General features: G+C 70.2%; 54 protein-coding genes. 24 read left to right on the top strand and 30 right to left on the bottom strand.

Annotated features, from left to right (window positions below):
• Positions 1 to 646 precede the first annotated feature (646 nt).
• A complete protein-coding gene (gene rsgA / locus ACFY3L_RS42385; RefSeq protein ID WP_389338210.1) occupies positions 647 to 1,030 on the top strand; it encodes a GTPase RsgA in 384 nt (127 codons plus the stop codon).
• 17 nt (positions 1,031 to 1,047) lie between these two features.
• The gene (locus ACFY3L_RS42380) at positions 1,048 to 1,794 is read left to right on the top strand and encodes a methyltransferase domain-containing protein (RefSeq protein WP_389338207.1); all 747 of its coding nucleotides are present in this window, start codon (positions 1,048 to 1,050) and stop codon (positions 1,792 to 1,794) included.
• Positions 1,795 to 1,875: 81 nt separating this feature from the next.
• Here the strand turns inward: ACFY3L_RS42380 and ACFY3L_RS42375 are convergent, their stop codons facing one another.
• The 5 genes from ACFY3L_RS42375 to ACFY3L_RS42355 form a co-directional block, all read right to left on the bottom strand.
• Positions 1,876 to 3,111 carry a hypothetical protein gene (locus ACFY3L_RS42375; protein ID WP_389338204.1) on the bottom strand — a complete coding sequence of 412 codons (1,236 nt, stop codon included), beginning with the start codon at positions 3,109 to 3,111 and terminating at the stop codon, positions 1,876 to 1,878.
• A complete protein-coding gene (locus ACFY3L_RS42370; RefSeq protein ID WP_389338201.1) occupies positions 3,099 to 3,623 on the bottom strand; it encodes a SigE family RNA polymerase sigma factor in 525 nt (174 codons plus the stop codon). Before ACFY3L_RS42370 ends, ACFY3L_RS42375 begins: the two co-directional genes overlap by 13 nt.
• A gap of 151 nt (positions 3,624 to 3,774) precedes the next feature.
• The gene (locus ACFY3L_RS42365) at positions 3,775 to 3,951 is read right to left on the bottom strand and encodes a hypothetical protein (protein WP_389338198.1); all 177 of its coding nucleotides are present in this window, start codon (positions 3,949 to 3,951) and stop codon (positions 3,775 to 3,777) included.
• A gap of 29 nt (positions 3,952 to 3,980) precedes the next feature.
• Positions 3,981 to 4,127 (bottom strand): hypothetical protein, encoded by a 147-nt coding sequence (locus ACFY3L_RS42360; protein WP_389338195.1) that lies wholly within the window; start codon positions 4,125 to 4,127, stop codon positions 3,981 to 3,983.
• 162 nt (positions 4,128 to 4,289) lie between these two features.
• Positions 4,290 to 4,838 (bottom strand): DUF4240 domain-containing protein, encoded by a 549-nt coding sequence (locus ACFY3L_RS42355; protein ID WP_389338483.1) that lies wholly within the window; start codon positions 4,836 to 4,838, stop codon positions 4,290 to 4,292.
• A 209-nt stretch (positions 4,839 to 5,047) separates the two neighbouring features.
• Here ACFY3L_RS42355 and ACFY3L_RS42350 point away from each other — a divergent pair, with 209 nt between their 5' ends.
• Genes ACFY3L_RS42350 through ACFY3L_RS42335 form a run of 4 tightly spaced genes read left to right on the top strand, consistent with a single transcriptional unit; the run spans position 5,048 to position 12,399 of the window.
• Positions 5,048 to 8,749 (top strand): NB-ARC domain-containing protein, encoded by a 3,702-nt coding sequence (locus ACFY3L_RS42350; protein ID WP_389338192.1) that lies wholly within the window; start codon positions 5,048 to 5,050, stop codon positions 8,747 to 8,749.
• On the top strand, positions 8,730 to 11,351 hold the full coding sequence (locus ACFY3L_RS42345) for a hypothetical protein (RefSeq protein ID WP_389338189.1): 2,622 nt from the start codon (positions 8,730 to 8,732) through the stop codon (positions 11,349 to 11,351). Before ACFY3L_RS42350 ends, ACFY3L_RS42345 begins: the two co-directional genes overlap by 20 nt.
• Positions 11,352 to 11,382: 31 nt before the next feature.
• On the top strand, positions 11,383 to 11,937 hold the full coding sequence (locus ACFY3L_RS42340; RefSeq protein ID WP_389338186.1) for a HEAT repeat domain-containing protein: 555 nt from the start codon (positions 11,383 to 11,385) through the stop codon (positions 11,935 to 11,937).
• Positions 11,938 to 11,946: 9 nt separating this feature from the next.
• Positions 11,947 to 12,399, top strand: coding sequence for a hypothetical protein (locus ACFY3L_RS42335; RefSeq protein WP_389338184.1), 453 nt, complete (start codon positions 11,947 to 11,949; stop codon positions 12,397 to 12,399).
• A 138-nt stretch (positions 12,400 to 12,537) separates the two neighbouring features.
• On the opposite strand, the gene ACFY3L_RS42330 is transcribed toward ACFY3L_RS42335, so the two are convergent.
• The 3 genes from ACFY3L_RS42330 to ACFY3L_RS42320 form a co-directional block, all read right to left on the bottom strand.
• Entirely contained in the window at positions 12,538 to 13,221 is a 684-nt protein-coding gene (locus tag ACFY3L_RS42330) for a hypothetical protein (protein WP_389338181.1), read from the bottom strand.
• A 449-nt stretch (positions 13,222 to 13,670) separates the two neighbouring features.
• Positions 13,671 to 14,513: an SDR family NAD(P)-dependent oxidoreductase gene (locus ACFY3L_RS42325; RefSeq protein ID WP_389338178.1), complete on the bottom strand. Its 843-nt coding sequence runs from the start codon at positions 14,511 to 14,513 to the stop codon at positions 13,671 to 13,673.
• Positions 14,510 to 14,836, bottom strand: coding sequence for a nuclear transport factor 2 family protein (locus ACFY3L_RS42320; RefSeq protein WP_389338175.1), 327 nt, complete (start codon positions 14,834 to 14,836; stop codon positions 14,510 to 14,512). The genes ACFY3L_RS42325 and ACFY3L_RS42320 overlap by 4 nt, the downstream gene beginning before the upstream one ends.
• Before the next feature lie 47 nt (positions 14,837 to 14,883).
• Here ACFY3L_RS42320 and ACFY3L_RS42315 point away from each other — a divergent pair, with 47 nt between their 5' ends.
• On the top strand, positions 14,884 to 15,708 hold the full coding sequence (locus tag ACFY3L_RS42315) for a MerR family transcriptional regulator (protein WP_389338172.1): 825 nt from the start codon (positions 14,884 to 14,886) through the stop codon (positions 15,706 to 15,708).
• A 110-nt stretch (positions 15,709 to 15,818) separates the two neighbouring features.
• On the opposite strand, the gene ACFY3L_RS42310 is transcribed toward ACFY3L_RS42315, so the two are convergent.
• The 3 genes from ACFY3L_RS42310 to ACFY3L_RS42300 all read right to left on the bottom strand — a co-directional run bounded on the left by ACFY3L_RS42310 (position 15,819) and on the right by ACFY3L_RS42300 (position 18,573).
• Complete coding sequence (locus tag ACFY3L_RS42310; protein ID WP_389338169.1) at positions 15,819 to 16,109, bottom strand: hypothetical protein; 291 nt, start codon at positions 16,107 to 16,109, stop codon at positions 15,819 to 15,821.
• A gap of 125 nt (positions 16,110 to 16,234) precedes the next feature.
• Complete coding sequence (locus ACFY3L_RS42305) at positions 16,235 to 17,557, bottom strand: hypothetical protein (protein ID WP_389338166.1); 1,323 nt, start codon at positions 17,555 to 17,557, stop codon at positions 16,235 to 16,237.
• 194 nt (positions 17,558 to 17,751) lie between these two features.
• The gene (locus tag ACFY3L_RS42300; protein ID WP_389338163.1) at positions 17,752 to 18,573 is read right to left on the bottom strand and encodes a S1 RNA-binding domain-containing protein; all 822 of its coding nucleotides are present in this window, start codon (positions 18,571 to 18,573) and stop codon (positions 17,752 to 17,754) included.
• Between the two features lie 182 nt (positions 18,574 to 18,755).
• On the opposite strand from ACFY3L_RS42300, the gene ACFY3L_RS42295 reads away from it, so the two are divergent.
• From ACFY3L_RS42295 to ACFY3L_RS42270, 6 genes are all read left to right on the top strand, one after another.
• A complete protein-coding gene (locus tag ACFY3L_RS42295) occupies positions 18,756 to 19,595 on the top strand; it encodes a helix-turn-helix domain-containing protein (RefSeq protein WP_389338160.1) in 840 nt (279 codons plus the stop codon).
• 66 nt (positions 19,596 to 19,661) lie between these two features.
• Positions 19,662 to 20,243: a dihydrofolate reductase family protein gene (locus ACFY3L_RS42290; protein ID WP_389338157.1), complete on the top strand. Its 582-nt coding sequence runs from the start codon at positions 19,662 to 19,664 to the stop codon at positions 20,241 to 20,243.
• A 113-nt stretch (positions 20,244 to 20,356) separates the two neighbouring features.
• Entirely contained in the window at positions 20,357 to 20,656 is a 300-nt protein-coding gene (locus tag ACFY3L_RS42285; protein WP_389338154.1) for a hypothetical protein, read from the top strand.
• Between the two features lie 137 nt (positions 20,657 to 20,793).
• Positions 20,794 to 21,810: an endonuclease/exonuclease/phosphatase family protein gene (locus ACFY3L_RS42280; protein ID WP_389338151.1), complete on the top strand. Its 1,017-nt coding sequence runs from the start codon at positions 20,794 to 20,796 to the stop codon at positions 21,808 to 21,810.
• 212 nt (positions 21,811 to 22,022) lie between these two features.
• Positions 22,023 to 22,571 carry a hypothetical protein gene (locus tag ACFY3L_RS42275; RefSeq protein WP_389338148.1) on the top strand — a complete coding sequence of 183 codons (549 nt, stop codon included), beginning with the start codon at positions 22,023 to 22,025 and terminating at the stop codon, positions 22,569 to 22,571.
• Between the two features lie 129 nt (positions 22,572 to 22,700).
• The gene (locus tag ACFY3L_RS42270; protein WP_389338145.1) at positions 22,701 to 22,898 is read left to right on the top strand and encodes an ATP-binding protein; all 198 of its coding nucleotides are present in this window, start codon (positions 22,701 to 22,703) and stop codon (positions 22,896 to 22,898) included.
• A gap of 50 nt (positions 22,899 to 22,948) precedes the next feature.
• On the opposite strand, the gene ACFY3L_RS42265 is transcribed toward ACFY3L_RS42270, so the two are convergent.
• The gene (locus tag ACFY3L_RS42265) at positions 22,949 to 23,506 is read right to left on the bottom strand and encodes a dihydrofolate reductase family protein (RefSeq protein WP_389338142.1); all 558 of its coding nucleotides are present in this window, start codon (positions 23,504 to 23,506) and stop codon (positions 22,949 to 22,951) included.
• Between the two features lie 109 nt (positions 23,507 to 23,615).
• On the opposite strand from ACFY3L_RS42265, the gene ACFY3L_RS42260 reads away from it, so the two are divergent.
• Positions 23,616 to 26,393 (top strand): BTAD domain-containing putative transcriptional regulator, encoded by a 2,778-nt coding sequence (locus ACFY3L_RS42260; protein WP_389338139.1) that lies wholly within the window; start codon positions 23,616 to 23,618, stop codon positions 26,391 to 26,393.
• 258 nt (positions 26,394 to 26,651) lie between these two features.
• On the opposite strand, the gene ACFY3L_RS42255 is transcribed toward ACFY3L_RS42260, so the two are convergent.
• The 3 genes from ACFY3L_RS42255 to ACFY3L_RS42245 all read right to left on the bottom strand — a co-directional run bounded on the left by ACFY3L_RS42255 (position 26,652) and on the right by ACFY3L_RS42245 (position 28,837).
• Positions 26,652 to 26,897, bottom strand: coding sequence for a hypothetical protein (locus ACFY3L_RS42255; protein ID WP_389338137.1), 246 nt, complete (start codon positions 26,895 to 26,897; stop codon positions 26,652 to 26,654).
• A 232-nt stretch (positions 26,898 to 27,129) separates the two neighbouring features.
• Positions 27,130 to 27,849, bottom strand: coding sequence for a hypothetical protein (locus ACFY3L_RS42250; protein WP_389338134.1), 720 nt, complete (start codon positions 27,847 to 27,849; stop codon positions 27,130 to 27,132).
• Positions 27,850 to 27,853: 4 nt separating this feature from the next.
• A complete protein-coding gene (locus ACFY3L_RS42245; RefSeq protein WP_389338131.1) occupies positions 27,854 to 28,837 on the bottom strand; it encodes a hypothetical protein in 984 nt (327 codons plus the stop codon).
• A gap of 501 nt (positions 28,838 to 29,338) precedes the next feature.
• Here ACFY3L_RS42245 and ACFY3L_RS42240 point away from each other — a divergent pair.
• The 4 genes from ACFY3L_RS42240 to ACFY3L_RS42225 all read left to right on the top strand — a co-directional run bounded on the left by ACFY3L_RS42240 (position 29,339) and on the right by ACFY3L_RS42225 (position 32,371).
• A complete protein-coding gene (locus ACFY3L_RS42240) occupies positions 29,339 to 29,629 on the top strand; it encodes a hypothetical protein (protein ID WP_389338128.1) in 291 nt (96 codons plus the stop codon).
• A 342-nt stretch (positions 29,630 to 29,971) separates the two neighbouring features.
• The gene (locus ACFY3L_RS42235; RefSeq protein WP_389338126.1) at positions 29,972 to 30,430 is read left to right on the top strand and encodes a hypothetical protein; all 459 of its coding nucleotides are present in this window, start codon (positions 29,972 to 29,974) and stop codon (positions 30,428 to 30,430) included.
• Positions 30,431 to 30,843: 413 nt separating this feature from the next.
• Positions 30,844 to 31,413: a dihydrofolate reductase family protein gene (locus ACFY3L_RS42230; protein WP_389338123.1), complete on the top strand. Its 570-nt coding sequence runs from the start codon at positions 30,844 to 30,846 to the stop codon at positions 31,411 to 31,413.
• A gap of 487 nt (positions 31,414 to 31,900) precedes the next feature.
• Positions 31,901 to 32,371 (top strand): hypothetical protein, encoded by a 471-nt coding sequence (locus ACFY3L_RS42225; protein WP_389338120.1) that lies wholly within the window; start codon positions 31,901 to 31,903, stop codon positions 32,369 to 32,371.
• 237 nt (positions 32,372 to 32,608) lie between these two features.
• Here the strand turns inward: ACFY3L_RS42225 and ACFY3L_RS42220 are convergent, their stop codons facing one another.
• Positions 32,609 to 33,307, bottom strand: coding sequence for a transcriptional regulator (locus ACFY3L_RS42220; protein ID WP_389338117.1), 699 nt, complete (start codon positions 33,305 to 33,307; stop codon positions 32,609 to 32,611).
• Positions 33,308 to 33,310: 3 nt separating this feature from the next.
• Here ACFY3L_RS42220 and ACFY3L_RS42215 point away from each other — a divergent pair, with 3 nt between their 5' ends.
• Positions 33,311 to 33,679, top strand: coding sequence for an aldo/keto reductase (locus ACFY3L_RS42215; protein WP_389338114.1), 369 nt, complete (start codon positions 33,311 to 33,313; stop codon positions 33,677 to 33,679).
• 269 nt (positions 33,680 to 33,948) lie between these two features.
• Here ACFY3L_RS42215 and ACFY3L_RS42210 read toward each other — a convergent pair whose 3' ends face one another.
• On the bottom strand, positions 33,949 to 34,983 hold the full coding sequence (locus tag ACFY3L_RS42210; protein ID WP_389338111.1) for an LD-carboxypeptidase: 1,035 nt from the start codon (positions 34,981 to 34,983) through the stop codon (positions 33,949 to 33,951).
• Positions 34,984 to 35,247: 264 nt separating this feature from the next.
• Here ACFY3L_RS42210 and ACFY3L_RS42205 point away from each other — a divergent pair, with 264 nt between their 5' ends.
• From ACFY3L_RS42205 to ACFY3L_RS42195, 3 genes are read left to right on the top strand one after another with little or no spacing between them, the layout of a single operon-like run.
• A complete protein-coding gene (locus ACFY3L_RS42205) occupies positions 35,248 to 36,447 on the top strand; it encodes an MFS transporter (protein WP_389338108.1) in 1,200 nt (399 codons plus the stop codon).
• On the top strand, positions 36,444 to 38,585 hold the full coding sequence (locus ACFY3L_RS42200; protein WP_389338105.1) for an MMPL family transporter: 2,142 nt from the start codon (positions 36,444 to 36,446) through the stop codon (positions 38,583 to 38,585). The genes ACFY3L_RS42205 and ACFY3L_RS42200 overlap by 4 nt, the downstream gene beginning before the upstream one ends.
• 5 nt (positions 38,586 to 38,590) lie before the next feature.
• On the top strand, positions 38,591 to 39,190 hold the full coding sequence (locus ACFY3L_RS42195) for a TetR/AcrR family transcriptional regulator (protein WP_389338102.1): 600 nt from the start codon (positions 38,591 to 38,593) through the stop codon (positions 39,188 to 39,190).
• Positions 39,191 to 39,446: 256 nt separating this feature from the next.
• Here the strand turns inward: ACFY3L_RS42195 and ACFY3L_RS42190 are convergent, their stop codons facing one another.
• From ACFY3L_RS42190 to ACFY3L_RS42175, 4 genes are read right to left on the bottom strand one after another with little or no spacing between them, the layout of a single operon-like run.
• Entirely contained in the window at positions 39,447 to 40,286 is an 840-nt protein-coding gene (locus tag ACFY3L_RS42190; RefSeq protein WP_389338099.1) for an alpha/beta fold hydrolase, read from the bottom strand.
• Between the two features lie 2 nt (positions 40,287 to 40,288).
• Positions 40,289 to 40,759, bottom strand: a complete 471-nt coding sequence (locus ACFY3L_RS42185) for a MarR family winged helix-turn-helix transcriptional regulator (RefSeq protein ID WP_389338096.1) — start codon at positions 40,757 to 40,759, stop codon at positions 40,289 to 40,291.
• A gap of 35 nt (positions 40,760 to 40,794) precedes the next feature.
• Positions 40,795 to 41,367, bottom strand: coding sequence for a dihydrofolate reductase family protein (locus tag ACFY3L_RS42180; protein WP_389338093.1), 573 nt, complete (start codon positions 41,365 to 41,367; stop codon positions 40,795 to 40,797).
• Positions 41,364 to 42,332 carry a DMT family transporter gene (locus ACFY3L_RS42175; RefSeq protein WP_389338090.1) on the bottom strand — a complete coding sequence of 323 codons (969 nt, stop codon included), beginning with the start codon at positions 42,330 to 42,332 and terminating at the stop codon, positions 41,364 to 41,366. The genes ACFY3L_RS42180 and ACFY3L_RS42175 overlap by 4 nt, the downstream gene beginning before the upstream one ends.
• A 171-nt stretch (positions 42,333 to 42,503) precedes the next feature.
• Between ACFY3L_RS42175 and ACFY3L_RS42170 the strand changes: the two genes are divergently transcribed.
• The gene (locus ACFY3L_RS42170) at positions 42,504 to 43,052 is read left to right on the top strand and encodes a CGNR zinc finger domain-containing protein (RefSeq protein ID WP_389338087.1); all 549 of its coding nucleotides are present in this window, start codon (positions 42,504 to 42,506) and stop codon (positions 43,050 to 43,052) included.
• 438 nt (positions 43,053 to 43,490) lie between these two features.
• Here ACFY3L_RS42170 and ACFY3L_RS42165 read toward each other — a convergent pair whose 3' ends face one another.
• The 6 genes from ACFY3L_RS42165 to ACFY3L_RS42140 all read right to left on the bottom strand — a co-directional run bounded on the left by ACFY3L_RS42165 (position 43,491) and on the right by ACFY3L_RS42140 (position 49,151).
• Complete coding sequence (locus ACFY3L_RS42165; protein WP_389338084.1) at positions 43,491 to 44,237, bottom strand: FadR/GntR family transcriptional regulator; 747 nt, start codon at positions 44,235 to 44,237, stop codon at positions 43,491 to 43,493.
• Positions 44,238 to 44,390: 153 nt separating this feature from the next.
• A complete protein-coding gene (locus ACFY3L_RS42160) occupies positions 44,391 to 44,735 on the bottom strand; it encodes an L-rhamnose mutarotase (protein WP_389338081.1) in 345 nt (114 codons plus the stop codon).
• Positions 44,732 to 45,916 (bottom strand): mandelate racemase/muconate lactonizing enzyme family protein, encoded by a 1,185-nt coding sequence (locus ACFY3L_RS42155; protein ID WP_389338078.1) that lies wholly within the window; start codon positions 45,914 to 45,916, stop codon positions 44,732 to 44,734. The genes ACFY3L_RS42160 and ACFY3L_RS42155 overlap by 4 nt, the downstream gene beginning before the upstream one ends.
• Positions 45,917 to 45,944: 28 nt before the next feature.
• Positions 45,945 to 46,880 carry a carbohydrate ABC transporter permease gene (locus ACFY3L_RS42150; RefSeq protein ID WP_389338075.1) on the bottom strand — a complete coding sequence of 312 codons (936 nt, stop codon included), beginning with the start codon at positions 46,878 to 46,880 and terminating at the stop codon, positions 45,945 to 45,947.
• Between the two features lie 4 nt (positions 46,881 to 46,884).
• A complete protein-coding gene (locus ACFY3L_RS42145) occupies positions 46,885 to 47,799 on the bottom strand; it encodes a carbohydrate ABC transporter permease (protein WP_389338073.1) in 915 nt (304 codons plus the stop codon).
• Positions 47,796 to 49,151, bottom strand: coding sequence for an ABC transporter substrate-binding protein (locus ACFY3L_RS42140; protein WP_389338070.1), 1,356 nt, complete (start codon positions 49,149 to 49,151; stop codon positions 47,796 to 47,798). Before ACFY3L_RS42140 ends, ACFY3L_RS42145 begins: the two co-directional genes overlap by 4 nt.
• A 176-nt stretch (positions 49,152 to 49,327) precedes the next feature.
• Here ACFY3L_RS42140 and ACFY3L_RS42135 point away from each other — a divergent pair, with 176 nt between their 5' ends.
• Positions 49,328 to 50,086 (top strand): FadR/GntR family transcriptional regulator, encoded by a 759-nt coding sequence (locus ACFY3L_RS42135; protein ID WP_389338067.1) that lies wholly within the window; start codon positions 49,328 to 49,330, stop codon positions 50,084 to 50,086.
• Positions 50,087 to 50,110: 24 nt separating this feature from the next.
• Here ACFY3L_RS42135 and ACFY3L_RS42130 read toward each other — a convergent pair whose 3' ends face one another.
• The 3 genes from ACFY3L_RS42130 to ACFY3L_RS42120 all read right to left on the bottom strand — a co-directional run.
• A complete protein-coding gene (locus ACFY3L_RS42130; protein ID WP_389338064.1) occupies positions 50,111 to 52,534 on the bottom strand; it encodes an RICIN domain-containing protein in 2,424 nt (807 codons plus the stop codon).
• A gap of 72 nt (positions 52,535 to 52,606) precedes the next feature.
• On the bottom strand, positions 52,607 to 54,304 hold the full coding sequence (locus ACFY3L_RS42125) for a ThuA domain-containing protein (RefSeq protein WP_389338061.1): 1,698 nt from the start codon (positions 54,302 to 54,304) through the stop codon (positions 52,607 to 52,609).
• Positions 54,305 to 54,371: 67 nt separating this feature from the next.
• Positions 54,372 to 56,420: carbohydrate-binding protein (locus tag ACFY3L_RS42120; protein WP_389338058.1), on the bottom strand; the 2,049-nt coding region annotated here is incomplete at its 5' end.

Below are 56,420 nucleotides of genomic sequence, written 5' to 3'. Positions count from 1 at the left end.
TCGAGAACTGGCTCGGTCAAGCCTGCCCGACCAGGGCAACGCTTGACGCAACGGATCCAACGCGCCATCCGAGCGGCGCCGGCGTCCACGGAGGGTGTTACCGTACTTGCCGGAGCGATGACCAGTTCGCTTACGGCGATCTGAGGAGGTGTGTTGATGACCGGCATGGAGACGCCCGCTGCGTGCGGTGCCCGGATCATCCTCACCTCCCGGGCCTCGTCCTGACCTTCGCCTGCCTTCCTCCTTCGTAGGAGTGTTCTCGGCACGCCTGTTGTCCGGCGGGGCCCCCGTTCGAAGGTCTCCACCTTGTTTCATCAACCCACTTCATACCCATCTGATCTCTCCCCTCCTGCGCGCGTCCTGACTCTTGCCGACTACGGCTGGGACACGGCGCGTGAGCGCTCCTTTGCCCCGTCGCGGGCCGACGGACTGGTACCGGGCCGCGTCGTGCGGGCCGAGCACGGCCTGTGTGACGTCGTCACCAGGACCGGACCCGTCCGCGCGCTGGTCGTACCGTCGTCGGACGCCGGTGACCGGCCGACGCCGTGCACCGGCGACTGGGTTGCCGTCCGTCCGGCCGGCCCGACGACCTCCGCCACGGTGGTGGAGGTTCTGGAGCGCCGGACCGCCCGTAGTCCGCTCCACCGTGTCGCGTACCTCCCAAGCCCAGGTGCTGGCCGCGAACGTCGACGCCGTGGCGGGGGCCGTCTCCCTCGCCGCCCCGCTCAAGGTCGGGCGGGTCGAGCGGATGCTCGCCCTGGCCTGGGAGAGCGGGGCCACACCCGTGGTCGTGCTCACCAAGGCTGACCGGTGTGCCGGCATCGGCGAGCCGGGCTGCGCCGTGCTGGCCGCCGTCGAGGACGGCTACCTCACCCAGCGGCGCTTCGACAGCTACCACCGGCTGCAGTGCGAGAACACCTATGTCGCCTCCCGCACCGACGCGCGGCTGCGCGCCGAGCGAGAGCGGCCGACGAAGCACGGCGCGCGGCTTCGGCGTGCCCTCAAGCAATCCCCGCACTTCAAGGCATGACGGAAAGGAATCTGGTTATGGACCTTCCCCGCATCTTCACCATCCGTGAGAGCAGCCACCGGATCCACAACCCGCTGACCGCGGACAAGTTCGCCGCCCTAGGCGCATCGCTCCACCTCGCCCCCGGGACACGAGCCCTGGACCTGGCCAGCGGCTCGGGCGAAATGCTGTGCACCTGGGCGCGTGACCACGGGATCACCGGCACCGGGGTCGACATCAGCACGGTCTTCACCGAGCAGGCCCAGGCCCGCGCCGCCGAACTCGGCGTCGCCGACCGGGTCGAGTTCATCCACGGTGATGCCGCCGGCCATGTCGCGGACCAACCGGTCGACCTGGCCGCCTGTGTCGGCGCCACGTGGATCGGCAACGGCGTCGCCGGAACAACCGAGCTGCTCGACCGCAGCCTGCGCCCCGGCGGACTGATGCTGATCGGCGAACCGTACTGGCGGCAGACCCCTCCGGACGAGGAGGCCGCCAAGGCATGCCACGCCACCTCCATCGCCGATTTCCTGCTCCTCCCGGAGCTGATCGAGCAGTTCCAGGAACTCGGGTACGACGTCGTTGAAATGATGCTGGCCGACCAGGACAGCTGGGACCGCTACGCCGCGGCCCAGTGGCTCAACATGCGCCGCTGGCTCGACCAGAACCCGGACGACGAACTCGCCCCCGAAGTACGGGAAGAACTCAGCACCGAGCCCGCCCGCTACGCGCGCTACGGGCGTGAGTATCTCAGCTGGGGAGTCTTCGCCCTCATGAAGCGCTGACACTCCCGTCCCGTGCGGGGCCCAGACGTCATACCGTCTGGCCCCGCACGGGACACGTGGTCACCGCAGTGCTCAAGCCGGCTACCGCATGAGCGGGAACTTGGTCCAGTGCCGGCCGTCCGACGACTGGTACAGCGCGTACGCCATCATGTCGAGCGCGAAGTACCCGTCGCCGCTGCGGTTCCGGCGTACTGGCATCGCCGTCGGTGAGAGGCCGTCCAGGTCCGCTGGGGCGAAGTGGCCGTTGCGCAGCTCGAGATAGTTGAGTTCCTGACCAACCTGCAGCGTGCGGGACGTGCCGACGAAGAGCGTGCCGTCCGCGGCGACGAACGACCTGTAGAAGCTTTCGGTGCCGGTGTACGCGATGACGTCGCCGGTGCGGGTCCAGCGCCCGCCGAGGTGCTTCGAGTAGACGTACACCTGTCGCCTTTCGGGGTCCTCGTATGTCTCGCGGTCCTCGACCATCGCGTAGAGCGTCGTGCCGTCCGCCGACGACTGGACCGAGATGCTTTCGTTGCAGTCCTTGGTGCACGGCAGATCCGTGAACGCGTGGGTCTCCCAGGTACGGCCCCGGTCGTCGGAGAACGCAACCGCCGGCCGCCCGGTGTTCGGCGCCTCGCCGGCGACCACGATGCGGTCGCCGCCAGGCTGGATCTGGCCGAAGGGATCGACAACGTTGACCGCCGACGGCATGATCAGGTCCGGTTGGTGCGCGAGCGGCGAGATCCGTCGGGTCTGCGGATCGACCGTGGACAGCTTGCACGGAGCCAGCGCGACGCGCGCGCGGCACACCACCGCGGCCCCGGCGGGCACGGCCGGCACCGTCGCCGATGCGTCCTCCAGGTCGGCGAAGGTGCGGCCGCCGTCGGTGCTCAGCCGCATCGGCGGTGAGTCGGCGCCGCTCGAAATGGCCTTGGTGAGCACTACACCTACGCTCAACACCGTCACGTCCTGCACCGCGAGACTGCTGCGCGCGGTCCAGGTCCGGCCGCCGTCGTCGGTCCCGAAGATCGTGTCCGCCGCGTGGGCGTACGCGTGCTGCGAATCGGCCACCTCCGCCCAGCCCACTGTGACGGTCCGCGTGGAGACGGACGGAGACGGCGAGTTGCCGACCGACGGCGGGGCGGTGTGCCGCTCGGGCAGCCACACGATCGCGGCTCCCACCGCGAGGATCGGGACGGTCGCAAGCGCGGTCGCAACCACCGTTCGCCGTCGGTGGCGCCGCCGCCCGGCATCGAACAGCGCATCGGACGCGGCGCGCGGCGCCGGTGCCGGCGAGCTCGCAAGGTCGTCCAGCAGATGCCTCAGTTCTGACACGACTCCTCCTTCAGCCCCGCGCTGAGCCGCTCCCGCAAGGTACTGAGTGCCTTGGCGGTCTGGCTCTTCACGGTCCCCTCCGAGCATCCGAGCACCGCGGCGGTTTCGGCGACGTCAAGCCCCTGGTAGTACCGGCAGACGATCGTCGTCCGCTGCCGCGGCGGCAGCTGCTGCAGCGCCGCGGCGAACACCATCCGGCTCGCACTCGACTCGGCGCCGTCGCCGCCGACGTGCCCGTCCGGCACGTCGGCGTACGAGCGCTCCCGCCGCCGCCACGACCTGCGCGTATCGGCGAGAAAGGTCCGGACCAAGCAGGTGCGCACGTACGCGTCGAGCAATTGCACGTCGCGGATCCGATGCCAGCCGGCCGCGACCTTGATGAACGTCGACTGCGTCAGGTCGTCGGCCCAGTGCCAGTCGCCGCACAGCAGATACGCCGTGCGGCGGACCACGATGTGCCGCGCCGCGAAGTACTCCCCGAACCGCCGCCGGGCGTCGTCATCCAGTCGCATCCCGCCTCCTCGGCGTTTAAGTGCCTGGATCGCCCCGCTGCGTTGCCCGCCGCCGCAAAGTTTTCACCGGAAGTCCGGCCTGATCGTAGGCTCAGGCCGCGAAACTCCGGCCGGTGACGCCCGGCACCATGACGGCGGCATGATCGGATACTCAGGCGGTCGGACGGAGCCGCCCCATTTGCTCCAGAAACGGGTTCGGCTGAGGTGCGTACAGGGCGATGAACCCGTCGTCCTCGACATCGAGGACGCACAGGTAGGCGCCGACGTGCCGGGCCAAGTCGATGAAGAAGCCACGCACCGACGGTGATACGACGAAGAGCCGGCTCATGGAGCGCGGCCCACGGGACCGGAATGCGCCTACGGCTGGGAGTTCTCCCGTTGTGCGCGACGCTTCCATGCGTCCTCGATGCCGACGCGAACCGCGGCCCGGACAACGAGGTAGAGCGACACGCAACCAACGGCCCACAGCAGGACCGTGACGCCGGCGGCTCCTGAACTCGACATACCGATGAGCATAGAGATAGGTCGACTCGTCGCGTGCCCACACATCGGCAGATCCGGTCGCCCGTCGCGTGGAAGTGCCGCGCGGATCGCGGCGGCAGGAGGGTGCACATCATGGACAGCGCAGGAACCCGAGGTCGGTGATGCGGAGGCCCGGCTTCGTCGTCAGGCGTCGTCGTTGAGGTAGAGGGCGGCAAGTCGCGGCAGCCGGCGGCGCATCTCGGCGTCGTCGTCGAAATCGAAGTCCCAGTCCGGGTCGAGATCCGGGTAGCTGCCGGTGAGCGCGTCGCCGGGCAGTGGCTCGCCGGTGACGGTTTCGTAGGCGCTCCACGCGATGCTGATCATTTCTTCGCACCAGGTGTCCACGCCGTCGCCTGTGGCGGCCTGGATGACGGCGGGATGGCCGGCGAGACTGTCGGGCGAGGCGACTGCCTGCTCGTAGGTGGTTTGTCCTTGGGCGATGAGCCAGCCGCGGAAGTAGTCGAAGCCGTCGTCGGAGGCGCCGTCGTTGATCAAATATGCGGCTGCCCACAGGTCGGCGCGGTACGACTGCGTGAACAGATCCCACAGTGGTTGGGCAACCGCGAGGATGTCGGCGGGTTCGCGGGCGGTCAGCAGGGCTGCCATGCGAGCAGCGACGTCGTGCGCATCAACCGGCTCTGGCAGGTCGGCTCGTGCCTGGTCGACCAGCCGCCACGCATCATCGGTGTTCACGCGGCTCATTGTGATCATCGGGCGTCTCGTCATGCAAGGGAATGTCCGCAGCGTACCCACACCGGAGCCGCCGCCAGGCACGATCGATCTGGCGGACTCGAGAAAGTCGACGACCCGTAGGCACGTACGAGTGACCCGGCGACGACGAAGGGCAATAATGGGTCAGCTTCGTGAGCCTGGAGGGCCATGTCGACTGGGGTGTCCGCCGGATGACGGCAGGCGACGATACCTGGACGGTCGGCGCGGAGGGCAGCCAAGCCCTGCAGGTCGGGCCTAACAGCACGATGCACGCATACTTCCAGCAGCAGCAGCATGCCATCTCCTGGCCGCACCGGGTCGGGGTTGTGCCGTCGCTGGCGAGTTGCTGGCAGGCTCGGCCGGTCGACGACGCCGTGGCCCGGGCAGCAGAACCGGGGGGCCGGACGATGGTGCTCGCCGGGCCCGCCGGGGCCGGCAAGACCCAGGTGGCCGCGAACCTCGCTCACCGGCTGTGGCAGGACCGGCAGGTCGACCTGCAGGTATGGGTGACCGCAACCGCACCGGCCAACATCGTTGCCGCCTACGCACAGGCCGTCGCCGAGTTGACCGGCATCGCCGACCCGGACCCGGAGCGGGCTGCCGCGCAGTTCCTGGCCTGGCTGGCTCGCACCGACCGGTCCTGGCTGGTCGTCTTCGACGACCTGATCAACCCGAACGACCTGACCGGGCTGTGGCCGCCCGCTCAGCGCCCGCGCGGCCGCGTCGTCGTCACCAGTCGCCGCCGAGACGCCGCGCTGGCCGACGGACGGCACGTGATCGACGTGGACCAGTTCACCCCGGCGCAGGCCGTCGCGTACCTCAACGCCAAGCTCGTCACAGCGGCGCATCTGAACGACGATCCGGACGGCATCGCCCACGATCTCGGATACCTGCCGTTGGCCCTGGCTCAGGCGATCGCCTACATGGTCGACTGGGATCTGTCGTGCTCGGCGTTCCGGCGCCGGTTCACCACCGGGCTGCTGCGGGATCTCACCCCGCTGTCCCTGCCGGACCAGCACCCGGCCATCATGGCCGCCAGTTGGCAGCGCTCGGTCGAGCTCATCGACCGGCTCAGCCCCGGCGGCCTGGCGGGCTGGCTGGTCAAGCTGGCGGCCCTGCTGAACCCGGACGGGATCGTCCCGATTCACCTGTTCAGCAGCGAGGTGGTGGTGGACTTCTGCTCGGCGCGTACCGGGACCGAGGTCACCGCGGACCGGATCCACGACGCGCTGCGGGTCTTGCACCAGACCGGCCTCGCCACCGTCGACGGCCCGCACGACACGCTGCGGATGCACGCCCTGGTCAAGCGGGCCGTGCTGGAGGACACCAGCCAGGACGTCGCAGAAGACCTCGTCCGCACGGCGCACGCCGCGCTGTTCGGCTCGGGGTCACAGAGCGAGCAAGAGCTGCTGTTGAGTGCGACGCCGGCGCTGCTGCGCGGCGCCATTCCGCAACAGATCCGGCGATCCGCCGCCCCGGCCTCGAGTGCGCTCGTCGAGCGGTACCTCCGGGATGCCCACGACGCGCTGTCGGCCCTCGACCAGGAGCCTGCGACTCCGGACGCCACGGTCGCGAGACTTCGGCGGGAGGCCCGGCTGCAGGCGGACGACCTGCTCGCCGAGGCCCGGGAGCCGATCGCCATCGCGGTGATCGGTCAGTATGGCGCCGGCAAGTCCATGCTCGCCGGGACCCTGCTCGGCCGGCCCGACCTGCTGCCGGTGGGTGCCGGCCCCACCACGGGAAACGTGACCGCGCTGCACTTGTCACCCGGCCCGCCGGGCGAGCGGACCACGGTGGCCGGCCCACCGAACATCGTGTACTTCTCCGAGATCGAGCTCCTGCGCTGTCTGGACTACATGGTGGCGGAGCTCGTCGACGCGCTGCGCGCCGCCGGCATGCCTGGCGCGGCCGAGCAGTTCGCCGGGTACGACCCGGTCACCGACGGCTGGGACCGGTTCGACGCCTGGTGTCGCCGGCACGCCTGGCCTGGTGATGGTGCCGGGCCGGCGACAGTCGGCCACGTCCGCGCGATCACGGCGGAACTGCTGGCCGTGCGCGACGCACACCTGGCCGGGCCTGACCTGATCGGAGCTGTGGTCAGTGTGCCGCTGGAACTTGTCGAAGCGGCGCTGCGGCGCGATGACGGCGCGGTCGATCCGGGCCGATTCCCGCAGCGCCAGGGGTTGCCGGCCATGACGCCGAGCGGCGTGCGGCGCGACAGCGCTCAGTTGCGGCGGTCGTTCGCGCTGATCCGGCGGGTTGAATACCGGGTACGCGTGGACCCGGACCACTGGCCGATGGACGGCCTGCACGGTGACGACGAGATCGTGGTGCTGGACCTTCCGGGGCTGGGCGAGGGGCGCTCGGCCAGACGCGATGAATTCCTGTCCCGCGGCGCCCTGCTCTCCTGCCACACCATCCTGGCGGTGTCGAGACCGGGGCAGGCCGGGCAGGGCGTTCCCCTCGCCTTCTACGACATGCTGGAGCAGCACGGCCGCTCCCGCGCCGAGTTGCTGGACTCGACCATCGCCGTCGGCAACGCGTTCGACACCGTTGCGATTCCGATGTTGCCGCCGGGCGGCACGGTAACGGTGGAGATGCTGTGCGAGCGGTCGGACCAGTTCCGCGAACTGTACGAGGCGGCACGCGAACTCACCGGCAGGCGGCCCGGGCGTGTCGTGCTCACCTCCTCGGTGGCGGCCATCGCGACGCTCGACATCGCGACGTCGTTCGCCGCGCACGAGGCGGCGCGGGTCGAGGCCGCCCGCAAGGTGATCGCCGGTCCGGTGGCCCGTTGGGGCGCGATCGGCCGTCGGCTCGCGGCCACCGAGGCCGGCCACCCCTGGGCCGGCCTCGTCGACGGGTTCGCCGCCGACGGCGGCTTCCGCGCGCTGCGCCGAATCATCGAGGACCATGTCGCCGAGCACGGACGGCGGCACAAGCTGGATGACCTGCGCCGTAGGCGGGATCGGCTCGTCAGCACGCTGGAAGGCCTCGACGAGGCGGCGCCGGACCGCCGGCCGCCGCCTCCGGGCTGGGCGCCCGAGCAGGCCCGGGCGACCCTGACCCGGCTCGCCGACGACCTGCGCCGGCTGCATGATTCGGTGTCACGCGTCGTGAACGAGTTCCAGGACCCGTTTGCCGTGCACACGGTAGACGGGAAGCTCCTCGTCGAATCGATGCAGCAGGACACGGCCGCTGCGGTCGCCGCGTGGCCGATCTGGTCCGGCATGCTGTGGCGCGCCGAGGGCGGCACGCGACTCGCAGTGACGGGGCAAGACCCGCTCGGTTCGATCGAGGAGCAGTGCCGATTCACCTGCAACCAGCAGGTCGGCCGAGGCCTCCAAGCATTCTCCGCGAGTGTGCAGGTCTGGATCGCTCGGCGCAACGCGGACGCGGCGGAGCTACGCGAGCAGCTCGCGGACGACTCCGTGCGCGGACTGCTACGCGACGGGCTTGGGCGGCTGACCAACGAGCCCAGCGAGGTCGACGACCGGCTGCGAGGTCTGGATTTCCTGCTCGACTTCACCTGGGCCCGCCAGCGGTTCGATCGCGACGCACAGACGCGGGCAGCCGAGGCGATCGAAAACCGTTCATTCGCCGGGTTGGACGCAGCGCCGTCCGAGGCAGCGTCCTGGATCCAGGTCGTCCGGCTGCGAAGCACGATCAACAACATGGTCACTCGTGCGGTCACCGACCACCTGGCCGAGGAGATCTCGAGGTACCACAAGGAAATGCGCAGGGATCTCATGGTGGCCCGCAACCTGCTGCCGACGATGGCGGAGATCGAGCGCATGTTCCCCCCGCGCGGCGACGCCGACGCGGCCGGCGATTCGCCGCTGCGGCGGCTGGTACGCGAGTGGAAGGAGCGCGATGAGCGAGCAGTTCGTTGAGCCACCCGCGTTGCCTGGGTTCGTGGTGGTGGACTTCGGTACCTCTTCGTCCAGCGTCACGCTCTTCGACAGCAGGTTGCCAGGGGATGCCGACGAGGAGCAGTCAGCGGCGTTGCGGGCCGGGCTCGCCGCGCTGCTAGGGCAGACGCCGCCGGACACCCTGCGCGAGGAGTGGGCGGCCGCTCTCGCCGCTCTCGCCGCGGAGGTCGGCGCCGCCGTACCGGCCGCGGGCGTCACGGACGCCGAGACGCTCGCGGCGTGGCTGCCGGTCGCCGGGGCCAGTGACCGCTCCCTGCTCGACGCGGCCGGTCTCGCGTTCGAGCACCTGCTCGCCGCGGCCGGACCGGCGCTCCAGCGCTGGTTCGCGCCACACCTGCTGGCCTGTTACGACGAGGTGTTCCGGGTGCCGGCGCTGTCCTCGTACCAGCTCAGGCCGGTGGAAGTGGCCCCCAGTGACCCGCGCGGGCTGCCCCGGCGCCGCCTACTGACAACAGCCAAGGCCGACGAGCTGATCGGGCAGGTCTACCGGCAGTTGGTTGAGCAGGCCGAGACTTTCGCGACCAGCGGTACCGAGCCGGTCAGCATCGAGGAGGTCGTCGTCACCCTTCCCGGCGTGACTGCGCCGGCCGCGCGCCGCCGCATCGCCGACGTCATCCGGGAGAGTCTGGGCGGGCCCCACGTGGTGACCTCCTTCGACGAAGCCGTCGCCGCCGGCCTGTTCTTCCTCATGCGCGACCTCGGCCCGGACCCCGAGCGGGGCGTCGAGTCGTTGCTGGCCCGCTCCAGGCGCATCGGCGACGATCCGCCGACGTGGGAGCACAACATGCTGGTGATGGACATCGGCGCCGGTGGTACGGACGTCGCGCTGCTCCGGCTGACGATGGTCGACGCGAGCCGGCAGACCACCGACCGGACACCATCCGGCCGGTGGTACCGGATTCAGCCTCAGGTGATCGCCAGTGCGGGCGACGGGCAACTCGGTGGCGACTACCTCACTCTGCGGACCTTCCACTGGCTCAAGGCCAGGATCCTCGACGCCCTCCTGACCGGGCCTGGACACGTGCAGGCCCGCGCTCGCCTCCGCGAGCGGGTGCGCGCTCTCATTCCCGGTGCCACCGGAGAGGAATCGTTGGCCGCGCGCGTTGCACGGTCGGCAGTCGACGTGCCGGTCCCGGCTGAGCTGCTGGAGGCGCTGCGGGATGTCCTGCCGACCCACTTCCGCAACGACGCCGGCCCAGGTTCCGACCGACGGCTCGCCTTCCAGCGCCTCTGGAAACTCGCCGAGGATGTGAAGATCCAGCTGGGCGCGGCGGGTCGCATCCATCTCAGCCGCGAGCTGCTGGACACGATCCTCGATCCGATGGACCGTGCGGGCCGCCACCATCTGCGTCCTCTGGTGCCACCCGTCGGCATCGATGTGTCCAGTGGTGAGTTCGAGTCCCTGGCTCGGCCGGTGCTGGAAATGATGGCCCGGCTTGCCGGACAGCCGGTGACCACGCTCTCACGTCGCGACGAGGTGCAGCACCTCGATCGGGTCGCCCTGAGCGGCCGGACGAGCACGATGCCGCTGGCGCAGCGGGTGATTGCCGAACATCTGCCCCTCGTGATGCCCGAGCAGATCCGATGGAACCCGGCCTCGCTCACCGTCGCGGCCGGCTACGCGAAACAGGCGGTTTCCATCGGCGCAGGCTGGGGACGTTCGCTCATGAGCCGCAGTCACATCAACGCGACCGAAGAGCTGGCAGCCGGCCGCACGGTAGTCAGCGTCGAGCTGACAACCGAGCCCTACCCGATGCTCCCGTTCGATCTCGTACTGCTGAGACCGGCCTCAGCTATGCACACGCTTGTTCCAGCCGGTACCCGCATGAGCGAGTTCGAGGACGGCGAGCTGATCGCCGCCCGATCGGACTGGTCTGCCCTGCCGCCGCTGGTCGACGTGCACCGGGCGCTCGGCTCCGGCCAGTTCATGCAATGGGCATCGTTCCGATACGAGACCTACGCCCACGACGTCGAGATGGTGTCTCTCGACCGGTCGGTCTGGCTCTCCGACCAATCGGCACGACCACAGATGCAGATCGAGGTCGACCGGGAGCTCGACGCGCGAATCAACATCTGCTGGGGGGAACCGCACTACGTGGTGAACTCGAACGACGCCCTCGACATCCGCGACGGCCTTGCTGAGCACTGCTCGCTGATCGTGGACCAGCAGGTGGTGGTGCCGTCGTGGGATCCGGCGGCACCACTGACGGAACGGTTCCCGCTGTTCGTGCACGAGACCGGCGACGTGCAGAGCCCCGCGATTCCCGCTCTCGTCGCGGTGCTACCACCGGCCAGCCACGGCGGATACACCTTCCAGCTGCGACGACCCGACGGCAGCCTGTCCCCTGCCGGCGTGCTGCGATGCGATCCGGTGGCCGGCCAGTATGTGATCACGCTCGACGTGCGTGGCCGGCTGGCCCTCCATCGCGGCTGGCCCCCCTACTGGCGGGCCGCCAACCTGCGTTCCGTGGAGCAGACCCCAGGCGCGGTCTTCTCCACCAGGATGCTCGCCGGCGCGGACTGGCTGCGCGTGGGCTGGGACCCGTTCAGCGGCACGCACTGAACGTCGGGACAGGTCGAAGTCTGAAGGAGCTGTGACTGCTGATGATGACGCTGTCGTGCGGGCGACCGCCTGTGACCTGCTCGGTGTGCTCAGCGGACGACACGACGACGTCCAGGGCGACGTGGCGACCGCCCTGATCGCGCTCGCCGTGACCGAGGTCGACGACGACGTGCAGTGGTCTATCGCCCGGGCGTTGGGCGCCACCCACGACGGCCGCGCGGTGACCGCACTGGTGGACCTGGCCGGGCACGCCGATTCCGATGTGCGGTTCCAGGCCGCGCTGTCGCTGCCTTTGGTCCTCACCGTCAGCGACAGCGGCGCGGGCGTGGCGGCGCTGATCGCACTCTGTGCCGACGACGATCCCGAGGTGCGCAACTGGGCGACGTTCGGACTGGGCTGGACTCGCGCCATCGACGGTGATGATGTACGGCAGGCGCTGAGCCTGTTCGACGCCGTGCACGCGCAGCGCCCCGACCTGGACATCGCCATCTTCGGGGAGCGCTGCGAAGTCGGCCTGTGGCTTGGCGCATGTCGCCGTCCCGGCGGAGGTAGCGGGCGGCCGCTATGGAGCTGGTTTGAGGCGTAGATTGCGGCCGTGCAACTCCGTCCGGAACTCAGCCCGCCTGTCATTCCCAGCGATCGCATCAACGACCTGTGCGCCGCGATCCACTCCATCGAAGAGCTCCTGGAGTCCGGCGCCGACGCGAGTGCCGAGATCGCAGCGTTCAACGAGGACACCCGGCACACCTACGAGCCGTACCACTTCATGACGTACTGGTCGTCGCGCAACGTCGAAGATTTCGCGTTGGAGGCCGCCCGGCCGGCGTGGCCCAAGGTGCCAGACGTGAGCCGGGAGGAACTGGTGGAGATCGTCCGCCGCATCCAGTCGATGGACGCCGACACGAACTACTACCTGCTCCTCCTCGAGACCAACACCGTCCGCCCGGGAGTCAGTGACCTCATCCACTGGCCGCCTCCCGAACTCGTGGACGCCCCACCCGAGGCCATCGTCGACGAGGCACTTCGCTACCGACCGGTGGCGCTGTAGCACTGTTCATCGAACAGATGATCACGCCACGACCCGACACATGCCATGCCATGTGCGAGCGCGTGGAACGAGGACCTTCAGAAGGCTTGCAGTCGCACCCTCACGGGATCCGACACCTGTAATCTTGAGGACGAGTGCTCAGGGTGCCAGCAGTTCTGTAACCAACTGCCGCTCGGCCGCCGAGAGCGCGAATGGGCCAGCCGGATTGCGCGGCGCGTCGTCCATGTCGGGCACGCCTGCTACCCACGGCACGCGCCCCCAGAACACAACCTCATCGGAGACGGCCAGCGCGGCCAGCTTCGCAGTGTCGCCCGTGGCGCCCAGCGTCCGCATCGCGTCCGAGAGCACCGACACCGCCTCCGGCGTGTCGGCCGCCTCGTCACCGAACGCCGGCGCGAGCAGTAACAAGGTCTGCGCTCGCCGGACCCGGTCGGGCTGCCGCCCAGCGACGGCGACCAGCTCTGGCCAGGACAGCCCAGGCCCTCGCTGGTGCCCCTCCAAACTCGCGATCTCGATGACCTTCCGGCCGGATCCGGGCACGACGAGGTAGTCCACCCCGCCGTCGTCGGCGAAGTTGCGGAACACCACCGCGAGCTCGGCGTCGCCGCGAAGCTCGATCCGGAACACGGGCCACGATTGAGAGGCGTAGAGATCCTTCATTCGTTCGGTCACAACCGCTTCCGGCACGCCCCACGCCCGTGGCAGTACCTCGTCATCGTCGATGAACTGCTCCCGCCAGTGCGCCGCCCAGAAGCCGGGCCGCTCGGCGATGTGCCACCCGTCGACGGTGAGCGCCGCGACGTCCACCTCGTCCGGGAACATGTCCGCGTAACGAGGAAGGATCATGGGAGCACGATAACCGAGGGTCCGCAGCTGCAGGTGACGCGTCTTCCCCACGTAGGCGGCCGCGCACGTCGGCACCGAGCACCTGCTCGCCGCGCTCGTTCGGACCGGGCCGCCGGACGTCGTAGCGGCGCTCGCCGCGCGGGGTGCGACGGCGAGGCCGTCGCACCGCTGCTCGCCGAGCTGGCCGGCGGTCCCGGTGTCGAGACACCGCCGGAGCCTGTCCTGGACCTGCGGCGCGCAGCCCGGCGCCGCGCGCCGCGCCCGGTGTCGGGACGGCGGGCGGTCGGCGGGCTGGTCGTCCTGCTCACGCTCCTGGTGATCCTCGTGGTGTGCGTCTTGGGCCCGATCTTCGGCCCGTGACGAGGGCAGGGGCAGGCGTGTGAATCTGCCTCGCTACCGCAGAGGTGTCCGCCCGAGACCCCGCCTCACGTTCCCGGCGGGAAGTCGGCGGCGCGGGAGGCGGCTTCGGACCGGGTGATGTCGGTCAGCGCCTCGCGCAGCGTCGACGTCACCGCGTCGTACGCGGCGCTGCCCAGCACCAGCCGGTGCGGCGGAGGGTCCTCGGCCATCGCGGCGATGACCGCGCGGGCGCCGCGCAGCGGGTCGCCGGGCTGCGTGCCGTCCTGGGCGATCATCGCGGATCGGACGTCTTCCAGCATCCGGCGGGAGTCCGGGATGGTCTCGGTGAGCGGCTCGTCGGCGAAGCCGGCATAGGCGCGCGTGCGGAACGCTCCGGGCTCGACCGCCAGCACGCGGATGCCCAGCGGGGCGACCTCCTCACGCAGGACCGCCGTCACCGCCTCGACCGCGTGCTTCGCGGCGCTGTAGTAGCCGAACCCGGTCACACCACGCAGGCCGGCGACCGAGGACATGTTGACGATCCAGCCGCGGCGCCGCTCCCGCATGCCGGGCAGCACCGCACGGGTCACCGAGAGCAGCGCGAAGAAGTTCAGGTCGAACGTGCGGCGTACCGCGTCCTCGGCCATGCCTTCGATCGAGCCGTACCATCCGCGCCCGGCATTGTTGACCAGCACATCGATCCCGCCCAGGCGCTGCTCGGCCTCGGCCACCGCGGCGCGGACCTGCGCCGCGTCGGTGACGTCCAGCGGCAGGACCAGTACGCGGTCGCCGTACGGCCGCGCCCATTCCCGCAGCTCCTCGGGCCGCCGCGCGGTCAGCGCCACCCGGTCACCCGTCTCGAGCGCGGCGTCGGCGTACGCCTGGCCGAACCCGCCGGGCGTCCCGCCGGTGACGAACCACGTCCTCACGGCTCGATCACCAGCCGGACGATGACGGAGCCGCGCAGGGTGAACCGGTAGTGCAGGTCGACCTCTCCGCCCGGAAAATCGCCCTCCAGATGCTGCACCACGTCGTAGCGCTCCTCACCGAGCCGGGTGCCGGAGATGAGTTCGGTGGTGTACGTGTACTCGGACGCCGCACCGGCCAGCCACGCGCGGATCTCATCCGTACCGTGATAGCCGCGGCCGTCGTCGATCACTTCAGCGTCGGGTGCATACGACGCGATCGCCCGGTCGACGTCCCGGGCGTTGTGGGCGGTCAGATATGTCGTGATTGCGGTGGGGAGGTTCATAAGCCAACCGTGGAGTCTCCCGCAGGGAGAGGGTCAAGACTGGACGCATGCGCCAAGGACTGACCATCGGAGAGTTCGCCACGCTGACCCACCTGAGCGTGCGGACGCTGCGCCGGTACCACGAGGCCGGCCTGCTCGAGCCCGCCGCCGTCGACCCGTTCACCGGTTACCGCTACTACGCCGCCGAGCAGATCCCGTCCGCGCAGGTCATCCACCGGTTGCGCGAGCTCGACGTACCACTCGCCGATGTGAGATCCATCCTCGCCGCCGACGACCCGCAACGGCGCGCGGACCTCATCGCCGAACACCTGCGCCGGCTGGAGGAGGAACTCGACCGGACCCGGGCCGCCGTCGTGTCGCTGCGCCGGCTGCTGCGCCCCGATCCGGAGGACCTCCAGGTCGAGCTGCGCTCCGTGCCAGCCCGCACCGTCGCCGCCGTCCGCGGCCACGTCACGCTGGAGGACTCGACCAGCTGGTACGACGCCGCGATGGCCGAGCTCGACGCCGCTTTCGGCCCGGCCGAGCGCACCGGCCCACCCGGCGGCCGCTACGCCAACGAGCTGTTCACCGCCGGCTCCGGGGCGATGACGGTGTACCGCCCGGTCCGTGAACCCCGCGCGAGCGGCCGAATCGAGGTCATCGAACTGCCACCGGTCGACGTGGCCATAGCCGTCCACTCCGGCCGGCACGACGACATCGACGTGACGTACGCCCGACTGGGATCCTGGGTGGTCGAACACGCCTTGGCCGTCGACGGCCCGGTCGACGAGACCTACGTGGTCGGCCCCCGCGACACCCCGGCACCCGGCGACTGGCGCACCGAAATCGGCTGGCCGGTGTTCCGCCTCACCCCAGGGGACTCAGATCGCTGAGGCGCACTGCGGTCGCGACTTGCTCGCTGTTCGTCGTGCCGCTCCCGGCCTGACCTGGACGGACGCGGTGATCGACTACAGTCGGCCCGTGCCGAGCGACGAGTTGCTGCTCACCGTTCCCGATCCGGCCACACCAAGACATCTGCGGCCTCGGCGAGGTGCTTGATGTGGGCCGCGCGCTGCTGCAGCAGCCGTCGCAGGTACGGCGCGAGCAGCACACGGGTCACCAGAAACCCGACCGGACCCAACGGCGCACTGACCGTCATGCGGTCGGTCATCCGCGTCCGGCCGCCACCGAGGTCGTCGAAGACGGGTTCGTGGCGAAGCGCCCTGAACGGGCCGCGGACCTGCTCGTCAGTGAAGTGGCGCGGCGGCTCGTACGCGGTGATGCGGCTGGTCATGCGCCACACGCGACCGAAGTGCCGCGCCCGCAAGGTGACCTCGTCTCCGAGCGCGACTCTTCGCCGTCCGGTGCTCGTGGTGGCTGTCTCCCCGCTCGTCGCCTGGGAGGGCGCGAGACCTGCGGCTACTTCGCGCGGGCGCGGATCTGCGCGGCGCAGCCCTCGGCGACGGGCGCCCAGTCGGTGCCGAGCACGTTCAGCGATGCCGCTTCCGGGTCCGATCCCTGGCGGACGACGGAGCCGAAGAACGCCAGCATCTTGTCCTCGCCGAACCGTTGCGCCAGGCAGGTCACGGTGAGCAGGGCCAAGCCGTACCGGGCGCGCTGGTCGTCGTCGGACGCACCCGCCGGCATCGCTCCGAGCGTGACCGAGCCGTCCCAGCGCCCGGCGCGCAGGTAGCGGCGCACCGACGGCAGCCGGTCCCGGGTCCACGAGCCGTCCCGGTCCGCGACGTACTCCGCCAACCCCTCCGTCAGCCACCACAGCCGCCGCGGACCGGGCTCGTCGCCGACGCTCACGACGTGCGCGAACTCGTGCGCCAGCAGGTTGACCAGCCCGTCCGTGCCTGCCTGCTCGGCTTTGACCGCGACCCCGTAGGACCCGACCGCGTAACCGTCGAAGCTGTCGCTCTGGCCGTTCCACCAGGTACTCCACTGCTCCGGCCCGGCGACGTAGACGACGTAGCGCTTCGGCGGCGGCCCCCAGCGGGCGAACCTGTCGGCGATGTCGGCGGCCCGGTCGGCGGCCGCGAGGAACCGGTCGAGCTGCCCGGCGAGCACGGCCGGCCCGGCCACGATGACCCGCCGCCCCTCGACGGCCTGCAACGCCGTCATGTCCCACGGCAGCACGGTCCGCTGGAACGAGGTCGCGACGGCCCGGCTGTCCCGGATCGTCCACGTACTCGGCAGCAGCAGCTCGACGGGCACGCAACCGGGGTCGCCGAGGCAGTACCCGATCTTCACCGTGACGGTCAACCGGTCGCCGATGTCCGGCGGCATGTCCGCCACCTGCGCCGTCCACCGCGCCACCCGCAGCGCCCGCAGCGAGTGAAACCGTTGCGTGAACTCGTCGTACAACCTGACGTCGACGGATGCCAGGTAACCGTCCAGGTCCCCGGCGAGCAGCGCCTGCCCCTGCGCGGCGAGCCCCGCGTTGATGAGGTCAGCCTTCACGTCAGGGAGGCTCCTCAACTGTGTGGGCGAGGCTGAGGCGGCCCGGGTCGCGGCGATGGTCTCGGGCTTCGCGTCGAGCCCGACCGCCAGGAACACCGCCGCGGCGAGGACGGCTACGGCGGCCGCGGCCACCAGCACCGGCCACCGCCGCGCAGGCGGTCCCGGCTCCGGCGGTGCGGGCGGCCTCACGGGGGATGTGGTGAACGGCAGCGGCACGCCGTACCCACCCGCCCGGACGGACTCGACGGGCCGCGGCTCGTCGTCCTCGATCTTCACGCGCGCAACGTACTGGATCTCCGTACCGCCCGCTACCAGCGCAGTGTCGTACCGTCGCTGTCGTGTAAGAAAGTCGCGCTCCAGTTCGTCGACCCTATTGATCATTTTTGGGTCCACGTTGAGCATCGGACAGCGGATGCAGGCTTCTCTGAACTGATCTGCTCGGTCGACGAACGACACCTCGGGAGAGCGGATCAGCGGCGGCAAGACAGAGCGAGCCGGCGCCGGGACAGGTCGATTTCGGTGATGGTGACGGTGACCTTGTCGCCGATCCGGACTGCTTGGTCTGGCGTCTCGATGGGCGTGGTGGAGAGTTCGTTGAGGTGGACCAGCCCTTCGATGCCGTCCGTAACGCGGACGAATGCTCCGAAGGGCACCAGTTTGGTGACCGAGCCATGCAGGATCTGCCCCACCTGAAAGGTGCGAGCGAAGTCCACGAAAGGATCAGGCTGGGTGGCGCGAAGCGACAGACGGGCCTCACCATTGGTGGTGTCGAAGGCGAGGACTTCGCAGGTGACATGCTGTCCTGTGGAGACGATCCCGGACGGGTCCTCGAAACTGCTCCAGGACAGCTCGGGCATGGTGATGAATCCGACCCCGATGAAGGTGGGGTGTTTCGGCCCGTCGTCCAGATCCACGAAGACGCCGAACCTCTCGACGGCCGCCACGGTGCCCGACAGGCGCTGTCCCCGGTGAAGAGCCTTGAGGAAGGCCCAAAGCTGCGGATTCTCGGTCGCTGACCGTGAAAGCAGGACCCGCCGCCTCAGGTGATCGACAGTGATGACTTCGGCGGAGACCCGGTCGCCGATCTGAAGGATCTCACCGGGCGATCGTTGGAAGGATCGCCAGGAGTAGTCCAGGCAGCCGATGAAGCCGACCGGGTCGTCGGCGAAGCCACCGAGCAGCACCGCTGCTCCTGGCGGCGCAACTTCCGCGACGGTTCCCGTCAGGGTGTCACCGATGCTCACGGTCGCCATGAACGCCGTAAGGGCTTGGCCGTCTTCCATCGTCTTCATGATTCCAAGGCGCTCGCAGGGTGTTCAAACAGGCGGCCTTGTGGTGGTAGTCGCGCCGGTCACCGGGTGTGGTCGTCGCCAGGGGCATACCGGCTCCAGGGGCTGCCTGCGCAATGCTGGCGGCAGCGCGGCTGGACCAGCCCGGCGCGCGATGCCGGCGGGGCGTCGGCGATGCTGTGCACATGGAGTACGTGTCCAGAGTGCCGCGACCGCCGCTGGACGGGCTGATCGATGACCTTTACTACCTGGAGGGTGCGCCGCCGTACGGCCGGCTGACGCTGCCGCCGATGCCGGCGGCGCTGCTCATCGTCAACCTCGGGGCGCCGTTCCGCATCCGCGCCGGCACTGGCACCGAGACGGCCGAGTACGCCGACGGCTGCGTCATCACCACGCCCACCCGCGCGTTGGAGTTCGGCTACCCAGTCCGGACCCGGTCCGTCGGCGTGCACGTCAAGCCGTGGGGGCTGGCGCCGTTCCTGCCGATGCCCGCGGCCGAGCTGTGTGACCGGCCGGTGACGGTAGAGCAGGTTTGGGGCCGGCCCGCCGTTGCTGAACTGCGAGACCGGCTGGCCACGGCGGACGGACCGCACGAGATGCTGACGCTGCTCGAGGAGGAGCTGATGCGACGGCTGTGCGAGACCGCCGGCGTGGGGCTGGTCCGCCATACGAGCAGCGTCATCGCAGCGACCAGCGGGGCGGTGGCGATCGGCGACCTGAGCGTGGCAGCCGGCGTCAGCAGCACTCATCTGGTACAGCGGTTCAAGGAGCACATCGGCGTCACGCCGAAGCGGCTGGCCCGCACCTACCGCTTCGCCGCCACCGTGTTCGCGATCGACCCCGCCGGACCGATCGACTGGGGCGACCTCGCCGGTGGCGCAGGCTACTTCGACCAGGCCCACTTCGGCCACGAGTTCCGGGCGTTCACCGGGTTCACGCCGACCCGGTACGTCGAAGTCCGGCGGCGGTTCCTGCGCGAACATCCCGGCCACGTGATGGACGGCTGGCCGCTGCCGGCCGATTGATTTCTTACAAGAGCGCCAGCTCACGACGCGATAATTTGGGGGCACCCGAATGCAGAGGAGAGCCCCGTGGGCAAGGTGGTCGTGTACAGCTCGGTGTCGGTGGACGGCTTCGTCGCGGACGAGCATGACCAGCCCGGACCGCTGTTCGACTGGTTGTCCAGCGGCGACGTCCCGTTGGACGAGAGCGGCGCGCTGAAGGTGTCGCAGACGTCCTACGACTACACCCGGCCGTACTGGGACCAGATCGGGGTGACAGTCGTCGGCCGCCACGTCTTCGACATGACGGACGGCTGGGACGGGAAGCCGCCGGGCGGGATCGACCACGTGGTCGTCGTGACGCACCGGCCGGCGCCCGAGGGCTGGGACCCCGAGGCGCCGTTCCACTTCGTCGACGGCGTCGAGGCAGCCGTGGCCAAGGCGCAGGAGCTTGCGGGTGACCGCATGGTCGAGGTCGCCGCCGGCGACGTCGGTGGCCAGGTGCTTGCCGCGGGTCTGGTCGACGAGGTGCGCATGGACGTCGTACCCGTGGTGTTCGGGTCCGGCAAGCGCTACTTCGGGTCGGTCGACGCGCAGCACCTGTTGGAGGATCCTGACGTGGTGATTCAGGGCAACCGGGTGCTTCACCTGCGCTTTCGGGTGCGCCGTTGACCGACCTCGTTGGCGGTGCGCTGAGCACTTCCGTGAGGTCTTCACCAAGCCGTAGCGTCCCTCTTCGGCCAGCTGCGGGACCGTCGGTCGGGCAAGCACGCGAAGATGGTTGCGTGAAGGCGATCTACCCAGACAACGGCGATGGCGACCCGGAGGCCGTGCCCGGCGTGTGCCCCGAACCCCCAGGCGCTGCCGGCGTCAGGTCACTCACGCTTGAAGTCGACGGAGAGCTGTTCGCCCTCAGTCCGAACGAGTTCGGAGGTACTGACTACGCGTGGCTGAGCGGGCCGAACCCCGGCTACGGATTCGGCGTGAGTCCGACCCTGAACCTGTCGCTCGACGAGCACATCGAGAACATCCGCGGCTTCCTGGCCCAGGTTGACCCCGCCACGGGGTACATCGAGGACGACTGAGCCAGAGAACCGCTCGACGTCGCAGTCCACTGCGCGGAGCTCGCAACCACGGCACGTCCTCAGGCCGGCATGCGTGGACAGCCACAACACTGGCGACTCATCGGGGCCGACTTGCCCGTTCCTCTACCCTTGGCGGGATGATCAGTACCGAGGGATCCCTGCCGCGCGCGTCGCCTGCTGCGACCCTTCGGCGGCGTCGGTGGCTGACCGTGCTGCTGTGGCTGCTCATCGCGCCGTTCGCGGTATGGGCGGCGGCGCGGGTGTTCGGTCTGGAGAGCGGCTACCCGACCATCCAGCTCATCGCCTTCACCCCCTACATCGCGGTGGTCTCGCTGGTGCCGCTGGCGCTCGCGGTGCTGACGAAGCGGATCTGGCCGGCGGTCGCGGCGGCGGCTGTGGTGGTCGCATTCGCCGCGTGCGTCCTACCGCGCTGGATCGCCGACACCGACGCCGGGGTTCCGGCAGGGCCGACGCTGCGGGTGATGACCGTCAACATGCTCTACGGCCAGGCCGACCCCGACCAGATCGTGCGCCTCGTCCGCGACGGCGCCGTCGACCTGCTCGCCGTCCAGGAATACACCGCGGAGGGGCGTGCCGCACTGCGTGCGGCCGGGCTGGAGGAGACACTGCCGGACGCGGTCACCTATCCGCGGGCCGACGCGGGCGGCTCGGCCGTCTACAGCCGCTTCCCGCTCGCGGACAAGGGATACCGGCAGCTCGCCGGCGGTTTCATGCAGGCGCACGCCAGCGTGCAGGTGCCGGACGCCCCGGAGGTGTACGTCGAGTCGGCGCACCCGTGCGCCCCGATGGGCCGCACGACGGACGCCTGCTGGCTGGCCGATCTCGCGGCGCAGCCGGCGGCGACCCCAAGCGGGCCGGTCAACCTGCTCATGGGCGACTTCAACTCGACCCTCGACCACAAGGCGTTCCGCCGGGTGGTGGCGAAGGGGTACCACGACGCCGCCGACCTCGCCGGTGCCGGGCTCTCCACGTCGTGGCCCTACGACAACCGGTGGTACTTCCCGAGCGTGACGCTCGACCACATCCTCGCCGACAAGCGCGTCGGAGTGCGGAAGGTCGTGATCCATCGCATCGCGGGGAGCGACCACCGGGCCGTGTTCGCCGAACTGGCGCTCCCGAAGGCCGGCGGCTGACCCGCCCGGAAGATCCCTGACGGTCGGCCGGTGCTTGTCAATGCGGAAGCCGTCGCGACGTACCTGCCGCGCGATCACGCCTACTGGGCCGCGCGCCTTGCTGATGTCCGGCCTGTGCTGAGTTTGTGGAGATTCGCCGGTCCGGGTCGACGGCAGATGCGAATCGGTCGACCATGTCCATGGTGAAGAGCACTCGGAGCATTCCGGCCACCATGGCGCTCGTGGCCGGCGCCGTCATGCTGGCGTTCGACCTTGCCGTGCAGTTCCAAGCGCACGTCGGGTCGTGGCATCTGGTTGCGCTCGCGCCGCTGGAGCCGCCGTCCCGCGCAGCGCTGCTCTTCGCCGCCGGGCTGGTGCTGCTGGCAGCGGCGAGTTGGCGGGTGTCGGACAAGAAGGTCGTGGCGCGCGTGCTGACCGTGTTCGCCGGGGTGCTCGCGCCGCTCGCCGTCATCGTGGCCGCGGCCGCCAACGTCGTCGAGACAGGCAAACACGAACGTTCCCCGGCCCATCGAGCAGCGGTCTCGCCGGACGGACAGCACGCGCTGTACGCCCGGTCCGTGCACAGCCTGGGCTACGACGACATGTGCTACCGGTTGCGTACCACCGGTTGGCTGGTGCGCGAGAGTCGGGTCGATGTGGCCTGCGTCAACGGCATACCGGTCGAATTCGCCGACGACAGCCATCTGCGGGTAGGTACCAGGACGATCGCCTTCTCCGGTGTCGCAACGGCCGAGACCGTCTACCTGCCGAACTCGGACTAACGAACTGGCGTCCGGCGTCCCGGTGCCGGCCAAGATGTAGAGAGCGGCGAAGGTCGCGGCCGCGTTCGACTCGTCTGGAATGTCGCCTCCCCAGACGGCGAGGTCGTACGTCATGGGCAGTGAGCATGCATGGGCAAGGACGAGCCTGACCAGCAACACCCTGACGGGCACGGCTTCCGACTGCGCGCCAAACCAATGCTCTGCATCGACGAACTCGGTTACATCGAAGTCGACAAACGCGGCGCGGAACTGTTGTTCCAGGTGCTCACGGAACGGGAGGAGAACGCCTCCGTCGCGATCGCGTCCAACGAGGCGTTCTCCGGCTGAACCAAGACCTTCACTGACCCCCGCCTCTGCGCCGCGATCGTCGACCGAGCTCAGCGTCGGATGCGGTAGCGGATATGGGTTGCCTCCGGCGTGTCGATCACCCGGACGATCTCCAGCTCGACGAGCGACGGCAATACGTCGAACAGCCGGCGGCCGTGACCGAGCAGCACCGGGATCAGATGGATCTGCACCTCGTCCAGCACTCCGGCCTCGATCGCCCGCTGGCCGGTGTACGCACCGCGCACCTGTACGTCCCGGTCCCCGGCGACGGCCTTCGCCTGCGCCATCGCGCTTTCGATCCCGTCGGTCACGTACGTCACCAGGGGGTAGCCCCAGCGGGCGGCCGGGCCGGGCGGGCGGTGGCTGGGCACGATGATCGGAAGGCCGGCATGACTACCGCCCCAGTGATCCATCAGCTCGGCGGTCCGCCGTCCCGCGAGGACCGCACCGGCCGCGCTCCACTCGTCCCGGAACTGCTTGACCGACGGCTCTCCGTCCACATCGGCCCACTTGTGCAGCCGCTCCCCGTCGTCACCCCCGAGGAAGTCGTCGGGATCGGCGATGTAGCCGTCAAGGGACACCGACATGTCGAGCACGGAAATGGACACCTGGCCTCCTCGGTGAGCTGCGAGCGGATCATCGCTAGTTTGGACGGATGGGCGTGACAGTGTTCTGTCAGATCGGTGAAACTGCACCGGTGATGGCGAGGCGATCCGTGTGCTGACCGTCGACCTGCTGGGTCCGTTGCGGGTATCGGTCGGCGCGCGGCAGGTCGAGCTGCCGGCCGGGCGGTTGCGCGCGGTGCTGGCGGTGCTGGCGATGTCGGCGGGTCGTACCGTGCCGCTGGAGCGGTTGTCGGCCGCGGTGTGGGGCACTGGTCCCGGTGGTGACCAGCGGGCCAACGTCCGCACGAGCATCAAGCGGTTGCGCCGGGCCGTCGGCACCGCGGGTGAGCAGCTGGTCGCGGCCCGTCCGGGTGGCTACGTGCTGGCCGTGGAACCGGACCGGGTGGATGCGCTGCGGTTCGGCCGCCTGCTCGACGAGGCCGCGGCGGCGCCGGACCCGGCAAGGGAAGGGTCCCGGCTGGCCGCCGCCCTGGCGCTGTGGCGCGGCGTCCCGTTCGACGGGATCCGGTCGGACTGGCTGGAGCGGTCCGTGGCCCCGGCTCTGCGGGAGCGGTACCTGACCGCGTTCGAGCGGCGGGTCGACCTGGACCTGGCGGACGGATCGCGCCCGGACGCGTCGGAGGCGGCCGAGTTGGCCGAGCGGCATCCGTTGCGGGAGTCGCTGTGGGTGCGGCTGCTGCGGATCCTGGAGGCGGCCGGCCGCCCCGCCGAGGCGTTGGAGTTGTACGAGACGATCCGACGCCGGCTCGCCGACGAACTCGGCGCCGACCCGAGTCCGGAGCTCCGGCAGGTGCACGTGGACCTGTTGGCGCACGGCGCGCGGACCGTGCCGGGCGGGCGTACGGTGCCCAGGCAGCTGCCGGCCGCCGTCGAGGGCTTCGCCGGGCGGGAGGCGGAGCTGGCGGCACTGGACGCATTGCTCGGCGCGCCGGACGGCAGGGCGTCGGGGTCCCCGCGGGTCGCGGTGATCGCCGGTACGGCCGGTGTCGGGAAGACCACGCTCGCCGTGCACTGGGCGCACCGGGTCGCCGACCGGTTTCCGGACGGTCAGCTCTATGCCGGGCTGCGGGGATACGACCCGTCGGGGGAGGCGGTGGCACCGGAAGCGGCGATCGTCGAGTTTCTCGTCGCGCTGCAGGTACCGCCGCACCGAATCCCGGCCGGCGCGGCCGCTCAGGCCGGGCTCTACCGCAGCCTGCTGGCCGGGCGGCGGATGCTGGTGCTGCTGGACAACGCCCGCGACGCCGATCAGGTCGCCCCGTTGCTGCCCGCGGCGCCCGGTTGCCTGGTGGTGGTGACCAGCCGGGACCACCTCGCCAGCCTGATCATGACCTACGCAGCGCGTCCGCTCGCCCTCGACCTGCTCCCGGCGGATGAGGCCAGGCGGTTGCTGGTGAACCGCCTCGGCCCGGATCGGATCGCCGCCGAGCCCGCCGCCACCAACGAGATTGTCCGCCGCTGCGCCGGGCTGCCGCTGGCATTGGCGATCGTCGCGGCCCGCGCCGCGATCCGTGCCACCCATCCGCTCGGTACGCTCGCCGATGAGCTCCGCGACGCCCTCGGTGCGCTGGACCGCGCCGTCGATGTGCGGGCGATCTTCTCGTGGTCCTACCAGACGCTCGATGACCCGGCGGCGCGCGTGTTCCGGCTGGTCGCCGGCCTCCATCCCGGCTCCGGGAGCACAGTCGCCGCGGCCGCGAGCCTGGCCGGCGTCCCCGAATCGCATGTACGGGCACCGCTGGCCGAGCTGACCCGCGCCACCCTGCTCACCGAGGTGGCCCCCGGACGTTACACGTGCCACGACCTGCTGCGCTCCTACGCCGCCGAGCTGTGCGAGACGCACGACGCGGACCGGACAGCCGCGCGGCGCCGCATCGTGGACCACTACGCTCAGACCGCGTACGCCGCCACGGTGCTCCTGCACGGGCACATCGACGCGGCCGTCCCCGACCCGCCCGCTGCGGGCGTCTGCGTCACCGCCTTCACCGGACCCGACGATGCGCTGGTCTGGTTCGCGGCCGAGCGTCCCGCCCTGCACGCCGCCCTGACTCTCGCCGCCGACCTCGGCCTCGACCGGCACGCCTGCCACCTGGCGCGGGCGTTGTTCGACATCCTGCACCGGCTGGGTCGCTGGCACGACCGGCCCGGCACCCAGCAGGCCGCCGTGGCCGCCGCGCGCCGGCTGAGCGATCCGCTGGAGGAGGCCCGCGCGTACCGAAACCTGGCCGTCACGCTGGCCGACCTGGGCCGCTTCGACGACGCTCACCGCAACCTCGACACGGCCCTGGACCGATCCCGGGACGAGCCGGCCGGTCAGGCGTGGACGCACTACCACCGCGACCTCGTATACGCCATCCAGGGCCGGCAGGCCGATGCGCTCGCCGCCGCCCGGCGCGCCCACGACCTGTTCGAGCGGCTCGGTGACGACGTCGGCCGAGCCATCGCGCTCACCAACTGCGGCTGGCACCAGGGCCGGCTGGGCGACCACGACCGGGCCGTCGACCTGTTGGAGCGGGCCCTCGTCCTGCACCAGAAGCTCGGCAACCGTGGCCACGAGGCTCACACGTTGTCCTGCCTCGCCGACACCCGACTGCAGTCGGGCGACCCCGGCCGCGCCGCCGACTACTACCGGCAGTCCCTCGACCTGTTCCGGGAGCTCGGCGACCGGTACGCCGAGGCGAGCCTGCTGGCCCACCTCGGCGCCTGCCACCACCTCGCTGGGGACCTCGCGACCGCCCGCGAGCAGTGGCGTCAGGCCGACACGCTCCTCGACGACCTCGACCCGGACACCGCTGACCAGATCCACACCCAGCTGTCACTCACCGACAGGTCCGTCGCCGACGCCTTCCGCCGGAGCCGGCGCCGCTGACCAGAGCCAGCAAGTGCCGGCTTCGTCCGTCATGGCCACCCGACCCGTGGCAGGCCACATGAACCGAAGATGCTGAAACGCCAGACGTTCGGCCGCTGCGGGCAAGGAGGTGCTCCGCCACAACTTCAGAGGGAGTGTCATCACGCTCATCGGCAGGACGGGAAACCTTGGCCTCGCCGTGCTGGTCACCCGCTGTGACGTGCACGGCCGGCCGCCGCACACCAACGGCGGCATGAGCGGATGGCGTTCAGGACATCCTCAGTGCTCCCGATGGGAGTCGCGGGTCGCCCACCACACCACCGGTGCCGCGATGGTCAGTACGACTGCGCCGCAACAGGCGCCGAGGGAGATGGGGTTGAGCATGCTGATCGCGCCGTCGTAATCTTCGTCGGCCGTCCAGAAGATCCCGATGCCGCACAAGATCATCGCGCCGACGAGAGATCCGAGGGGCGGGGCCCACTGCCACGACCGGTGGTCGCGCGGCGGCCGCGACGGATCTTGCATGCGCCCACGGTACACACAATCGCCATGTATGCGCTCATCGGCACGAGTACGCACGGAGGCCAAACGGCGTTGCTTACGAAGCGTGACGGTCATCAGTCGCCAATCGCGCGACCGGCGGCATAGAGGGCGTTGGCCGCCCAGGAGCGGTCTTGGTGTGAAGGGTCGTACGAGGGAGGCGCACCGGGCATACATGCGAGATTGTCGTGGCCGGATGCCGGTCCGAGGGCCGGGGCTACAGGTGGAAGGTCTTTGAGCGATCGAGCACCAGGCGACGTTCGGCGGCCTCGGCGGCAGCCACCACCCTGCGGTTGCGGGCGTGGACCGCGCGCAGCCGGAGCGACCCGGGTGGGGCCTGGCTCACCACGGCAACGGGCAGCGCGACCAGCGCCGTGAGGACGAACGACCACAGTGCGATCGGCGGCGGGTCGAACACCGCCCGCAGCGCGAGGCCGAGCATCGGCAGGAGCACGAGCCCGACGCCCAGCACCGTCGCCGGCAGCGTGAACGGCCACGCCACCCGCCGCACCCGGCGCAGCCGCCGGCGGTGGTCCACCGGTGCGGGCTCCCAGACCGCGATGCCGTAGGACCGCAGGAACGCCGGGCCCACCACGCGGTCGGTCGCTGCGCCGCCGCCGGGCCAGCCGGTTGACCGGTACGGCGCGACCTCCGCCGTGGCCGGCCGCCGCCGGCCACGGGCCTTCGCAGCGCGGCGGTGGTCGGCGAACACCGCGACCTCGGCCAACCACGCTTTCCGGCTCGCGGTGAGCGCCTCCAACGCGGGAACGAGCCGCGCGGGATCCTCCAGCGGACCGAACCACTCCCGCAGGTAAGCGAGCGTGGCGGTGTACCCGTACGGAGCGTAGCTCGACACGCACCGCCGCAGCGCCCGGATCCGGTCCGCCGGCGGCCGCGCGGGGTCGCGCGCGATCCTGGCGTTCCGTTCGAAGCCCACCGTCTCAGCCTGCGGCGGGATCGGGCAGGCCGGCCTCCTTGCGGGCCAGCGCAAACACCTCGGCGTGGTCGCCGAAGTACCCCCACGGCATGACTGCCGGGCGGGGGCCGCCGCGCTCGAGGTGCGGCCGAGCCCGCTCGAGCACGGTGGCCTGGTAGTAGAACGTGGCGAACGCCTGGTGTGCCGGGCGGGTGGCGGGATGGTCGGCGAACCGGTCAGCATCCGCGAGCAGCCGGTCCGACGCGGCGTCGACCTCGGCCCGCACCGTCTTGTTTGACGTGTAGCGGGTGTACCGCCAGAACCGCGACAGCACGTTGCCCCGCATGGTGAGGTCGACGAGCCCTTCGATGTGGGCGTACGCGACCAGCGCCCACAGTGGGTGGCCCGGAGGCAGCGGTTCGGTGCGGCCGCGGGCGTAGGCCAGCGCCTGCTCCTGGCTGCCGTACCACTTGCGGGTGAGCGACACGAGCCGGGAGATGTTGGCGCTGTAGAGGTCCGGGGCACGCCGCTCGACCTGGGCGAACAACTCGTCGAGCTCCCCGTCGTGCTCGACGGCCCCCATCGCGCACCCGAACAGCTCGCTCCACGGCACCGGGTCGGCCGGGGCGAGACGAGCGGCCCGGCGCAGCGCCGTGCGGGCGTGACCGGCGAGGTTCAGCATGCCCTCGATCTGCTCGTCGCTCGTCCGGGAAATGATGTCCGCGCCACGGGCACTCGCCGCAGCAGACGACAGGGCCGCTCCCAAGAGCAGCCAGCGGTCGGGATCCTCGCCCTCCTGCGCCAGCGCCCGCAGGTCGCGCAGGGCGTGCTCACCGACGCTGCCGAGGACGTCTACGTACAGTGCCCGGCGGTGCGGGTCGGACCGAGTGGCCGCGAGCAGCGCCAGCCCGGGGCGGGCATCGCGGTGCAGCAACGCCCGCATCGCCGTCTCCAACCGCTCGTCCGACCAGGCCAGCGTGACCTCCACCGGCACGTCGTCCTGCCTCATCGCCCCTCTCGCCCACGCAACACGTCGGATTATACGTGCGACGCCGCAGGCGCTGGCCTCGGACGATCGGCCATGCGAGCTCCACGCCAGCAGTACCGGCAGCACAAGCAGACCCGGGACGGCGAGACACGACCTTCAGAACATCCTCCGTTCGGCACGAGTACGCACGGAGGCTTCCGGCGTTGCTTACGAAGCGTTACGATCATCAGTCGCCAATCGCGCGACTGGCGGCATGAGTACGCGGCCGATCAAGCAGGAGTGGTGACCGGCGGAGACGGCGCGTTGTGGTACAGGCTGACGCTGACACCCCGTTCGCCGCACAGTCCGCGGCAAGCCTGCCCAGGTCGCGCATCTCCCCGACGAACAGCCCGATGTGCGGGATCACCACCTGGTGCAGCGGGAGGGTCCGGGTACCGGGCCGACTTCTCGCCGGGCTCGCTGTGGGAGCTCGATCGGTTCTTCGAGGTTGAGGCACCGGACGGCCAGCCTCGCCCGAACGGCTTGCTCGCGCAGCAGCTGGGTGCACGGCTGTTCGCCCTGGGCGCCTACGTCGGCGAGGTGGTGCGTCGCCACACCGGCGCGGCATGGTCCGGCGATGACGACGACCCGGCCGCCGAAGTCAACATTGCGCTCGACCTGCCCGACGGCAGGCGCATCTGGCCCGTCCAGCGGGTGATGAAGCGCTTCTCCAACGGCGGTGAGGACGGGCTCGTCGCGTACGGCGCGGCACTGGGCCTGGACACCGGCAGCCAACCCGCCACACGACGACGCCCGTGGTTCCGCCGACGGTGACGCGCGGTCGCAGATGAAACCAGCGGTACATCACGTCCACGAGCGTCAACCGGTCCGGTCCTGAACCACACGCCTGAGCATCCGACCTCCCTGAGCGTCGCAGCGCCACACCGGTGCGAACGGACCGCGGGCAGAGGCTTGGCGTCCAGGCAGAAGGTACAGTTCGTCGGCGTTCTCCCCCAGCCGGCAGCCCACCATAGGTCGCTAACGTCGCAGCCCCACGCCGGACGGCCCGCGTGGGCAGTGACCCAAAGGCTGCGTTGTGGTGCGCCACCGGCGGTCGGATGCAAACGGATGGAAAGGACGCACGGCGTGGAGGATTGGGCGTTCGACGACGACGTCATGGAGCGGTTGACGGCGACCGACGGGTTGACCGTCGAAGCACCCACGTTTCGGCCCGAGCTGGCAAAGGCGGTGGTGACGGCACTGCGCGCCGCGTACGACATCGATGTCGTGGTGGGCTGCCTGTCGCTGGGAACGCTGCCGACCCTGCTCGAGGCCGCAACGGCCGAGCCCGACGAGGATGACCGTGAACTGCTCGACGAGGTCATCGAGCAGTTGTTGTCGTCCCAGCCCGGCGAGGGCTGTGCCGCGGTCCGGCAATGGGCGGCGGCCGACGATCCGCGTGTGCGCGCCGCCGGGCACCTCGGCCTCGGCCGCTTCCGCGCCGCCGGCGGCGACTCCTGGCTCGCCGGCGGCTGGCGCGACGAGGACGAGGCGCTCGTTGCGCATGGGCTTGCCGACTCCGATCCGGCCGTCCAGGCGGCCGCCCGCGCCGCATACCTGGCCGACGACGAGTGAGTGGGCCTTGCGCCAGCATCTCGTCGATCATCAACGAGCAAGATCACCGGCTTAGGGGCCCAGGTCTGACACGCACCGCGGGCGCGACCGGCCCCGACGTCGCGGCGGCGAGAGCGCCGCGGGAGCCGCGTGAACGCTCACTGTAGCGACAAGGAGAGCCGCGACGCGCGCCAGCCGGCGTGCCGGCGGTCGGCGATGCGATGGAGCCGCTTCGGCCGCGCGTTCTGAGACAGCCGCCGGCTGACCGCGGCTTGAGCAGATCGCCGGATCGGTCGCGCGCTCGATCTGCGGTCTGGTTCGCACCACGACGGTGTTGAGTAGGTGGGATCGGGCGCCGATGAGAAATGGCGCCGGCAGGCGTCTGAGTACGGTCCGGTGAAAACGCGCTGCGCGCATCAAGGGAGAGCAACGAGATGAGACCACTTCGATACTCGATCAACGTCACACTCGACGGCTGCTGCCATCACGAGGCAGGGATCAGCCCAGACGAGGAGTCGATGCGCTACTGGACCGCGGAGATGGCACGAGCCGATGCCCTGCTGTTCGGCCGGGTGACCTACGAGATGATGGAGTCGGCGTGGCGGCAGCCGGCCACGGGCACGTGGCCTGACTGGATGGGTGAGTGGCAGATCCCGTTCGCCGAGACCATCGACCGGGCGAAGAAGTACGTCGTGTCGAGCACGCTGAGCGGGGTCGATTGGAATGCCGATCTGGTGCGAGGCGACTTGGGGCAAGCGGTTCAGCGGCTCAAACAGGAGCCAGGAGAGGGCCTGTTCGTGGGTGGCGTGACGCTCCCCCTGGCGTTGGCAGATCTGGGACTGATCGACGAGTACGCGTTCCTTGTGCAGCCGGTCCTTGCCGGACACGGGCCGACGTTGCTCGCCGGTCTGCGCGAGCGCATCCAGCTCGAGCTCGTGGATCGCCACGAGTTCCGGTCGGGGGCGGTCGCCCTGCGATACCGGCCCACGCGAGTAGCGGCTTGACGTGATTTGTCCTGGCACGTTGGCCGCTGCCTCGCGATGGAACGACGGTTCTCGCGCCTGATGCGATGGTTCGGACCGTCCCAAATGTGCGGACAGAACGGCGCAACCCGCATCCCCGAGGTGCCGTAGATGACGGTTCGGGCGGGGTGTCGAGTTAGTCAGCATCCGCACGCTGCGTGACGAGATGGCCTTGTCCGGGCAGTTTCAATTGGCCGCCGGCGGGCGGATGCTGCTTGCCGCCCGCACTCAATCCACAGGTCTTGACAGTTCCTATCAGCAGTACAGGAAGCCACTGCCTCGCCGAGCCAGTCACCGTCTGCGACAAGCACTGGCCAGCCGGCGCGCATCAACGGCAGCAGATGTGCGCGCCGGCAGTCGGCGATACGGGCATCCGGCGCGATCATCGTCGGGCTCTGGTACGGGATGGCGTAGCCCGTCCGGGTTTGCGAGCGGTGGTCTTGCGGACGGTGTCTGCCAGGATGGCGGAATGACGAAAACTATCGCCTGGCACGACGGTGCCGGCGAGTTCTGGCAGACGGAGCCTGGCTGGGTGCTGATGGACAGCGGCCACGGCACCTACCTGCCGTACAACCAGCTCACCTCAGCTGCCATGCTCGTGTGTGACGACGCCGAGTCTGCGCGCGTCGCTGCAAGCATGCGATTGTCCGGCTGCCCCGTCCTCGACATGCCGGGTCGTGAGGACCTACCCGTCATCACCGACATCTACGTTGATCAAGTCCCGCAGGGAAGTCTGGCGGTTCTGGTCGAACTACGACGCCTGCTGGGACTGGTGTGGCCGTTCTCCGAGCTTCGCAACCTGCTCGCCAACCAGCCGATTCGCGCCGGCACCAGAGACGTGGCCAAGCTGCAAACCGCCCTGACCGCACTTCCCCACCTCCGGCCGTACCTGTTCAAAGACACTCGAGGTCGCCTCGAACGCGTGTGGCCCGGTACCTGAGACACTACCGCGCATCCGGAGAAACTCCGCGGCATGCGCGAATGTCGGATGGCGCTGTGCTGCAGGTTTCCGGAGCCTGCCTTCGTTCTCACTGGCGGCGAGGTCGAAGTAGCGCCCGCCACCACGGACGGTCGGTGCGCGATGGCGGCGGATCGGTCGGATGGAACAGCCGCTCGATCAGTTCACGGCCGGGCACGCTGAGCTGACCGCCGTCGGAGTCCAGGCCCGGGCCGTAGCTCATGAGGTCGGAGCGCCGCTCCGATGAAGAGGGTCTGCCGCCCGAAATGGGGTGGCTGACCAGCTGGCGAGGAGTTTGAGTCGGCCTTCGGACGCGGTGCCGGGTTCGGCGGCGTAGATGATCAGGTTGTGCACGGCTCGGCTGGACAGGGGCAGGTCGAGGTGCTGGAAGGTCAGTTCCAGATGGCCGACCTCGGGGTGCTGGAGTCGTTTGATGCCGTCGTGGCGGATCAGGACGTCGTGCGCGGCCCATTGGTTGCGGAACTCGGGGCTGAGGGTGGACAGCTCGCCGATGAGGTCGCGTAGCGCCCGGTCGCGGGGCTCGCGAGCGGCCTCGGCGCGCAGCAGGGCGGCGGTGGCGTTGCCGGTGGCGTCCCAGTCGACGAAGAAGTCGTGTGCGCCGGGATCGAGGAAGATGTACTGGGCGATGTTGGGGCGGCCGCGCTTGTCGCTGGTGGCGCTGTCGAACATCGGCGCGTACAGGGCTCGGGCCAGGGGGTTGCTGGCGATGACGTCCGTGCGGCCGTTGCGCACGAACGCCGAGGACATCGTCATGGAGCCGAGCAGCCACTGGACTCGGGGCGGGACCTCGACGTCCCGGCGACGCGATGGCGTGCGGCTCTTGGCCCGCGATGACTGGGCCAGGTCGAACAGGTAGGTGCGTTCGTCGTCGTCCAGTCGCAGGGCGCGGGCGAGCACGACGTGCGGTTCTTTTCCTACCTGGTCCTCGAGCAGGGAGCGCTGACCGGCAGGTACGGCCCGGCCCATCCGTTGCCCGCGGGCAGCAACCGGGCGGCCGCGTACAACGGCATCCTGCCCAAGCTCCAGGCGCTGACGGACAGAATGCGCGCGATCGGCGGGGACCGCGGCGCGTCCGCCGCCGACGTCGCCACCGCCTGGGCCATCGCCAAGGGGACCACCCCGATCATCGGCGTCACGAAGGCGAGTTACATCGACGGGTTGGTCCGAGCTCGCGGCATCAAGCTCGCCGACGAGGAGATCGCGGAGCTGGAGGCGCTGGCGGACGCCACGGACGTCGACACGCGCGGCTGGTGGGAGCACGAGATGTAGCAAGCACCATCTCCCCCGTTGTGGAGGCGGCGCTTCGCCGAGCCGGCACAGGGGTCGGGTCATCGTCGGCCCGTCCCCGGCAGGCTGCGATCGCGGGCGCGAGTGTCGCTTGGGGAACCGTTTGGTGCGGAATCTCGATGGAGTGGGCGGGGGCCCCGGCTGCGGCTCGTCGCCTTTCGGCTGTTGGTCCGGCCGCGCAACGTGGTTTGCGCCGGTCCAGTCGTCGAGGTCGTTGGACCCAGGGGTTGCTGCCGGGACCATCGGCTCACTCATCCGCGGTGCCAGCCGGCCGGTGGTGTTGTCGGGAGCGGCTGCATTGCTGGTTCGAGCAGGGACAATGTCAGCTGCTGCGCATCAAGGCCGACGCGGATGCCGACCGGCATCGGCAGATTCGGGCCGGCATGACCGAACTCGACGTTGCCCAGGACCGGGATGTCACGGTCGCCGAGGACGTCGAGGACAATCTCGGCGAGGCTCGGGGACGCGTCGGGCGCCTCAAGTCCGATGATCTCGCGCGGTACGCCCACGACCATGCCGGAGATCCGATCGAGAATGCCACAGTGCCGCAGCACCTGCAGGTAGCTCCACACGTAGGAAGCGTGGCCGCCCATCTCCTCCCAGAACAGCACCGCACCGTCGAACCGTTCGAGCGGCACCGCGAACCGCGTGGCCTGCACCAGCGCGATGCGATTGATCACCCCGCCGATCAACCGGCCCTCGGCACGACCGGCGCGCCAGCACTCCCACGACGGGCCCGCAGGTAGCGCACCGATCGCCTCGGTGCCGGTCAGCAACCTGGAGTAGAGCTTCTCGAATTCCGCTCGGCGTGTCGCTGGCACAGCCTGCCAGTGCCCGCCGAAGCCTGGGACGGCCATGTCAGCATGGAACCCGACCAGACCCGTGCGTGCGTAGAGCACCAGATGCAGCAGCGAGATGTCGCTGTAGCCGAGGATCGGCTTCGGGTCGGCCTTGATCGCCTCGATGTCGATCAGGTCGAGGTAGCCGAACGCCGTCTGACCGCCGTCACTCGCGATGATCGCGCGCACCTCAGGATCACGCAGGAGACCGTTGAGCTCCGCGGCGATCTCCGCCGGCGTTGCCGCGCTCCACCAATGGTGGCGCCCCACTTCGAGGAGCGGTGCCCGACGCACGCGGAATCCCATCCGCTCGAGCACAACCACCGCCCGTTCGACGTTGAGCTCGTAAGCGGCAGGAAGTGGCCCGGACAGCGCTGCGACAGCGACGAGATCACCGGGCCTCAGGGCACGAGGTCGAAGCAGTTCAGGCAGTGCGGAACCGGTCATCGAGGCAGTGTCCCCGCACGCGCACCAACTCGCTACGTAATTGCCCATCGACCAGCCAGCAGGCCCGAACGGGCCCCGGTTGGGGCCGAACTCAGTAGCACCTGTCTGGCGCACTGGGGACTATGCATGCGGTGTCGCCGGTCCCCGGTCGGCTCCAGCCAACAGGCACCCGACGAACCCGCGAAGCCCCGTCGAGTTTTCCGACAGCGCGTCGGTATGATGCTGACACTCAGTCGGTAAGTTTGTGCGAAGGGCGGACGTCGGGTGCGGCGGAATGCACTGCTCGTGGTGTACCTTGCGGTCTTCGTCGACATGCTGGGCTTCGGGGTGATCCTGCCGCTGCTGCCGTTCCGTAGCGAACAGCTCGGTGGTTCCGGCGTCTGGCTGGGCGGTGTGCTCACTGCGTACGCGCTCGCCCAGTTCGTGGCGGCGCCGGTGCTCGGTGCGCTGTCCGATCGGTTCGGGCGCCGGCCGCTCCTGCTGGCGAGCCTGGCCGGTTCCGCGGTCTCCCTCGCGCTCACCGGCGTCGCCGGATCGTTGCCGGCGCTGCTTGCCGCGCGGCTCGTCGCCGGGCTGTGCGGTGGAGCGATCGCGGTCGGGCAGGCCTACGCGGTCGACCTCGCCGAGCCCGGCGAGCGCACCCGGGTGCTCGGCATGATCGGTGCGGCGATCGGCATGGGCTTCGTGCTCGGGCCTGCCATCGGCGCCGCCATGGCCGGTCTGGGCTTCGCGGGGGTGAGCTTCATCGCGGGCGGGATCGCGCTGGCCAACCTGATCGCCGGCGCGGTTCTCCTGCCGCAGGGAGCCCTGCCGGGCGCGCAGGCGGCGCCGCCGCCCCGGCAACGGTCGGCGAATGTGCTGGCCACACTGGTGCGGGCGGTGCGTCTGCGCGCGCTACGACCGCTGCTGGGCGCGGTGTTCGCGGCGACGCTCGCGTTCGCCGGCATGGAGGCGACCTACGCGCTGCTCGGTGCCCGGCGGCACGGCCTCGGCCCGAGCGGGCTGGGCCTGGTCTTCACCGGCGTCGGCGTCGTGATGGCAGTCGTCCAAGGCGGTGTGGTGGGCCGGGCGACCGACCGGTTCGGCGAGCTGAGGATCGCGGTGACCGGCGCCGTACTGCTCGGCCTGGGCCTGGCGACACTGCCGTTCGGGCCGGCCTGGCTGAGCTACACCGCGCTCGCGGTGCTCGCCACAGGGCAGGGGCTGCTGGCGCCCACCACCGCCACCCTCATCGCCCGGGCCGGCGGCAGCGCGCTCGGCGGCGTGCTCGGCATCGGGCAGTCCGCCTCTGCCGCGGCTCGGGGGGTCGGTCCGATCGCCGCGGGCGCGGCCTTCGACGCGTGCCCGGCCGTTCCCTACGTGCTCGGTGCCGCGCTCTGCGGCGTGGCCGCGGCACTGCTGTTCCAGTACGGCCGCGGCGCCGGGCGGCGTCCGGACGCCACGTTGATCGAGGAGGCAGCATGATGAACACGCTGGGCCGATTGGTCGCCCGGTCGCGCGGGCGGGCGCTGATGGTGGTGGCGGTGTGGCTGCTGCTCGCCGCCATCGTGCCCCGGCTGACCCCTTCCGTGGACGAGGTGAAGCGGGAGGGCGGCAGCAACTCGCCGGTGCCGGGGACCCAGTCGGCACAGGCGCGCGACCTGCTGCTGGAGAAGTTCCCGGACCAGCAGGGCGTGCCGGCGATCATCGTGCTACGGAACCCGGGCGGCCTGACCGCCGCGGACGATGCCGAGGTGGCCCGGATCAGCGCGGCGCTCACCGGCGGTCAGGCGCCGGAGGGTGTGGACGGCGTCGTGAGCACCGCGACCGCGCCGCAGGCACGGTCGCAACTGGTGTCCGCGGACGGAACCACGTCGACGATCCTGGTTCCGATCAAGGGCCTGCCCAGCAACGACGAGCGCTTCGCCGCCACCATCCGGCAGATCCGGCACGTGACCGGCAGCGGTGCCGGCACCACCCAGATCCGCGTCACCGGACCGGCCGGGATCGCCACCGACGCGGTGGAGGTGTTCCGCAATGCTGACGTCATCCTCCTCGGCTTCACCGTCGTCCTCGTCCTGGTGCTGTTGCTCCTCATCTACCGGGCTCCGGTCCTGGCCCTCATCCCCCTGCTCGGCGTCGGCATCGCGATGCAGCTCACGAACGCGACCGGCGCGGCACTGGCGAAGGCCGGGATCATCACCATCGACTCCTCCGCGGCATCGATCATGACCGTCCTGCTGTTCGGTGCGGGCACCGACTACGCGCTGTTCGTGGTCATGCGCTTCCGCGAGGAGCTCAGCAGCACCGAGGACCGGTACATGGGCATGCGCGCCACGCTGAGCAGTGTCGGCAGGTCGGTCGTCTCCAGCGGGTCGACCGTGGTCCTCGCCCTGCTGACGATGCTGTTCGCCGTCGTGCCGAGCACTCACGAATTCGGCCCGTTTCTCGCCCTCGGTGTGGGCTTCGTACTGCTGATCAGCCTCACCTTCGTCCCTGCGGCGGTGCTGCTGGCCGGTCGTGCCGCGTTCTGGCCCATGAAGCGGATCCAGCGCGACCCCGGCGAGCGGTCGCCGTGGGGCCGGGTCGCGACCGGGATCGCCCGCCGCCCCGCCGCAGTCACCGCCGGCAGCGTGCTCCTGCTCGGCCTGCTCGCCGCCGGCATGTTCGGCTACACGCCCAACGCCAACCTGATCAGCGACCTGCGCGGCACGACCGACTCGCTGCGGGGGCAACAGATCCTGGAGGCCGCGTTCCCGCCGGGGCAACTCGCACCGACGACCGTGCTCGTGCAGTCGCCGGACCCGGCCGCCGCGGCCATCGAGGTCGGCGCGGCGATCCGCGCCATCGCCGGTGTCAGTCAGGTCAGCCCGCCGATCGTCGCCGCGGACGGCCAAACGGCGCGACTGCAGGTGATTTACAGCGACGACCCGTACGGCACCCAGGCACTCGACCGCACCGAGCGGGTCCGAGACATCGCGGCCCGGGCACTGCCTGGCGGCCGGGTGCTGGTCGGCGGGGAGAGCGCCAACGCGTTGGACAATCGCACGGGCGACCGGCGCGACTTCCTCATCGTGGCGATCGCGATGGCGGTGCTGATCTTCGCGGTGCTGGCCTTGCTGCTGCGCGCCCTGGTGGCGCCGTTGGTGCTGCTGGCGACGACGGCGTTGTCGCTGCTCGCGGCGGTCGGCGCGACAGTGCTCGTCTGGGTGACGGTCGCCGATCAGGCCGGGACCAACAGCCGGGTGCTGCTCTACTCGTTGATCTTCCTGGTCGCCCTCGGCGTCGACTACAACATCCTGCTCGCCGCCCGGATCCGTGAGGAGATGACGGCGCGCGGCTTCGTCGACGGCGTCCGGTTCGCATTGACCCGCACCGGAGGTGTGATCACCTCCGCCGGGCTGATCCTCGCCGGCACGTTCGCGGTCCTGATGACACAGCCGCTGAATTCGCTGCTGCAGTTCGGATTCGCCATGGCCGTGGGCATCGTGCTCGACACATTCCTCATCCACGGCGCCCTGGTGCCGGCGCTGTTCCACCTCATAGGCCCACGGATCTGGTACCCGAGCCGCCTGGCACGCGACCGGGAATCCAAGCTCGCGCCGGAGGTCTCGGTAGCATAGAAGGCGTGCCGAAGATCAACGCGGCGACCGTCGCCGACCACCGCGCCCAGCAGCGTGACGCGCTGCTGGGCGCGGCTCGCAGCCTGCTCCTCGACGGTGGCTACGCCGCGTTGACCTTCCCCGCCCTCGCCGAACAGACTGGACTGGCACGCACCACCATCTATACATACTTCGCCACCAAGGACGACATCGCCGTCGCGCTGTGCGAGGTCGAGCTCCCCCTGGTCGCCGCGGAGATCACCAAAGCGGTACAGCAGGCAAAGGGTCCGCACGATCAGCTCGCCGCCTTCATCCGGGCGCAGCTGCGTGCCGCGCAACAGCGCAGGAACCGCATCGCGCACACGCTGGCCAATGCTCCGCTGTCAGACCGGGCCCGGCAACGCATCATCGAACTCCATCACGTCATGCCCAGCGCCGCCCCACTGCTCGCGCAGCTCGACCATCCCCACCCGGCGTTGGCGGCGACCCTGCTTCAGGGACTCATCAACACCGCCGTGACCGCGATGGACGCCGGCGAGCCGCCCCGGCGCATCATCCAGACGACCGTCACCGCGGCTCTCAACGGCTTCGGCCACCACCCGGACGAGACGGGCACCCCCCACTGAGAGCCCCTCGATCGGGCGGGTGAGCAGCGCATTCCACTGGACTCCCAGGGGCGAGTCCGGAGGTCTCGCCCTCCGGACGGCAGACGCGATCCACCGCCGTAGCGGCCGAACCCGAGGCGGGGACGATGCCTCCGGCGGCCCCGGGGCTGCTCATGTCAGCCTCGGTCAACGCGTCCGACCAGGTCCCGCCTTCGCACAAAAGATGGATCCCCACACATGCATGGAAGCTGTTGGCGGACGCGGGGGTCTGGCTGGCTCAGCTGTGCAGGAACGCGGTCACGGTGTCGGCCACCTCGACAGGGCCTCCGTGGTCGGGTCCGAAGTGGTCCAGCTTCGGGAACGTGTGGACCTGGGCGGACGGCAGGACCTCGGTGAGCCGGTCCAGGGCGGGGGCGACATGCGGCAGTCCGCTCTTGCCGCCGGCCATCAGCAACACGTCTGCGGAGATCTCGCGGTAGTTGGGGTAGCTGTCGTTGAGCCGGCCGACCTGCTCGTGCTCGTGCAGGTTCGCCTCGAGCAACTGGAGGACCTTCGCTCGCTTGTCGCCGCGGAACGCCAGGCGCAGGATCGCGGCCATGAGCCATCTGGGGTTGCGGCGCGCCGCGGCGGGGCCGGTGCCGATGGCGAAGGTGGCGAACGCGTCAAACGGGCGCCCTTGCGCGAGGAACCGGCGGTACTGCGGGGTCCAGTCCATCGGGAACAGGCCCTGGACGCTGACCCCGGGCTCGTACACCGCCAGCTTGGCGATGCTCAGGTCGCGCCGGGCCGCCTCCAACGCGACGAGCCCGCCGTAGCTGTGACCGAAGACGTAGCGGGCGCCGGTGGCCGCACGCACGGCGGCAACGTCGGCGCATTCGGTCGCCATGCTGTAGTCGGGGCCTTGCGGGCCGCTGCCGACACGTCCGCGCCGCTGGATGGTGTGCACGGTGAAGTGGGCGGCGAGCGCGGTGGCGAGCTTCGTGTAGTCGGTGGCGTCGTTGAGCGCGCCGGGGATGATCAGGACGTCGGGGCCGGCGCCGGTGGTGTGGTAGCTGATCGTGGTGCCGTCAGCGGAGTGGACGGTGCACACGGTGGGCGCGGCAGGCGTGGCGATCATGGTCAACTCCTCGCGATGGTGGTGGGTGTCGCGGCGCGGTTCCGGGTGCCGGCGCCGTCGAGGGCGGCGTTGAGCCGCTGCGTGTGGGCCAGATAGGTGTCGAACGGCACGTTGATGGACTCGACCAGCGCGGTGAGCCGTCGGATCAGGTCGGTGCCGGCGCGCTCGACCAGCGTCCGGCCGGCTTCGGTGAGGGCGACATGCCGGCGATTGCCACCCGCCGGGTCGGGCACCACGGTGAGCAGGCCCGTCTCGGCCAGGGCGGCGACCATCCGGCTCATCGACGGCTCGGTCACGGCCAGACTGTCGGCCAGCGCCCGCTGCGTGGACTCGCCCAATTCGCCGACCATGACCAGGACCATGAACCGCCGGTAGGACAGGCCGTATTCGGTGCGCAGGATCTGGTCGCCGGCCCGCTCGAGGCGGGAAACCAGCGTGTGCAGCTCCATTCCAAGGTTCTTCGAGTGGTTCACGCCACTACATTAGCATCCTAAGTTAGGAACGCAAGTTACTCCGTCCGATGGCCCCGCCGACCGCCTACCGCATAGCGCAGGCAGGCGAAGTCACCGTCTCGCCTGACATCGCGGAGCGTCAGGTCGAGCGGTCGCGGAAGCAGCGCGGCGCCCGCTCCGAGTGTCGTGGGCGCGATGGCCACGAGCAGTTCGTCCAGCAGGCCGGCGTCGGCGAACTGGCCGGCAAGGTCGCCGCCGCCCATGACCCAGACGTTCCGGCCCATGGCAGCCGCAAGCAGCTCGGGGTGCACCGTCGCGACATCACCGCTGGTGAAGACGATCGGCGCCGACGAACGCAGCCGCGGCAGCTCGCGGTGACTGAAGACCCAGGACGGCTGGTCGTACGGCCAGGCGGCGTCCGCCGGATCCCCGCCTTCGCTCGCGTGCGCGACGATCCACTCGTAGGTGTTCGCCCCCATCGCGATGGCGCCCACCGAGGAGATGAACATGCGGTAGCCGGGTGGACCGCCGCTGTCGCTGCGGGCGGTGAACAACCACTGCAACGAGTGGTCACGATCGGCGATGAAGCCGTCGAGGGTGGTTGCGACGTAGTACTGCGTCAGGCTCATCGGTCTGGCTCCTTGTCGGGTCGGTGTACGTACTCCGCGGGCCGGCCGGCAGCCGCGGGGATTGGAGTCTGGCGACGCCGCCCTGATGCGCGCGGCGGGTCGGCCGGTCGCGCACCGCGGTCGCCGCTCGTGGCGAGCACGGAGCCGCCGACGATCAGCCCGAGCGCGGCGATCGTGCCCGGGCCGACCGGTTCGCCGAGCACGACGGCGCCGGCCGCCACGGACACCGCTGGGCTGACGAACGTCACCACCAAGGTGCGGGACGGTCCCGCCTCGCGGACGAGGGCGAAGAACGCCGCGAACGCGAGCGCGGTGCAGATGGCGGCCAGTCCCGCCAGGGCGGCCAACGCCGCCGGCGGCGGAAGTCCGGCCGGCGCCCGGGTCACCGCCAGCGGCAACGCCGAGAGCCCGCTGATCAACATGCACGTCGCCGCCAGCGGGACCGCCGGCACGTCTCGCAGGCGCCGGGTGACGACCAGTGGCGCCACCGCCCAGCAGACGGCGGTCGTGAGCACCTCGGCAACGGCGACAACGTCGCCGTGCAGTCGCGGGCCGGCGAGGACCGCCACACCGGCGAATCCCGCCACCAGGCCGAGCACCCGGATCCGGGCGAGGCGCTCACCGCCCGGCGCGGCCGCGGCGGCAAGGCTTGCGACCAGCGGGGCGGTCGCGATCAGCAGGCCGGTGGTGGAGCTGTTGAGCCGAGTCTCGGCGTGCGCGAGCAGGGCCCACGGCGCGACCATTTCCAGCAGCGCGAGGACGACGATCGGGCGCCAGCAGCGTCGCAGCACGGCGCCGTGCCGGCCGAAGTCGACGAAGGGTAGCAGCATCGCCGCGCCCAGCAGGCCACGCGCCGACACCAGGAACGGCACGGACATGGAGCCCACCGCAACTTTGATGAACAGGTAGGGCAGCCCCCAGAGCAGGCTCATCAGGGCGAACAGCGCCCAGCCCCGCCGGCTCATGGCGGCGCCAACCGGAGCGCGGGTGTCGCCCAGCGGTCCAACCGGTACGTCACGATTGGCTCCCTTCCTTCGATGCGAGGGTGTAACCGATGTAGCCTCGGTTACCAGTAACACCGTAGGTTCGAGAGGATTACTGGTCAAGTGCAGTTAGACAGTTACAATGACGCCGGTGTGATCGTCTCCGTCTCACTCGTCAACGAGCTGACGGTCGCCGGCGACCGGGCCGGGCCCGTGGCCGGAGACGAGCTGAGGGTGCTCGCACAGATCCTCGCGTTCGATGCCCCGTCGCTGGCCGCGCTCGACGGTGACGACGTGCCCGGCTTCGTCGCGCTCGCCCGGCGGCTTCGCGAGATCTTCGACGATCTGCACGGCAACGACGTCGATGCCGCCGCGGAGCGGCTCAACGCCTTGCTCGCGCGCTCCCCGGCCCAGCCCCACCTGGCCAAGGAGGAGGGGCGCTGGCGGCTGCACCACCATCCGGTGCACGCCGAGCTCGTCGCGATGTACACCGCGATCTGCGCCGAGGCGCTGGCCCGTATTGTCAGTGCCGGGGATGCCGACCGGCTCGGCACCTGCCAGGCGCCGGACTGTGGACGAGTGTTCGTCGACGTCTCCAAGAACGGCAGCCGCCGCTTCTGCACCACGACGTGCCAGAGCCGGGTCAAGGTCACAGCATTCCGCCGTCGCCGCGGCCCGGCGAACACGCCGCCTTCCGAATAGGTCGCAGGTGAAGCGCGCCCTGACGGCAAGCCCGGGTCGATTTCCGAAGATTCGCAGCGACTCTACGACCCGCACATCTACCACAGATTTCCGAAACCCCCGGCGATGCTCACGCAGTTTTCGTTATCCGCGGGACAATGAACGAGTCGCTATTCCTGAACGGGCAAGAATGCGGAAACGGAAGGCGTGCGATCCCTTGACTCGGTCCCGCCTTTCACGCACATTGGAAATCCATGGCACGCAACTGCCGAAGGACCGCGACAACCATGCGGCCCGGTTGAGAGCACTCGCGGAAGAGCATTGATGACGATCAGGCCCCGAGCCGGCGCCGGCTGCACCGCGCGGCCAGCGGGTCGGCCCGCCACCCTCGCCCGCGACCCGGTGCGCGAGGCCGGGCCGGAGGATCGCGGTGCGGCGACAGCCGCCGTCGAGGTGCCGCTACCGGTGCAGCCGGCCAGGATCCGCGCCTTCGCCGCGCCGGACCAGCCACGCGTCCGTGATGTGCGCGAACATCGCCTCCGCCGCACCCGCCGCATCCTGCGCGGCGATGCGCTCGTAGATGCGTCGGTGGCCGCGGTTGGCCTCCTCCCGCAGCGCACGGTCCGTCCTGCCCACGTACCGGTCGATGTTGGCCACCTGGTGCTGCAGCGACCGCACCACCGCCCGGCCGATCCGGTTGCCGGACGTCTGCATGATGACGTCGTGGAAGGCTGCGTCGTGCTGGTGGAAGGTGTCGGCGTCCTCGACGGTGCTGTCCATGAGCTCCACGCACGCCAGCATCCGCTGCAAGGCCTGCGCGTCGGCCAGCCGGGCGGCGACGTTCGCCATGTCGGACTCCAGGAGCCGACGGGTCACCACCACGTCGTCGAGGACCGCCAGGTCCTCGTCCACGGCGATCGCGGCGGCGAGCACCAGTTCGTCCAGCATGTCCCACATCGCCGGCGGGTTGACGACCGTGCCGCTGCCCTGCCGGACCTGGACGAGCCGCTTCTCCTGCAGGATCTTCATGCTCTCGCGAACCACGGTCCGGCTGACGGAGTAGGTCTCGCACAGCACCGGCTCCGGCGGCAGCACGCTGCCCGGCTCGTAGGTCCCGCCCACGATGCGCTCCACCAGCTCGGCGGTGAGCGCCTTCGCGAGGCTGGCGGGTCCTCGAACCCACCCTGGGGGTGGTGAACCGTTCACGGTCGAATGCTGTGATGCCGTCATGTACCCTCCGCCGACCCGCCGCTGCCAAGTGCTGCGGGTCGGCCAGAGTCTACCGAGCGACGCGGGCGGATGTGACGTCCTGCTCGCCGCTGCGGCGTGCCCGGAGCCTGTGACCGCCCGCCTGACCGCTCATGACAGGTGCCAGACCTCTTCGAGCGGCTGCCACAGCGCACCGGGGACCCGCTCCTCGACGACGCGGATCTGGCACGGGTCGGTGTGCGTCCACCACTCCCGGCTGACGGGGTCCTCGGCGACACGGGCCAGGTCAGCGGCGTGGTCGTCGCCCACGTACTCGTAGTAGGCGAAGAGCAGGTCACCAACGATGAAGATCGAGTAGTTGGTGATGTGCGCGTCGCGCAGCGCCTGCTCGACCTGCGGCCACACGTTGCGGTGCAGCCGCAGGTACTCCTCCCGCCGTTCCGGGCGGACGCCGACGACGAACGCGTGCCGCTCGGCCCGCCGCGGCGCGCTCACCGGCTCACCCGATCGGCCGCCGGCACGCCCCGACGCTCCTCGCGGATCTCCGGGGTGAGCCGCAGCCCGGCGCGGGTCGGCCGGACGTGCGGTCCGGCGACCGCGACCGGCGAGCTCGTGACCTGCAGGGCGGCGATGCGCGCCTCGTCGACGCGGATGCCCAGGCCGGGCTCGTCGCCGAGCACGATGCCGCCGTCCTCGTACTGCTGGTCGACGGTGAGGCCGATCGGTGCGGTGACGTCCTGCACCTCGAAGACCAGATGATTGGGCACCGCCGCGGCGGCGTGCGCCGACGGGTTGGCATGGTAGGCGACCGCGCTGACCGGCAGGTCGTGGCCGTGCGCGAGCGCGGCGACCCGCAGGAAGTGGGTGATGCCCCAGACGTTGCCGACCTGGACGATGTCGACGGCGTCGGCGTCCAGCAGCGGCCGGTACTGCTCCAGGCCCGTCAGGTTCTCCCCCGTGGCCACGGCGGCCCGGATGCCGCGGCGGACCGCGGCGAGCCCGGCGGCGTCCCAGCGGCGCACCGGCTCCTCGACCCAGGTGAGGTCGACGCCGCGTTCCAGGGCAGTCACGAACCGAACCGCCTGCGTACGGTTCCATGACTCGTTCGCGTCGAACATGAGGGCAGGCTGCGTCGAGTTGCGTCGCAGCACCTCGTGCAGCGCCTCCAGCCTGCGCAGGTCCCGCTGGACGTCGTGGCCGCCCTTGAGCTTGGCGGCGCTGAACCCCCGGTCGGCGAACCCTTCGTACAGTCGCACCAGGGCGTCGTCGTCCAGGGCGATGTCCAGCCCGGAAGCGTAGCCGGGCACGAACCGGTCCAGCGCGCCCAGCGTGCGCCACAGCGGCTCGCCGGCAGCCTTCGCCTTGAGATCCCACAGCGCCATGTCGATCGCGCCGATCGCGCCGAACGTGGCACCCGCGTGCCCGGTCTTGAACACCCAGTTCAGCATCCGGTCGAACAGGGCCGGAACCGCCCGCGGGTCCTCGCCTTCCACGGCGCCGAAGACCCGGCCGATGTCACTGTGCTGGCCGAGCCCGACGCCCTCCAGCCCCGAGTCGGTCTCCACGATCAGCACGTGCACGTCGGTGCGCGGCTGCGACATCACCCCGTTGGCGTCGCCGATCAGCCGCCCCCAGTCATGCTTCGTCGTCAGGCTGCGGTATCCGGTGACTTTCACGCGTGCTCCTTCTGGGCGTGGTTCGGTTTCACTCTTTGGTGCCTCCCGCCGTCATGCCCGCGACCAGGAACCGCTGGGCGAACACGAAGACGATCAGCACGGGCAGCACGGACACGACGGTCGCCAGGGCGAGCGTCGGCAGCTGCACCGACTGGGCGCCGGCGGAGCTGGGGTTGAAGGCCGGTGTCGAGGCGAGCAGCGCCGTCAGGCCGACCTGGACCGGGTAGCCGTCGCTGGACGGCAGCATCACGAAGGGCAGGAAGAAGTTGTTCCAGCTCTGCACGAAGCTGAAGAAGGCGACCAGGGCGACGATCGGCGTCGCCAGCGGCAGCGCGACCTTGGTGAACACCTCCAGCTCCGAGCATCCGTCGATGCGGGCCGCGGCGAGCAGGTCCCGCGGGACGCTGGTGGAGAAGTAGATGTAGGTGAGGTACACCCCGAACGGGAAGAACGACATGGGCAGGATCACCGACAGCGGACTGCCGATCAACCCGACCACGTTGAGCTCGAGGAAGATCGGCAGCACCAGCGCGGTGTTCGGGATGAGCATGACGGCGAGCGTCAGCACCAGTAGCGACCGGCGGAACCGGAAGTCCGTCATCGCCATGGCGTAGCCGGCCGGGATGCTGGCGACGAGGGTGATCGCCAGCGCGCCCACCGCGTACAGCGCGGAGTTGCCGACCCATGCCGTCACCGCACCGTCCTGGAAGTCGAACAGCTGCCGCCAGTTGGCGGCCAGGTCGGCCGGGGTGCCGGGCAGGAACGGGCTGCCGACGAGCAGCTCGCGCGCCGACTTCGTCGTGGCCAGCAGCAGCCACACGATCGGGATGACGAAGAACAGCACGAAGACGGTGAGCACGACCGCGACGAGCGCGCGGCCCGCGCCGCCGCCGGCACCCGCGCGGTGCCCTGTGGACGGTCCGGCCGGCACCCGGTGCGGGCGCCGGGTGACCAGTGTCGTCATTGGCTCAGTCCCTTTCGAACAGCCCGCCGCGCGTCACGAAGACGGCCGACAGGGCGAGGGCGATGACGAGCAGCAGCAGCGAGATGGCGGCCGCGGCGTTGAAGTCGTTCTGCTGGAACGCGTACAGGTAGGCGAGCTGGTTGAGCGAGTAGTCGTTGGGCACGATCGCGTTGCTGGCCTGCGACAGCAGCTGCGGCTCGACGAACAGCTGCGTGCCGGCGGCGAGCGACATGATGCCCATGTACGAGATCCACTTGCGCAGCAGCGGCAGCTGGATGCGCCAGGCGATCTGCACCGGCCCGGCGCCGTCGATGCGCGCCGCCTCGATCACCTCGGCGCTGATGTTGTTCAGCGCGCCGTACATGATGACGATCCAGCCGCCCGCGCCGGTCCAGAACGCGATGACGGCGAAGATGAGTGGCAGGTGCGCGGGCGCGATGACCTGGTTGAAGCTGTCGAACCCGAACAGCCGCAGCAGCCCTCCGACGGGGCTGGCGGTCGGGTCGAGCACGAACAGCCACAGCAGCACGCTGGAGGCGCCGGCCACCGCGCCCGGCAGGTAGAACACCAGCCGCAGGGTGCGGCTCAGCCATCGGATGCCGACGGCGTGCACCACGATCGCCAGGAACGTCACCAGGACCACCAGCGAGATCAGCCAGATCGTCAGGTACCAGGCGACGTGCCCGACGGCGGGCAGGAACCGGAAGTCGCCGACGACCTTGGTGAAGTTGCCGATGCCGGCGAAGGCGCCGCCACCGTCGGTGAACGCGAGGTACAGGGCGTAGCCGGCAGGCAGGATGCCGAAGGCGACCGCGAGCACGGCGTAGAGCGCGACGAAGGCGTAGCTGACCGCGCTGCGGTGCTGCGTGAGGCGGGGCCGCCCGCCCGGTCGGCGGGCGGCCTCTGCTGCCGTCGTCATGTGACGGTGTAACCGTCGACCTGGGCCTGGTTCTTGATGGCGGTCTGCCACTCGGGGAGCAGGCCGACCAGGCTCTTGCCGCTGACGATCGCGGGGGTGACGGTCTTGGCCCAGATGGCCTCCTGGCTGAAGATGCCGGAGCCCCATCCGCCCCAGATCTGCGACCCTGCCTTGACCATCGCCTGCAGGTCGGTGGCGTAGTAGCCGCTCGACTCCTGTTTCTTGATCCATTTGTCGGCGGCAGGCGCGTATGCGGGGTACCCAGGGGCGACGTTCACCTGGTAGTCGTCGGCGGTGGTGACGAACTCGACGAACTTCCGGGCGGCCTTGAGGTTCTTGGAGTGGCTGCTGATGAACCAGGTGGCGCCGCCGACGTTGCCGGTCGCCGCCTCCTCACCCTTCCAGGCCAGCGGCGCGGCCACACCGAGCTGGCCCTTCGGGACGTTGAGCGACTGCGGGTTGTTGAAGATGGCGCCGGCGTACCACGCTGGGCCGGGCATCAGCAGCACCTTGTTCGCGTAGTTCTTGACGAACTCGGGCGAGAACACGCTGACGGTGGGCACCGTGCCGTTCTTGATGAGGGTGTCGAGCATCGAGGCGGCGCGCTTGCATTCCGTGGTGCCGGTGTTGACGGTCACCGTCTTCGGCCCGGTGATGCCGTTGGCCTGGCACTTGCTGCTCCAGAGGTAGATCTCGGGGGTGAACGCGTCACCGGCAGCGCCCACGATGTAGCCGGGGTGTTCGCGGGCCACCTTCTCGCCGAGGGCCTGGTAGTCCTCCCAGGTGGTCGGCAGGGTGTAGCCGAACTGGTCCAGCAGCGTCTTGTTGTGCCAGAGCACCACCTGGGCGAGGTCGTTGCGCAGGCAGTACAGCTTGCCTTCGACGGTGCACGGGTTGAGCGCGCCGGCGGTGAACCGGTCCAGGGTCTCCTTGGCGACCAGGCCCTGGTCGAGCACGGCGGCGAAGGCCTGCTTGCCGTTGCTCTGCTGGCTGGCCCAGGCCGCGTCGTTGTTCTGCGTGGAGAAGACCACGTCGGGCCAGCCGCTGCCGGCGCGGTCGAACAGCTGCATCTTGGTGCGGAACGAGTTGGACCCGTTCGCCGACCCGTCGTAGGTGACGGCTTCCAGCTGTACGTCGGGGTTGGCCTTCTTGAAGGCATCGACGGCCGAGGACCGGTCGGCGTCGACCCACACCGTGAGCTTCGCCTTGTCGTCCTGGGCTGCCTGGGGGAATCCGTAGGAGCCGGAGGTGGTGCCGCTGTCGCTGCCGCAGCCGGAGACGGTGAGGGTGAGGGCCAACGCCGCCGCACCGACCCATCGCCGGGTCTGTCCGTGCCGTGCCTTTCCGACCATGTTCGTGTCCCTTGTGTCGAAGACTGTGAGGATCACCGATGCATTGCGCCCACAACATAGGGCATACGTATGATGTCTGCAAGCGCCTGTAACATATTCGTATTACGTCTGACGTCATCAGTTCCGTATGCTGGAGTGGCGTCGCGTCCAGCGCGCCACGGAGATCGGGAGGCGCCTTGACAGGACCGCAGACGGCCACGCCATCGCCTGCCTGGACGCGGCGGCCGGCGAACCTCGCCCGGGCCATCACCGCGGACCTGGTCGGCCGGATCGTGCGCGGACTGCACCCGCCGGGCACGCCACTGCCACCCGAGCCCGTGCTGTGCGAGATGTTCTCGGTGAGCCGCACCGTGGTCCGGGAGGCGGTGAAGCTGCTGCAGGAGAAGGGGCTCGTGCAGGTCCGCCAGGGCAGCGGCACCATCGTCACACCGCCGGGCGCGTGGGACATGCTCGACGAGCTCGTGCTCGCCGCGAGCATCGCCGAGGACGACACGCTCGGCGTCCTCGACGACGTCGTCGTCACCCGGCGGCTGCTGGAGTCCGACATGGCCGGCGTCGCTGCCCGGCGCGCCGATCAGGACTCCGTCGACCGGCTCCGCGCGCTCGTGGACCGCATGGACGAGCTCGTCGACGACCACGTCACGTACGAGGAGCACGACCGCACGTTCCACGACATCGTCATGCACGCCTCCGGCAACCGCATCGCCCGTGGGGTGGTCAAGGCGCTGCAGAGCCAGGTCATCCACACCGCCCGGTACGTGGGGCGCACCGAGCGGGCCCTGTGCGTGGCGTCGAACCTGGGTCACCGGCGCGTGTACGAGTGCATCGCCACGCACGACCCGCACGGCGCCGCGGCGGCGATGTTCGCGCACATCACCGACGCCTGGCTGGCCCGCCGTGGCGGGCCGGGCGGCGCGCTGCGGCTGCAGCGGTGAGTCACCCGGCCCGCGACCGCGGGTCTACGAGGTGACCCGGCTCCACTGCTGGTTGGCGGCGCCGAGACAGTCCCAGATCTGGACCTTCGTGCCGTTGGCGGTGCCCGCGGCGCTGACGTCCAGGCACTTGTTCGCCCCGACCGCCGTGACGCTGCCGTTGCCGTTGAGCCGGAACTGCTGGTTGGTCTGACCGTTGCAGTCCCAGATCTCCACCGCGGTGCCGTTGGCGGTGCCGCGGCCGAGCACGTCGAGGCACTTGCTGCCGTTGTACAGCCGCAGCTCGCCCGCCGCCGTCAGCGTGAGCCGCTGGTTGGTGCCGCCGTGGCAGTCCCAGATCTGCGCGAGGGCGCCGTTGGCCTGCGAGGCCCCGGCGATGTCCAGGCACCGGCCGGACGCCGTGCCGCGCAGCGCGAACGTGTCCGCCGGCTGCTGGGTGCCCTGGACACCGGCGGCGGCCATGACCGCCCGCGCGCCGCTCGGCCAGTTGCCGCCGCTCACCACGACGGTGCCGCTGTTGGTGTTGCCCCGGGTCCCGGTCTTGACGTTGCTGCCGTTGTTCGTGGTCCAGTTGCCGGTCAGGGTCAGGTTGCCGGTGTTGTTGTTCGCCCATTCCTGGGTGTAGGCCCACGTACCGGTGTTGTCGAAGACGTTGTTCGCCGCGGAGACGTAGCGCGAGCCCTCGTCGAAGTACAGGCCGAGCCAGCCGTTGCTGTTGCGGAAGTAGTTCTCGTCGACCGTCGTGCCCGGGCTCGCCGACAGGTGGTAGAACGCGCCGGCGTCCGTCATCTGCTGAACCACGTCGTGCACGAAGTTGGCCGTGACCCGGTTGTTCGCCGCGACGGTGGGCGTGGTGTACCTGGGCTGGTAGTTGTACAGCCCTCGGTCGGTGTAGTCCTGGCTGCCACCGGCGTCGTTGGCGCCCCACCCGTAGCCGAGGGCGATCCCGGAGTAGGGCAGGTTGTACAGCTCGTTGTGCGCCATCGTCGAGCCGGCGGTGTACGTCATGAGCAGCCCGACGTGGCTGCGGTACTCCGACGCGACGTCGTGCACGACGTTGTTGCTCACGGTGATGGTGCTGTTGGTCATCCGGCTGTCGCTGGGATGGTGCGCGTCGGCCTGGACGCCGCCGGCGATGACGGCGCCGGCCGAGAGGTACTCGAACACGTTGCCGGTCACCGCGATGTCGCGGGCGCCGAGCCCGACGCCGGAGGCGTGCGCGTTGGCGTCGTTGCCGATGCCGAGACCGACCTGGCCCAGGTTGGTGAATCGGTTGCCGGTGAAGGACACCGTGTTCGCCGCGGACACCTGCACCGCGGCGGGCATCTGCCGCCAGGCGGGGCGGGTCGCCTCGAAGAGCTGGCAGCCCGACTGGCAGGAGGTGAGCGCGTCGCCCGGACGGTTCCAGGTGCCGTACATGTACGCGCCGGTCTGCTGGTCGGCGTAGCCCTGGCCGCTGCTGGGCTGCAGCCAGCTGGTGCCGGAGAACTGCAGGCCGGAGAAGGTCAGATGGTGGGCCGGCGACGCGTAGGTGCCGCCGACGCGCAGCAGCGACTCCAGCCGCGGCAGCTGCACGTCGGCGGTGGCCATGTTCTGCCCGGACAGCGGCTTGTAGTAGAGGGCACCGGCGGCCGTGTCCAGGTACCACTCCCCCTCGGCGTCCAGGAACTCCCGGGCGTTCACCAGGTACATCGGCCCGCCGCGGAACGGCCTGGTGATCGTGTCGTAGCCCCAGGTGTTGTTGTTCCACGCGGGCTGCTGCATGGTGAGCGTGTTGTTGGCGATCGTCTGCACCGGCACGTACCTGTCGGTGAACGAGTCGACCGACTCAAGCTCGACCCGGCTCTTGGCGGCGAGGTTGTTGAGGTAGGACAGCGCCCCGCTGGTGAAGCTGAGCCCGGTCGTCGAGGCGGTGAAGTCGGCGCGGTTGACCTGGGTGCGGGCCCTGGTGGCGATGCGGCCGTCGACGTAGAGCTGGCGGGTGTCGAAGCCGGTGCCGACGTCGGCCCGCCAGATGTTGCGGGCGCTGTCCGACACGGTCCATCCGGTGATCTTCCGCGCGCCGGAGATGATCGGGCGGGTGCCGGCGGCGGCCTGCCAGACGACGGTGTGGCCGTTGGTGCCGGAGTCGGCGGCGGTGAAGGTGAGCGGCGCGCTCAGGGAGTACGTGCCGCCGGCGAGCTGCACGACGATGTCGCCCGTCATGGTCGGCGCGCTCGCCCTGACGGACGTCTGCGCCTGCGACAGCGAACAGGGCTGGGCGGCGGTGCAGGCGGTGCCGGAGCCGGCCGGCGCGGCGTACAGCGTCTGCATGACGGCGGCCGTGGCCGGCGGCGCCAGGATCGCGGTGCCGCCGGCGATGAGGACGGCGGCGGCCGCCCCGACCAGCCCGGCGAGCCGGGCGGCGCCGCCCGGTGGCCGGGGTGCGGGGTGCGTGGGTGGTAAGGGCATGGGAGCTCCGTTCAGGGGTGGCGCGGAGCGGCCGGGGGCCCGGCCGCTCCTTCGTACGTCGGGCCGGTCAGGTCAGGGCAGGGTCCACTTCTGGTTCGCCGCGCCCGAGATGCAGGTCCACAGCTGCACCACCGTGCCGTCGGCGGAGTTGTTGCCCGACACGTCCAGGCACTTGCCGGACTGCGGGTTGCGCAGCGTGCCGTCCGACTGCGCCGCCCAGGTCTGGTTGGCCCCGCCGTTGCACGTCCACAGCTGCACCTTCGTGCCGTTCGCGGTGCCGCCGCCGTTGACGTCCAGGCACTTGCCGAGCGCCTGCAGCGTCTGGCCCGAGCGGGTCCAGGTCTGCGCCGCGTTGCCCTGGCAGGTGTACAGCTGGATCTGCGTGCCGTTGGCCGAGCTGCCGCCGCGCACGTCCAGGCACTTGCCGGCCAGGCCCTTGACGGGGCCGACACCGGTCGGCTGGGTGCCGGACTCCTTGATCCGGATGTTGCGGAAATCGACCGTGTTCCCGGCGCCGTGCTCCTGGATGCCGACGTAGCCGTCGAGGTTGCGGTTCGGGTCGGTGTTGGTGAAGTCGTTGATCAGCGTGCCGTTGAGGTACACCCGGAGCCGCTGGCCCTCGACGAGCGCCTCGAACGTGTTCCACTCCCCCGGCGGGTTGAGCGCCGCGTCGCGGGCGGCGATGTCGGCGGACTTGACGCCGTAGATCGCGCCCGTGGTGCGGTCCGCGCTGTCCGTGGCGTCGATCTGGATCTCGTAGCCCTGGTTCTGCGCGACGTTGGGGTCGCTGCCCGGGTTGGGGAAGCCGAGGAAGATGCCGGAGTTGCTGTCGCCGGTCATCCGCCAGTCGGCCTTCAGCGAGTACGACGTGTACTGCTTCGCGCTATACCAGAACAGGCCCATGCCGCCGACGGAGGTGAGGGTGGCGTCGCTGTTGGTGAAGCTGCCGGGGCCCGACTGCGACCAGCCGGTGGTCGAGCCGTTGTAGAGCGCGGTGTAGCCGGTCTCCGGCCGGCAGTCGGCATTCGCGCGCTTCGCCGCGTAACGGATGCCGCCGAGCAGCTCGGCGCGCAGCGCCGTCTCGGAGTACGACGACTGGCTGTGGCCGAGGCCTGTGTAGAACGACCGGCCGCTGTCGATGGTCTTGCACCAGGTGATCGGGTGGTCGGCGCCCATGGTACCGCCGGAATACGACGACTCGTCCAGCGTCGAGAGCACCCGTGCGGTGGAGCGCGGGTTGCTCTGGTAGTTGTACAGCTCGTCGGTGCGGGTCCAGGTCTGCGGCAGGTGCGCCGTGGCCGGGTGGGCCCGGTTCTCGGTCTTCACGTTCACCTGCTGGATCGCCGGGTGGGAGGCGAAGTACGCGCCGACGAGCTGGCCGTAGAACGACCAGCTGTACTCGGTGTCGGCGGCGGAGTGGATGCCGACGTACCCGCCACCGCCGCGGATGTAGGACTCGAACGCGGCCTGCTGGGCGTCGTTGAGCACGTCGCCGGTGGTGCTGAGGAACACCACGGCCTCGTACTGGGCGAGGTTGGCGGTGGTGAAGCGGGTGGCGTCCTCGGTGGCGGTGACCGTGAAGTTGTTCGCCGCGCCCAGGTCCCGGATGGCCTGGATGCCGGTGCCGATCGAGTCGTGCCGGAAGCCGGCGGTCTTGGAGAACACGAGGACGTCGTACGGGGCGTCCGCGGCCGCGGCGGGCGAGGCCGCGGTGAGGGTGCCGGCGGCGAGGGCGATGGCGGCGCCCGCACCGGCGAGAAGTCTGCGCATGGTTCCTCCGGTCTGCGAAGGGTGACAGTGGCGCCCGCGCGGGTGCGCGGGCGCCGGGTTCGTCAGGTCAGGGCAGGGTCCACTTCTGGTTGGCGGCGCCGCTGATGCAGGTCCACAGGTGCACTACCGTGCCGTCGGCGGAGTTGTTGCCCGACACGTCCAGGCACTTGCCGGACTGCGCGTTGCGCAGCGTGCCGTCCGACTGCGCCGCCCAGTTCTGGTTGCCCCCACCGTTGCAGGTCCACAGCTGGATCTTCGTGCCGTCCGCCGTGGCGCCGCCGTTGACGTCGAGGCACTTGCCGAGCGCCTGCAGCGTCTGCCCGGAGCGGGTCCACGTCTGACCGGCGGCGCCGTTGCACGTGGACAGCTGGATCTGGGTGCCGTTCGCCGAGCTGCCGCCGCGCACGTCCAGGCACTTGCCGGCGAGGCCCTTCACGGGGCCGACACCGGACTGCTGGGTGCCGGTGGCGAAGGTGAAGCTGTCGACGTCGAACAGCAGGCCGGTGCCGCTGCCGGCGAACGTGAGGTACAGCGACGTGGTGCCGGCCGGCGCGCCGGAAATCGGCGCGGTCACCGTCGTGAACGTCTCCCACGAGCCCGTCACCGGGATCGTCGCGGAGCCGATGACGGTGCCGGTCGGCGAGCCGGTGCGCAACTGCACCGTGCCGCCGGAGCCGGCGGACGACGCCCGCACCTGGACGGAGGTGGCGTTGTTCAGCTTGTACGGGTCGAACTCGATCCAGTCGCCGTTGTGGATGTCGCCGACGGTCCTGCCGCCCTCGGCGGTGGTCTTGCTGTAGGTGGTGATCCCGGACGAGGTCTTGAAGTGCTCGGCCTGCCGCTTGCGTGGTTGCAGGATGTTCTGGGTGTGGGTGGTCAGGCCGCCCTTGTCGGTGTACTGCGCGTCGAAGATCGGGAAGATGTTCGCCGCGTCGTCGTGCTCGCCGTCGACCGGGATGGTGATCGTGCCGGAGCAGCCGGTCTGCGACGTGATCTGGTGGGCGTGCTGGTCGTGCCCGAGCGCGTAGGTCATGGTGACCTTCGTGCAGTCGATCGTGCCGTCCTCCGGGTCGCTGACCGTGACGCTCCACGGGACGCTGTCGCCGAAGGAGACCAGCTGGCCGGCCGCCGGCGTGCTCACCGTGACGGTGGGCGCGGTGTTGCCGACGCTGATCTGGACGCTCGCCGACCCGGTGGCGCCCTGCGGGTCGCGGACCGTCAGGGTGGCGGTGTAGCTGCCGTTGGTGCTGTAGGTCTTCGACGGGTTCGCCGCGGTCGAGGTGGTGCCGTCGCCGAAGGCCCACGAGTAGGTCAGCGTCCCGCCGTCCGGGTCGCTGCTGCCGGCGGAGGAGAAGTTCACCGTCAGCGGCGCCGCACCCGAGGTGACGCTGGCGCCGGCGACGGCGGTCGGCGCGCGGTTGCCGCCGGTGCCGACGTAGTCGAAGCGGTAGAGCGCGGAGTTCGCGTCGCCGTTGCCGAAGCCGGCGCCGTAGTCCAGGACGTACAGCGCGCCGTCAGGGCCGAACTGCATGTCCATGACCTGCTTGCCGACCCACGGGAAGTTGTCGATCGTGCCGCGGGAGCCGTCGGCGTTGATCGTGATCGGCTTGATCCAGCCGCGGCCGAACTCGCCGGCGAAGAACTGACCGTCCAGGGACGGCGGGAACTTCGTGGTCGACGGGTTCGACGCGTCGTAGCGGTACACCGGACCCGCCATCGGCGACTCCGAGCCGCTGCCGAACTCCGGCGGGCTGCCCGAGTCGCCGGCGTACTTGATCCACGCCGCCCGGGCCGGCGGCAGGGTCTGCAGGCCGGTGTTGCGGAACGAGTTGTTCGTCGGCCCGCCCGTGCAGTTGTACTTGTTGCCGGTGCTGTTGGTGGCGAAGTTCCACTCGTTGTAGGTCTCGCTCGTGGTGTTGCTACCGGTGCAGTACGGCCAGCCGTAGTTGCCCGGCGACGTGACCCGGTTGAACTCCACCTGCCCCGACGGGCCGCGGGTCGAGCTGGTGGTGCCGGCGTCGGGGCCGTAGTCGCCGACGTAGACGACGCCGGTGGCCTTGTCGACGCTCATCCGGAACGGGTTGCGGAAGCCCATCGCGTAGATCTCGGGCCGGGT

The organism is Dactylosporangium sp. NPDC000521 (assembly GCF_042898305.1).
Lineage (GTDB): Bacteria > Actinomycetota > Actinomycetes > Mycobacteriales > Micromonosporaceae > Dactylosporangium.
Note: the sequence above shows the minus strand (reverse complement) of the source record. Positions and strands in the feature narration are given on the sequence as shown.

Bases quoted from the DNA above. Each gene is read 5' to 3' on its own strand.
- ACFY3L_RS42380 (WP_389338207.1), top strand. From the start codon at position 1,048: ATGGACCTTCCCCGCATCTTCACCATCCGTGAGAGCAGCCACCGGATC.
- ACFY3L_RS42370 (WP_389338201.1), bottom strand. From the start codon at position 3,623: ATGCGACTGGATGACGACGCCCGGCGGCGGTTCGGGGAGTACTTCGCG.
- ACFY3L_RS42365 (WP_389338198.1), bottom strand. From the start codon at position 3,951: ATGAGCCGGCTCTTCGTCGTATCACCGTCGGTGCGTGGCTTCTTCATC.
- ACFY3L_RS42360 (WP_389338195.1), bottom strand. From the start codon at position 4,127: ATGTCGAGTTCAGGAGCCGCCGGCGTCACGGTCCTGCTGTGGGCCGTT.
- ACFY3L_RS42350 (WP_389338192.1), top strand. From the start codon at position 5,048: ATGACGGCAGGCGACGATACCTGGACGGTCGGCGCGGAGGGCAGCCAA.
- ACFY3L_RS42345 (WP_389338189.1), top strand. From the start codon at position 8,730: ATGAGCGAGCAGTTCGTTGAGCCACCCGCGTTGCCTGGGTTCGTGGTG.
- ACFY3L_RS42330 (WP_389338181.1), bottom strand. From the start codon at position 13,221: ATGTTCCCGGACGAGGTGGACGTCGCGGCGCTCACCGTCGACGGGTGG.
- ACFY3L_RS42320 (WP_389338175.1), bottom strand. From the start codon at position 14,836: ATGAACCTCCCCACCGCAATCACGACATATCTGACCGCCCACAACGCC.
- ACFY3L_RS42315 (WP_389338172.1), top strand. From the start codon at position 14,884: ATGCGCCAAGGACTGACCATCGGAGAGTTCGCCACGCTGACCCACCTG.
- ACFY3L_RS42310 (WP_389338169.1), bottom strand. From the start codon at position 16,109: ATGACCAGCCGCATCACCGCGTACGAGCCGCCGCGCCACTTCACTGAC.
- ACFY3L_RS42300 (WP_389338163.1), bottom strand. From the start codon at position 18,573: ATGAAGACGATGGAAGACGGCCAAGCCCTTACGGCGTTCATGGCGACC.
- ACFY3L_RS42295 (WP_389338160.1), top strand. From the start codon at position 18,756: ATGGAGTACGTGTCCAGAGTGCCGCGACCGCCGCTGGACGGGCTGATC.
- ACFY3L_RS42280 (WP_389338151.1), top strand. From the start codon at position 20,794: ATGATCAGTACCGAGGGATCCCTGCCGCGCGCGTCGCCTGCTGCGACC.
- ACFY3L_RS42275 (WP_389338148.1), top strand. From the start codon at position 22,023: ATGGCGCTCGTGGCCGGCGCCGTCATGCTGGCGTTCGACCTTGCCGTG.
- ACFY3L_RS42270 (WP_389338145.1), top strand. From the start codon at position 22,701: ATGGGCAAGGACGAGCCTGACCAGCAACACCCTGACGGGCACGGCTTC.
- ACFY3L_RS42255 (WP_389338137.1), bottom strand. From the start codon at position 26,897: ATGCAAGATCCGTCGCGGCCGCCGCGCGACCACCGGTCGTGGCAGTGG.
- ACFY3L_RS42245 (WP_389338131.1), bottom strand. From the start codon at position 28,837: ATGAGGCAGGACGACGTGCCGGTGGAGGTCACGCTGGCCTGGTCGGAC.
- ACFY3L_RS42235 (WP_389338126.1), top strand. From the start codon at position 29,972: ATGGAGCGGTTGACGGCGACCGACGGGTTGACCGTCGAAGCACCCACG.
- ACFY3L_RS42230 (WP_389338123.1), top strand. From the start codon at position 30,844: ATGAGACCACTTCGATACTCGATCAACGTCACACTCGACGGCTGCTGC.
- ACFY3L_RS42225 (WP_389338120.1), top strand. From the start codon at position 31,901: ATGACGAAAACTATCGCCTGGCACGACGGTGCCGGCGAGTTCTGGCAG.
- ACFY3L_RS42210 (WP_389338111.1), bottom strand. From the start codon at position 34,983: ATGACCGGTTCCGCACTGCCTGAACTGCTTCGACCTCGTGCCCTGAGG.
- ACFY3L_RS42200 (WP_389338105.1), top strand. From the start codon at position 36,444: ATGATGAACACGCTGGGCCGATTGGTCGCCCGGTCGCGCGGGCGGGCG.
- ACFY3L_RS42190 (WP_389338099.1), bottom strand. From the start codon at position 40,286: ATGATCGCCACGCCTGCCGCGCCCACCGTGTGCACCGTCCACTCCGCT.
- ACFY3L_RS42180 (WP_389338093.1), bottom strand. From the start codon at position 41,367: ATGAGCCTGACGCAGTACTACGTCGCAACCACCCTCGACGGCTTCATC.
- ACFY3L_RS42175 (WP_389338090.1), bottom strand. From the start codon at position 42,332: ATGAGCCGGCGGGGCTGGGCGCTGTTCGCCCTGATGAGCCTGCTCTGG.
- ACFY3L_RS42150 (WP_389338075.1), bottom strand. From the start codon at position 46,880: ATGACGACACTGGTCACCCGGCGCCCGCACCGGGTGCCGGCCGGACCG.
- ACFY3L_RS42145 (WP_389338073.1), bottom strand. From the start codon at position 47,799: ATGACGACGGCAGCAGAGGCCGCCCGCCGACCGGGCGGGCGGCCCCGC.
- ACFY3L_RS42140 (WP_389338070.1), bottom strand. From the start codon at position 49,151: ATGGTCGGAAAGGCACGGCACGGACAGACCCGGCGATGGGTCGGTGCG.
- ACFY3L_RS42130 (WP_389338064.1), bottom strand. From the start codon at position 52,534: ATGCCCTTACCACCCACGCACCCCGCACCCCGGCCACCGGGCGGCGCC.
- ACFY3L_RS42125 (WP_389338061.1), bottom strand. From the start codon at position 54,304: ATGCGCAGACTTCTCGCCGGTGCGGGCGCCGCCATCGCCCTCGCCGCC.